Consider the following 54818-nt stretch of genomic DNA (forward strand, 5'->3'; position numbering starts at 1 on the left):
ACTGATGCCACGCCAGACCGGAACTACCCTGAATATCGGTCATTTTGCGGGAATTAGCGCGCGATGGCGGCGCCTCGGGCGTGCGGCAGAAGGCGGGCCAACCCTGATGGTACTGAGGCCACAGACCATGCAGGATCCAGCCATGGTCATGCCGGGTGTCGCATTGATCCGATCCGCGCGCGTCGCCTTCGCGGGCGCACCAGTTGGGCGACCAGCTAAGCGACAAGACATAGTAGTCAAACTCGCCCGCTTTTTCGCCATCGCCCAGCGCCGCCATTGCACCAAAAACCCACGAAACCAGCCCCAAAACAACCCAGCGCATTCGCCTCTTCCCTTCTTGCCTTGGCGCGACTATATACGGACCAAGTTCCCCGACAACGGAAACCTGCCCCAAAAAAGGGGCCGCCGAATTCCGGCGACGGGAAAGATGTATTTATAGGAGACGGGCTGATGGCAAAACCGCTTATGGCCAAGGCAACAGCCGTATGGCTGGTGGACAACACCACGATCAGCTTCAAGCAGATCGCGGATTTCGTAGGCATGCACGAGCTTGAGGTGCAGGGCATCGCAGACGGCGATGTGGCCGCTGGCGTGAAAGGCTTTGACCCCATCGCCAACAACCAGCTGACCCAGGACGAGATCGACACCGCGCAGAACAACCCGCTGCACAAGCTGAAGCTCAAGTTCAACCCCGCTGCAAGCGGCGAGGAAAAGCGTCGCGGTCCGCGCTATACCCCGCTATCCAAGCGTCAGGACCGTCCGAACTCGATCCTGTGGCTGGTCAAATTCCACCCAGAACTCAGCGACGGTCAGATCGCCAAGCTGGTGGGCACCACCAAGCCAACCATCCAGTCGATCCGTGAACGGACCCATTGGAACATCTCCAATATGCAGCCGATCGACCCCGTTGCGCTAGGTCTGTGCAAACAGTCCGAGCTGGACGCGATCGTGCAGAAGGCCGCAGCAAAGAAAGCTGCCGAAGGTGGCGTCATGAGCGATGACGAGCGCCGCAAGCTGGTCTCGACCGAACAGTCGCTGGAAATGGACGCGGCGCCGAAGATCCCGACTGCCATCGAAGGTCTGGAAACATTCTCGCTGTCGGACGAGCCTGCGGAAGAGAAAGAAGAAGAACCAATCCTCGACGCGGACAGCTTCTTCAACCTGCCCAAAGGCGGTGCCGACGACGAAGACGAAGACGATCCGCGCCCCTAAAGCACAGACAGCCCCGGCCTGAACGGACCGGGGCTTTTTTACGAGAAAACCATGCTGAACGTTCTTTCCAAACTATTTGGACCGCATCGCGCCGTTTCGATCTATGCCTTCCTGAAGACCTGGGGTTTGCCCGTGGCAGGCGGTGTTGGTCTTGTTGCCGTCGCTGCTGGTTTGCTGATCTTCAACGACAGCGGCGAGCACGAGCATGAGGCATTCATGACCGTCAACGTCTTGTCAGCGACACCCATCAACGGGGACCTCAAGAACGGCGTCATTGCTTCGGTCCGACTGCCGGACGGGTCTGCGACCTCGGTCACTTCGACCGACGCTCCGGTCTCACAAACCGTTGGCACCACGGCATGCATCGAAAAACGTGTGTACGTGGACAGTGGCGAGGCTCGGTATCGGTTCAAACTGCCGCGCCACTGCGAAGCAGGATAAGTAAAGCCGCCCGGTAAGAACACCGGGCGGCTTTGGTTTCAGATCATCTGGAACAGAATGCCAGCGGTGATGGCCCCAGTGATCCCCAGCCCCAGATAGGTCGCAAAGACCCGTGGTTTGACCAATGACCAGACCGCGGCCATTGCCGGGATCGAACTGACGGCACCCGCGACCATGAAGGACATCGCGGCCCCTGCGCTCATCCCTTGTTCCATCAGGCCAGCCAGCAGCGGCGGCGCGACGTAGGAGTTCAAGTAAGCGGGCATCCCGACCAACGCGGCAATGACAATGGGTACAACACCGTCACCGCCGACAACGCGCGCGATCAGATCGGCCGGCACATAGCTGACCAACAACGCCTCAAGCACATAGGCCAGAGCCAACCATTTAAGCAGGAACAAGCTGTTGTGAATGAACTCGGACCGGAAGCTCTGACGACGCTCGGGTACCTGCCAGAACTTCCAGACAGGTTTGTCCTCCTGTTTAGGTCCGCATCCGCAGCCAGCCGGTTTGTATTCGCGCAGAGGCTGGGCAAACGCGCCGCCTCGCATCAGGGCACGGACGGCAAAGCCTCCAAACAGACCCAATGCGACCGCTGCAATGGCCTTGCCGATTGCAAATGGCCAACCCAATGCGCCTGCCGTGATCAACAAGGTCGGTGGGTCAATCAGTGGCGAGCTGAGCCAGAACGCCATGACAGCCGACAATGGCGCACCAAGCGCCAGCAGACCAGCAATGAACGGAATGACTTCGCAAGAACAGAACGGTGCGAGGCCGCCGAAGACTGCGGCCAAAAAGATCATCCGCGTTTCGCGCCCCTCAAAGGCGCGCGCAACCATCACTTCGGCACCGGTCGCCTTGAGGTAAGACAGCAGCAAGACGGCGAACAGAATATACTGGCCGGTATGTGCAAGGGCTTTGCCCGCAAAGGTTACAACCTCTCCCCAATTGCCGGGGTCAAGGACGGCCACAAGCGCCAAAATGGCCACGATCACCGCCCATGGGGTTTTGATCAGATCAACGGCCACCTTTGCCGGTGCCTTTGGGTTTTGTGTCAGCTCAGCCATCGTTCGCAGCCTTTCCCACTTCGTCCGCGCAGCATTCGCTAAGAATGAACTGCGCGAGGTCTCTCAATTCTTCGTAATTTGCGCGGTTGATGGTGGCGCGCCCGATTTTCTCTTGCTCGACGACCCCGCCGGCCGCGAGGAACCGCAGGTGATGGGCCAATGTCGAAGGGGCAATGCCTGTGCGGTTCTGGATTTCCCCAACGGTCAACCCAGCCTCACCAGCCCGAACCAATGTCTTGAGAACCTTCAGTCGCGCTTCAGAGCCCATGGCCGAGAATCCTGCTGCAGCTGTTTCCCACATCTGATTTCTCCATTAAACTAGATTTCTAGTTATTTAGGTGAGTCGTTCTTTTTCGTCAAGCGTCTTGTTCACGAATTCTCGAAACGAGATTAAGTCCAGATTGCCCTCACCTTAAGTCCACCCTATAAGGCGCTATGGGAATATCGGTCGACACATTCTTTCTGGAATTGAACGGACAGGGCACACTGCAGGCGCAGATCCAACAGATGATTGCCGAAGGCATCTTGTCTGGCCGGTTTCACGTTGGGGAAAAGCTGCCCTCGTCTCGTAAACTGGCGGCGCATCTGGGTGTTAGCCGGATCACGGTGACACTGGCGTATACTGAACTACTGGCCAATGACTACCTGACTGCCAAAGGCCGGTCGGGGTATTTCGTGTCGCAAAACGCGCCCGTGCCACCCAAGTATTCGCCCGTGCAAAAACGCGATGAAAATGTCGACTGGGACACGGCCCTCGCACGCAGGTTCTCGGACGGGGACGTGCTGCCCAAGCCCAGTAATTGGCGCGATTACAAATACCCTTTCATCTATGGTCAGGCAGATCGGAAATTGTTCGACCACGCCAATTGGCGTCTCTGCGCGGTCCGTGCACTGGGTCACAGGGATTTTGCCTCCCTGACCGGGGACTACATGGATCAGGATGATCCGCTGCTGATCGAATTCATCGCCCGTCACACGTTGCCGCGCCGTGGAATCGCCGCCCGCCCCGAAGAGATCTTGATCACTATGGGCGCGCAAAACGCCCTGTGGCTGGCCTCACGCATCCTGTTGAACCGCAACCGCACTGCCGTGATTGAAGACCCTTGCTATTATGCACTGCGGGATTTGCTAAATCACTCCGACTGCAAAGTTTCACCACTGGCCGTTGACCGTGACGGACTGACTCCGGATGCGTTGCCGGATGAAACAGATGTAATTTTCACGACCCCCAGCCATCAAAGCCCAACGACCGCAACCATGCCCGTCGATCGCCGCCACGAGTTGCTGAAACGCGCCCGCGAACTGGACGCCATGGTGGTCGAGGACGATTACGAGTTTGAAATGGCCTTTCTGGGATCTCCCTCCCCGGCCCTCAAGTCAATGGATCGCGACGGACGGGTGATCTATGTAGGCAGCTTCTCGAAATCGCTGTTTCCCGGATTGCGCCTTGGCTACATTGTCGGATCCGAGCCTTTTATCCGCGAGGCCCGTGCTTTGCGTTCTTTGGTGCTGCGCCACCCGCCGGGCCATATCCAGCGCACCGCGGCCTATTTCCTGTCCCTAGGCCATTATGATGCTCAGATTCGACGTATGTCGAAGACCCTTGCCCGGCGACGCGAAGCGTTGGACAGCGCGGTCGAACAGTACGGGCTTACCGTTGCCGGACGCGGAATCATGGGCGGGTCGTCGCTTTGGATGTCGGCCCCCGATCGTGTGGACACGACCAAACTTGCCAAAAAGCTGCAGAGCCAGGGCGTGCACATCGAACCAGGCGCCTCGTTCTTCAATGGGTTGCACCAACCGCGCAACTTCTATCGCCTTGGATACTCGTCCATTGGCCGAGACCGCATCGGGCCGGGCGTGAAACTGATCGCGGATGCCATCCGTTCCGCCTAGCACGGCTCTGGACATATCCCGCCTAACATTCTGGCCCTAACGCCGCTTCGCCCCTTGCGCCAAAACCATATCAAAGGCGGGTGCTGTGCCCGAACCTTTCTTCAATTGTGCGGAGAACACTCAGATGAAAATGACCACTGAAGAGGCCTTTGTTAAGGTTCTGCAAATGCACGGTATCGAACATGCGTTCGGTATCATCGGTTCGGCCATGATGCCGATTTCGGATATCTTCCCGGCCGCAGGCATCAATTTCTGGGACTGCGCCCACGAAGGTTCGGGCGGCATGATGGCGGACGGCTACACCCGTGCCACCGGCAAGATGTCGATGATGATCGCGCAGAACGGCCCTGGCATCACCAACTTTGTGACTGCCGTTAAAACCGCATACTGGAACCACACCCCGGTTCTGCTGATCACTCCGCAGGCAGCCAACAAGACCATCGGCCAGGGTGGCTTCCAGGAAATGGAACAGATGCGCATGTTTGCGGACTGTGTTGCCTACCAGGAAGAACTGCGTGACCCCAGCCGTGTCGCTGAAGTTCTGAACCGCGTCATCCTGCAAGCCAAGCGTGCTTCGGCACCTGCTCAGATGAACATCCCGCGCGACATGTGGACTCAGGTCATCGACGTCGAACTGCCCAAGATCGTCGAATTCGCAGCGACCGCTGGTGGCAACGAAGCACTGGACGAAGCCGCAGCCCTGTTGTCCGACGCCAAATTCCCGGTCATCCTGAACGGTGCTGGCGTTGTTCTGTCCGGCGCGATCCCTGCATCCGCCGATCTGGCTGAACGTCTGACCGCACCGGTCTGCGTTGGCTATCAGCACAACGACGCCTTCCCCGGCTCGCACCCGCTGTTTGCCGGTCCGCTGGGCTATAACGGCTCGAAAGCCGGTATGGAACTGATCGCCAAAGCGGACGTTGTTCTGGCTCTGGGCACTCGTCTGAACCCGTTCTCGACCTTGCCTGGCTACGGCATCAACTACTGGCCGACCGATGCCAAGATCATTCAGGTTGACCTGAACCCTGATCGTATCGGCCTGACCAAAGATGTGACCGTTGGCATCGTCGGCGACGCCAAGAAAGTGGCCGAAGGTCTGCTGGAACGTCTGGGCGACAACGCCGGTGAAGCAGGTCGCGAAGACCGCAAGAACCTGATCGCCACCACCAAATCGGCTTGGGCGCAAGAACTGAGCTCGCTGACCCACGAGAACGACGATCCGGGCACCACCTGGAACGAGCGTGCACGGGCCGCTAAGCCCGACTGGATGAGCCCCCGCATGGCATGGCGCGCAATTCAAGCGGCGCTGCCGACCGAGGCAATCATCTCGTCCGATATCGGCAACAACTGCGCCATCGGTAACGCGTACCCGTCCTTCGAAGAAGGCCGCAAGTACCTGGCACCTGGCCTGTTTGGCCCCTGTGGTTACGGCCTGCCTGCCGTTGTTGGCGCGAAAATTGGTTGCCCGGACGTTCCGGTTGTCGGTTTCTCGGGTGACGGCGCATTTGGTATCGCTGTGAACGAATTGACCGCGATTGGCCGCGAAGAATGGCCCGCCGTGACCCAGATCGTTTTCCGCAACTACCAGTGGGGCGCTGAAAAGCGCAACTCGACCCTGTGGTTCGACGACAACTTTGTTGGCACCGAACTGGACCAACAGGTCTCCTATGCCGGTATCGCAACCGCATGTGGTCTGAAAGGCGTCGTTGCACGCACTCAGGACGAGCTGACCGCGGCCCTGAACCAGGCGATCATCGACCAGAAAAATGGCATCACCACTCTGATCGAAGCCATGATCAACCAGGAACTGGGCGATCCTTTCCGTCGCGACGCCATGAAAAAGCCGGTCCGTGTTGCCGGTATCGACGCGGCTGACATGAATACGTCGGCCGGGGCATAATCGCGTGAAGCCATTGCGCACAATTCTCGGAGCTGCCAGCAGCTCCGACAAGATCATCGCCCTCGCTGAGGGCGATGATCCACGTGTTGTTGAAGGTGCTTTGAAGGCCCGCAAGGAAGGTGTCGCGCGCATCATTCTGGTTGGCGACAAAGCCAAAGTAACTGCCCTGCTGGCCGAACAGGCTGGTCAGGATGTCGACGGCATCGAAATCCACGATCCATCGGACTCTCCCTATGCCGAAGCGTTTGCAGCTGAGCTTTTCGAGCGGCGCAAGCACAAGGGCATGACGCCTGAAAAGGCCGCTGAAGAAATCAAACACCGCCTGAACTATGCCGCGATGCTGGTTCATACCGGTAATGCCGACGGAACCGTCGGCGGAGCTGTTGAGACCACGTCGGCCACAGTGCGCGCCGCTTTGCAGATCATCGGCAAAGCGCCCGACGCGGCCATGGTTTCCAGCTTTTTCCTGATGCTCTACTGCCGCGATCACCACACGGTCCGCGGAGCGCACATCTTTGCCGATTGCGGCCTGGTCGTTGATCCGAACGAACAGGAACTGGCCGAAATCGCCCGGGCATCTGCCGCGTCTTTCAAGGCGCTGACGCATGAGACACCCCGCGTTGCGATGTTGTCCTTTTCCACCGGCGGCAGCGCCAATCATCCGAAGGTCACGAAGGTCAGTGAGGCCACGCAGATTGCAAAGTCGGCTGACCCCGATCTGTTGATCGACGGCGAGCTGCAGTTTGACGCCGCATTCGTCCCCGAGGTGGCTGCAAAGAAAGCCAAGGATTCGCCCCTGCGCGGCGAGGCAAATGTCTTTGTGTTCCCGAACCTCGACGCAGGCAACCTTGGCTACAAGATCGCGCAGCGTATTGGGGGTGCCGAAGCAATCGGCCCGGTCCTTCAGGGACTGGCGAAACCGGCCAACGACCTTTCACGCGGATGCTCCGCCGAGGACGTTCTGCACATGATCGCGGTTACGGCCGTGCAAGCAGAAACATCCAAAACCCGGACAGACGCCTCGTAAATCCGGCTAAAGCGAAATACTGTTCCGATTGATCTCTGCTCATGAGAATAATCGGATCAAAAGCCACAGGGACCAGAAATGAACCAGCCAATCATTAATACCTCTCCCAAGGTCTCTGACGAGGTCAGAAAAACAACGTGCTACATGTGCGCCTGCCGCTGCGGCATCAACGTGCACATGAAAGACGGCAAGGTCGCCTATATCGAGGGCAACCGCGATCACCCGGTTAACAAGGGCGTCCTGTGCGCCAAGGGCTCGGCTGGGATCATGCAGGTCAATGCACCCTCGCGTCTGCGCGCGCCACTGAAACGCGTCGGTCCACGTGGTTCGGGCAAGTTCGAAGAGATCAGCTGGGACGAGGCGCTGGACATCGCCGTTGGCTGGCTCAAGCCGATCCGCGAGGATAACCCCGAAAAACTGGCCTTCTTCACCGGTCGGGACCAAAGCCAAAGCTTTACCAGCTTTTGGGCGCAGAATTTCGGCACCTGTAACTATGCAGCACACGGTGGCTTCTGTTCCGTCAACATGGCTGCGGGCGGCATCTATACGATGGGCGGTGCGTTCTGGGAATTCGGCCAGCCTGACTGGGATCACACCAAGCTGTTCATGCTGTTCGGTGTTGCCGAAGATCACGACAGCAACCCAATCAAGATGGGCATCGGCAAGATCAAAGCCCGTGGCGCACGGGTGATCGGCGTCAACCCGATCCGCTCGGGCTACAACGCGGTGGCTGATGATTGGGTCGGGATCACTCCCGGCACTGATGGTTTGTTCATCCTGTCGATGATCCACGTGCTGATGAAGGCCGGCAAGATCGATCTGGACTATCTCAGCCGTTACACCAACGCGCCGGTTCTGGTCGACGCGTCCGAAGGCCCCACCAAGGGTCTGTTCCTGCGCGATGAGAATGGCAAGCCGCTGGTTGTTGATCGCAACAGGGGCGAGCTGACGGCGTTTGACAAACCGGGTGTCCGCCCCGACCTGTCGGCGACCTTTGAGAAGGATGGCGTCACCCACCGGCCCGTGTTCCATCTGATGGCTGAACGCTACCTCAGCGACGAATACGCGCCCGAGAACATCGCCGAGCAGTGCGGCATCCCCGCCACCCGTATCCGCGCCATCGCGGGCGAGTTGGCCCGCGTTGCTTTTGACGAGGCGTTCGAGCTGGAGCGCGAATGGACCGATTTCCGCGGCGAAAAACACACCAAGATGATCGGCCGCCCGGTTGCCATGCATTCGATGCGCGGTGTCTCGGCCCATGCCAATGGCTTCCAGACCTGCCGCGCACTGCACGTGTTGCAGATCATCCTCGGCACAGTCGAAGTCCCCGGTGGCTTCCGCTTCAAGCCGCCCTATCCCAAACCGGTTGAGGCGCACCCGAGACCGCACTGCAAGGTGACCCCGAATACGCCGCTCGACGGCCCGCATCTAGGCTTCGTTCAAGGGCCAGAGGATCTGGCGCTGAAGGCAGACGGCAGCCCGGCGCGGATCGACAAGGCGTTCACATGGGACAACCCGATGTCCAGCCACGGGCTGATGCATATGGTGATCTCGAACGCACATGCGGGCGATCCCTACAAGATCGACACGCTGTTCATGTACATGGCCAACATGTCCTGGAACTCATCCATGAACACCAAAGGTGTCATGGAAATGCTGACGGACAAGGATGAGAACGGCGATTATGTAATCCCTCATATCATCTACTCCGACGCCTATTCGTCGGAAATGGTGGCCTATGCCGACTTGATCCTGCCGGATACCACCTATCTAGAACGCCACGACTGTATCTCGCTGCTCGATCGCCCGATCTGCGAAGCAGACGCGGCAGCCGACGCAATCCGCTGGCCTGTGATTGAACCCGACCGGGACGTCAAAGGCTTCCAGTCAGCGCTTGTCGAACTGGCCAACCGCTTGGGCCTGCCGGGCTTCACCAATGAAGACGGCAGCGCCAAATGGACAGATTACGCCGACTATATCGTCAATCACGAGCGCAAGCCCGGCATCGGCCCACTTGCCGGTTTCCGTGGTGAAAACGGCGACAAGGAAGGCCGGGGTGAGGTCAACCCCGATCAGTTGAACCGCTATATCGAAAACGGCGGCTTCTACGTGGCCCATATCCCCGAGGGCGCGGATTACTACAAACCATGGAACGCAGCCTATCAGGATTGGGCTGTCGGCATGGGCATCTATGACAGCCCGCAGCCATACCTGTTCCAGCTGTATTCCGAGCCGATGCGCAAATTCCAGCTTGCCGCCGAAGGCCATGGCGAACGTCAGCCCCCGGAACACCTGCGGGAACGCATCAAAGAGACATTGGACCCGATGCCCATCTGGTACGAGACCGACCAGACCGGCAACGAAGGCTTTACTGTCAACGCTCTGACCCAGCGCCCCATGGCAATGTATCACAGCTGGGGAACCCAGAACGCATGGCTGCGCCAGTTGCACGGCCGCAACCCACTTTATGTTCCGACTAAGCTGATGCGCGAGAATGGCCTGAGCGACGGTGATTGGGCCAAGGTGACCTCGCCGCATGGCGAGATCACGGTGCCGGTCATGGAAATGGCGGCCCTGAACGAAAACACCGTCTGGACCTGGAACGCCATTGGCAAACGCAAAGGCGCATGGGCGCTGCAAGACGACGCGCCCGAGGCCACCAAGGGCTTCCTGCTGAACCACCTGATCCACGAACTGCTGCCGCCCAAGGGCGATGGTCTGCGGTGGGCAAACTCTGACCCGATCACCGGCCAGGCAGCCTGGTTCGACCTGAAAGTGAAGATCGAAAAAGCTGACCCACCAACGGATGCGGAAAGCCAACCGGAATTCCCACCGATTGAATCTCCGGTCGGAACTGGACCGAAGGATTTGGCATGGAAGGTAGGCAAATGACCCGGTCCCTGCGTCATCTGGCCAAAAATATCGCGGGGTCTGGGGCAGCACCCCAGTCCGCCCTCACCACAAAAGCGGAGGCAAGGTAGTCATGACCCAGCTCCCCACATCCACCGACCGCAAGATGGGTCTGGTCATCGACCTGGACACCTGCGTTGGCTGCCACGCCTGCGTCATCTCATGCAAAGGCTGGAACACGGAAAACTACGGCGCGCCGCTATCCGATCAGGACGCTTATGGTGCCAACCCGTCCGGCACTTTCCTGAACCGGGTGCATTCCTATGAGGTGCAACCGGCGGAAGGTCACGCCCAGCTGATCCACTTCCCCAAATCCTGCTTGCACTGCGAGGACGCGCCTTGCGTCACCGTTTGCCCCACAGGGGCCAGCTACAAGCGGGTCGAGGACGGCATCGTTCTGGTCAATGAAAGCGACTGCATCGGCTGTGGCCTGTGCGCGTGGTCTTGCCCCTACGGCGCACGTGAACTGGATCAGGCCGAAGGGGTGATGAAGAAATGCACCCTCTGCGTTGACCGTATCTACAACGAAAACCTGCCGGAAGTAGACCGTGTTCCGTCTTGCGTACGCACCTGTCCCGCAGGCGCGCGCCACTTCGGTGATCTGGGCGATGCGGACAGCGATGTCAGCAAACTGGTCGCCGAACGCGGTGGCATGGATCTGATGCCGGAAATGGGCACCAAACCAGTCAACAAATACCTGCCGCCACGGCCCAAGGATAACGTCGAAGATCAGATCGACATCCTGGCCCCGTTGCTGGCCCCGGTCGCTGAAGAGCCCAAAGGGTTCCTTAGTTGGCTGGACAAGACCTTGGAGAAGCTCTGATGCATCCAGCACCTTCCGTCATCATTTTCACCACCCTGTCGGGTCTTGGCTTTGGACTGTTGTTCTTTTTGAGCCTCGGTCTGCCAGACGTCTCTGGCTGGGTCGCTTTTGTCTTTTTCGCCATCGCCTACGCCCTGTCCGTTGGCGGCCTGATGGCGTCCACCTTTCACCTTGGCCACCCCGAGCGGGCCTGGAAAGCGTTTACGCAATGGAAGACCAGCTGGCTCAGTCGCGAAGGCTGGTGCGCGGTCATCGCTCTGATCGTCATGGGGCTTTATGCGATTGGCGTGATCTTCCTGGGCCAACGCTGGAGCCTTCTTGGCTGGATCGGTGCGCTGTTTTCGCTACTGACCGTATTCACCACGTCGATGATCTACACGCAGCTCAAAACCATTCCCCGCTGGAATATGAACCTGACTCCGGCCATGTTCCTCAGCTTCAGCCTGGCAGGCGGTGCACTGCTGGCCGGGCAGGTCCGAGTGGCGCTGCCGCTGCTGCTGATCGCGGCGCTGGTGCAGATATTGTATTGGAAAAAGGGCGACAAAGCTCTGGAGGAGTCCGGCACAGATCTGGGCACGGCAACCGGATTGGGCGATCGCGGCGCAGTGCGTGCATTTGAGCCTCCTCATACCGGCACCAACTATTTGCTGCGTGAATTCGTTCACGTCGTTGGCCGCAAGCATGCCGAAAAGCTGCGCATCATCTCGTTTGCGTTGGCGTTTGTTCTGCCGGTTATCCTGCTGCTGTTGCCATTCGGCCATTTCTTCGCGCTGCTGGCAGTGCTGTCCCATCTGGCCGGTGTTGCGACGTCACGCTGGCTGTTCTTCGCACAGGCCGAGCATGTCGTCGGACTGTATTACGGAAAACGGTAGGGGGCTCTGCCCCCGTCGCGGCAAGCCGCGACTCCCCCGGGATACTTTTGGCCAGATGAAGTCTGGATCCGGAACAAAAAAAGGCGGCGCTCGAGGTTCGAGGCCGCCTTTTTCTTTCTTGAATTCGCCTTAGATAAGGCCTGCGTGCTGAAGCGCCGCGTCGATCGCCGATTTGGTGCTGCTTTCCAGCCCGGACAGGGGCGAGCGGACTTCTTCGCTGCACAGGCCCAATTTGCTGAGCGCGTATTTGGCGCCTACAAGACCGGGCTCGATAAAGATCGCTTCGTGCAGGGGCATCAGGCGGTCCTGATACTCCAACGCTTTGGCATAGTCGCCGTTCAGCGTCGCCTGCTGGAATTCGGCACACAGTTTGGGCGCGACGTTCGCGGTAACCGAAATACAGCCCACACCGCCATGCGCGTTGAAACCAAGCGCCGTCGCGTCCTCGCCGGACAGCTGGCAAAAGTTTGGACCGCAGGAGGCGCGCTGTTGGCTGACGCGGGCCAGATCTCCGGTCGCGTCCTTTACACCCACAATGCGCGGCAGTTTCGCCAACTCGCCCATGGTTTCAGGGGTCATGTCGATTATTGATCGACCGGGAATGTTGTAGATGATGATCGGAATATCCGCGCAATCATGCAGCGCACGGAAATGCATCAGTAGACCCTTTTGCGTGGGCTTGTTGTAATATGGCGTCACGACCAGAGCTGCATCGGCGCCTACTTTCTGCGCGAATCGCACAAACCGGATGGCCTCAACAGTGTTGTTTGACCCAGCACCTGCGATCACAGGAACACGACCAGCCGAGGCTTTGACAACCTCGTCGACAACAGTTTCATGCTCTTCGTGGCTCAGCGTGGGGCTTTCGCCGGTGGTGCCAACGGGAACCAGCCCGGTGGAGCCTTCCTGAATCTGCCATTCCACCAAGTGTTTGAGCGTCTTCAGGTCCAACTCGCCGTTGCTAAACGGTGTGACGAGGGCTGGCATAGAGCCTTTGAACATGACACGCTCCTTAGGTGCAGTTTGTAATTTTTACGCCTCGGTTTGCCAGAAATCTGTCTTTCTTGAGTTGAACCCGACGGCGCAAGCTTTATCCTGAATGGCTGTATCCTTGGTTGGTTGGGAAATGCAAGGGATGACACGCTTTCTGGCGTTTTTGACGGTCGTAATTTTGATTTCGGGCACACATGTGCGAGCCGACGCCGCAGGTGATCTGCGGACCGGTATGAATGAAATGCGCAAGGGGGACTGGAATGAAGCCTTGCGTGTTTCTGGTGCGCGGGGTTCAGTGCCTCGGGACATCATTGTCTGGCACTGGCTGCGCGAAGGGTTTGGCAGTTCGGGTGACGTTCTGGTGTTTTTGGATCGTCGTCCAGACTGGCCTGGTCTGGCTTGGTTGCGGCGTAAAAGTGAGCCCGCCTTCACTGGCGCCGACCCGGATCGCGTTCTTAGATTCTATGCAAAACAGCCGCCGCAAACCGCTGAGGGCGCGTTGAACTATGCCGTCGCATTGAAGGCAAAGGGTCGTCAGGGAGATGCTGAGGCCGATATCGTCGCGGCCTGGCGGACGATGCCAATGGGCTCGGGTCTGCAAAAAGACTATCTTGAGAATTTTGGCAAGTTGCTGAAACCGCATCACGCCGCACGCCTGGACCGGATGCTATGGGACAACCATCTTGTCAGCGCAGGTCAGATGCTGCCGCTGGTCAGCGCCGATCAGCGCAAACTGGCTGAGGCGCGGATCGGTCTTCAGAAACGGCAACCCGGTGTCGACAGCAAGGTGGCGGCGGTTCCGAAATCGCTGGTCGATTCACCGGGCTTGGCTTTTGACAGATTCGTCTGGCGTGACAAGAAAGAGTTGGACGACAGCGCGATAGACTTGATGCTGGCGCGCTCTTCCGGCCCTGATGCGTTGGGAGAACCTGACAAATGGGCCGAAGGCCGTCGCCGGTTGGCCCGGCTTGAGATGCGAAATGGGGACCAGAACCGCGCCTATCAGATTGCTGCCAATCACCACATGACGCCGGAAATGGGCTATGGCTATGCCGATCTGGAGTGGTTTTCCGGGTTTCTGGCCTTGCGGAAGCTGAATGATCCGGCGACCGCGATCCGGCATTTCCAGAACTTCTCGGACGCGGTGAAATCGCCGATCTCGAAAGGACGCGCCGGGTATTGGTTGGGTCGTGCCTATGCGGCCCATGGTGACGCCGAAAAAGCCTATGACGCCTATGCAATGGGTGCAGATTATCAATCCTCTTTCTACGGCTTGCTGGCGGCGGAACAGATTGGGCGTCCTTTCGATAGTGAACTGGCCACCCCCCGCCGGGCGCCACACTGGAAGCAAGCTGAGTTCTCCAATTCAAGTGTACTGGAGGCGGGGCTACTGCTGCTGAAGGCTGACGAAGACACCCTATCTGAGCGGTTCCTGACTCATTTGGTGGAAGGGCTGGACCCGGTTCAGGCCAATCAGTTGGGCGATTTGGTGATCGAGTTGAAGCAGCCGCATCTGGCCGTGATGATCGCCAAACGCGCTGCAACAGTCGGCCTGGTTTTGCCAGCCGCCTATTACCCGGTGCATCCGGTTGCCGACATGGGTCTGCCCATGGCCAAGGAAATGACGCTGGCCATTGCCCGTCGGGAAAGCGAGTTTGACCCCGTTGTGATCAGTGGAGCCGGAGCGCGCGGGCTGATGCAGGTCATGCCGGCCACGGCAAAGCTTGTGGCCAAGGAATTGGGTATCCTAAGCGGCCACAAGACGATCAAGCTGACCTCGGATTGGCAATATAATGCCAAGTTGGGTGCCAATTACCTGTCCGGTCTGGCCGCTGATTTCAACGGAAACGTCGTGATGATGGCGGCCGGATATAACGCAGGTCCGCGCCGGCCGATGTCGTGGATGGATCGCTATGGCGACCCGCGCGCAGGTGAAATCGACGTGGTCGACTGGATTGAGGCGATCCCGTTCAGTGAAACCCGCAACTACGTGATGCGTGTGTCGGAAAGCCTACCGGTCTATCGCGCCCGCCTTGGCCAACCTGCCTTGCCGATCCCGTTCTCGCAGGAACTGGTCGGGTCAACGCTGGCGTCTTTCGCGCCATAGGGTGAACAGCCCGGCGGCGACAACCAGCGCTGCGCCTATGACCACTTCAGGGCGCAGCGTTTCACCAAAGACCGAGATTCCCAGGATCGCGCTCCAGACCAGGTGGAAATAGGCGAAGGGCTGCACCGCGCTGGCCTCGGCCATCTCATAGCATTTGATCAGCAACCAATGCCCCAGAACGCCACTCACGCATAGCAGCGCCATCCAAGCCCAATCCGTCTGGGCCATCGGCTCCCAGAACCACATTCCCACTAGCGTCATGGCGACGGCACCGCTGACGCCTGTCCAGAAAAAGCTGGTGGCGGAATTGTCCCGGCGGGATACGTAACGGGTCAGCAAACCGTAGACTGCAAACATGAAAGCCGAGATCAGCGGTACAATGGCCCAAGGGTTAAAGACACCCACGCCGGGCTGCAGGATGATCAGAACACCGATGCACCCAACGCCGATTGCGGCCCAGCGTCGCCAGCCGACCTGTTCGCCCAATACCGGCCCGCTGAGAGCGGCGATCAACAACGGGTAGCAGATGAATACGGCCATCGCGTCAATCAGGCCCAGAACAGTGAAACTGAACACAGCGACGCAGATCTCGGCCGCCAACAGCAGGCCACGAAATATCTGCAGCTTCAGCTGGCTTGTCTGGGTAGTGGCCTTCAATCCGCCGGGCGCACGTGCGGCCAAAGCGATGACAAAGGCGGCGAAGAACCAATAGCGGATCATTACGACCATGTATGTGTTGTATGTTCCCGCTAAATGGCGCGAAATACCGTCCTGCAGTGCAAAGACGATGGTCGCCCCGACCATCAACGCAATCCCGGCGCGCGTATTGTTCTGCTGTGTCATGATTTGACCGCACGGGTCATGTGGCGCTTACGGCCATAGCCGGGTGCGCGCGTAACAGTGAAACCGGCATCCTCAAGCCCCCTTCGCACGAACCCGGCGGCGGTGTATGTCGCCGCCGTTCCGCCAGTGGCCGTGTGGTCGGCGACTTGCTGCATCAGGTCTGCACCCCATAATTCGGGGTTTTTAGCCGGAGAGAACCCATCCAAAAACCACGCATCGGCGGCACCTTCCCACGTTTGTAGGGTTTGACGCGCATCGCCTTCAACAACCTCAAGCCGCAGGGTGCCCAAATCACATGTGCCACCCTCCCATTGCGAAAGGAACCGGTCAGACCAAGGCGCAAGTTCAGGAAAGGCCGCCAGCGCTCGGGACATGTCCGCGGGCCCCATCGGATAGGCCTCAAAACTGGTAAAGGACAGGGTCGTGGTCTGGCCCGATCTCTCCCATTCGGACCAGACGGTCAGCATGTTCAACCCGGTGCCAAAACCCAATTCAGCAATGTGGAAGCCAGGTGCGAACCGCGCAGGCAGCTCATTGCCCGCCAGAAACACATGCCGCGTCTCTTCCAGCCCGTTTTGCAACGAGAAATACGGATCGTCGAAACGATCCGAGACCGGGATCTGATCCTCAGTCCATGTCAGTTCAGCGCGCTGGTCTGCCATCGGGGAATCCTGTAGCTAAGCGGCGCGACACTGAACAAGGTAAAGGGGAATGGCAATGGTCGATGTGACGGTGCGCGGTGCAGGGATTTTCGGCCTGTCAATCGCCTGGACCTGCGCACGGCGAGGCGCAAAGGTGCAGATCGTCGACCCTTTTGGTCCCGGAGCCGGATCCAGCGGTGGCCTGGTTGGCGCACTGGCACCTCATGTGCCCGAAAACTGGAATGCCAAGAAGGCGTTTCAGTTCGACAGCCTGATCATGGCTGAACCGTTCTGGACTCAGGTCGAGGCCACAGGCGGCGTATCACCAGGATATGCGCGGCTGGGGCGGCTGCAACCCATCGCTGACACGCGAACGCTGGAACTTGCCCATGCCCGTGCGGGCACGGCGGTTGAACTGTGGCAGGGTCGCGCTGAATGGCGGGTCGTCGAAACAGCCGCGGTCTGTGCATGGTGTCCGCCCAGCCCGACAGGGTTTGTCATCCATGATACGCTGAGCGCCCGCATGCATCCGCGCCGGGCTTGTGCGGCCTTGGTTGCGGCATTGGCTGTGATGGGGGTTGAGGTCGTAGCTGACGCACCGGACCGTGGGCAGGTTGTCCATGCAACCGGGCTTGCCGGACTTCAGGAACTGAGCGAGGCGTTTGGCAAAACAGTCGGCAACGGCGTCAAGGGACAGGCGGCTCTGTTGCGGTTTGATGCGGGTAAGGTTCCACAACTATTTGCGGACGCGATCCACTTCATACCCCATGCGGACGGGACATTGGCGATTGGATCGACCTCTGAGCGTGACTATGACGACCCGACCAGCACGGATGCAGCTCTGGATGACGTTCTGGACCGGGCGATGCGGGCCGTTCCCGTCCTGCATGGCGCAGAGGTCATCGAACGATGGGCAGGTGTACGGCCGCGCAGCAAAAGCCGCGCACCGATGCTGGGCGCGCACCCGGTACACAAAGGTCAATTCATCGCCAATGGTGGCTTCAAGATCGGCTTTGGCATGGCCCCGAAAGTGGCCGCGGTCATGGCAGATCTGGTTCTTGAGAACCGGGACGCGATCCCGAGTGACTTCAGACCCGAAGCATCACTCTGATCGCGGGACAAACTCGGCGGACATGCATTGCCGCCCATCTGGTCCGCGCACCCACATCGCTTGGCCATTCCGGCACAAGGTCGCCGTCTCAGAGTGCATTAGCGGCGATGACGCGCGAAATGAAAACTGAGCCAAGGGACCTGCCAGATCCTCGGCAAACAGCATCAATAATTGTGCCAGCAAAGGGCCATGAACGACCAGGCCGTCATAGCCTTCGACATCCCGCGCGTAGTCCAAATCGTAATGGATACGGTGCCCATTGAAGGTCAGCGCCGAGTATCGGAACAAAAACGTGCTGTCGAAAGTGACGTCTCGCCTGTCGGTTTCATCGGTACGGGCCATAGGTGGCTTGGGCTTGATGTCAGTACCCGAAGGGTCAGGCCGATAAACTAGATCCTGCCATTCGCTCAGACACAATTGACCGTCCTGAGAAATCTCGTGTCGCAGGGTAACAAACCCCAGCGGTCCCGTCCGTCCGGTTTTTGTCGCCGCACTTTCAAGAACAGACCGGCGCACGGCTTTTGAGCCCGCGACCAGCGGCGCGTGAAACTGCAACCGTCCCCCGGCCCACATCCGACGTTGCAAGCCCATATCGGGGATCAGACCGCCCCCAACCTTTGGATGCCCGTCCCGCCCCAAACTGGCAGGCGGCTGAGGGGACCAGAAATACAGCTGGTGAAAGAACGGCGGCAGGTGATCGCCCGCATCGAATTTCTTATGGGAACCAAGCGCCGCCAGCAGCGCAGAGGCGCGGGCCGGATCCATCACATCGGTCTGTATTTCGTCAGTCATGGCGGCAGACTATGCAGACGGACCAGACCCGGCAAGCAACCTCTCGATCTTAGAACCCGGACTCAGCACGTAGTTTCTGCATGAGTGTCCGCAGAGAACTTTCGTAACGGTCGCTCAGCAATTTCCCCTGCTCGTCAAACTCGTTCGAACTGCTGGCGAGATGAATCTCTGGCCCCTGCAAGATACGAGGCTGGAACGGAACCATATAGCCGCGCAGAACCATCTGCGCCCGCTCGCCACCTGCGCGTCCTGCGGCGGCTGACATCACGGCAACCGGTTTGTCGGCCCAGGGGCGGCCATCGGTTCGACTGACCCAGTCCAAAGCGTTTTTCAGAACACCCGACGGGCCTTTGTTGTATTCCGGAGTGGAAATGATCACGGCATCAGCCTGCGCGATCTGATCGGACAAGGTTTGCACTGCGGCAGGAATGCCCTCGCCATCCTCAAGATCACCATCATAAAGCGGCAGGTTCAGATCGGCTTCGATATGTGTCCCCGGCTCGAACAGCCGGGCCGCTTCGCGCAGCAATTTGCGGTTGGTCGCGCTTTGGCGCAATGAGCCGGACAGGCTCAGAAGTATGGGGTCAGACATTGGGAAACTCCGGTTCGGGTGTTTCCCAATAGCTAGCGTAACTTTCGCACGCACCAAAGACCGGATGACGCGCAGTCAATGTGCGAAAAATGGGCACCCGAAAGTGCCCATGTCATTATGTGTTTCCGTTCGGAATGATCTCGATGTCGACCCGGCGGTTCTGGGCCTTCCCCTCGGGCGTCAGGTTAGAGGCAATCGGGCGGTTTTCGCCCTGGCCGATGGTCGAGATGCGTGCACCGCTTACGCCATTTGCCTGAAGAATATCCGCGACGGACCGCGCACGGCGTTCGGACAGGCCCTGATTATACGCAGCATCGCCGTCACTGTCGGTATTGCCGATGACCTGCACGTTCGAGTTGGGGTAGTTCACCAAATTCTGCCCCACCCGGACCAGATCGGCCCTTAATGCCGGACGCACGGTCGAGCTGTCAGTGTCGAAGGTGATATCATTCGGTACGGTCACAATAAGCCGGTCGCCCGCGTTGGTAACGATGATGCCTTGGTTGGCAAGTTGCTGACGCAGTTCCGCTGCTTGTTTATCCAGTTGGTTGCCTATCAGGCCGCCTCCTGCTGCACCGATTGCTCCGCCGGCCACGGCCCCCAAAAGTGGATCAGATCCATTGGCAATCGCGCCGACACCTGCGCCGATCAGACCGCCAAGGAGTGCACCCTGCTTGGCGTTCTGGTTCGGGTCCGAGGGCAGGTTCAACGTGCCGGGGTCCGTACAGGCCCCCAAAAACATGGCCGAACACAGCCCTGCAGCAAGAACACTCTTGGAAATCGTCATGAAATCACCTTCTGCTCAGGGGTCCGTTCACCGGACCCGCTTTGTTTGGCGCAGTATATCGCGTTACCTCAACATAGGCTCAAGCAACAATCGGGTGAAGTCGGCAAATTACCGCCGTTCAACAGGATCCAATTGGTTCTGGTCTTGCCAGATAGCCCGCAGAGGCTCCCCCTGCCCGCAGAAATGATCGTCTGTCACGTCGCAGGCCCAAATGCGATCCGTACGAAAATGGCGAAACCCATTCCTCAGCTCGCACCACGCCGCCAACATCGTGCATTCGATGTGGTAGATCAGGGCGACGGGTCTGACGACCCGCTCGGTTCGCTCACCTTCGGCGTTCACATAGGTGATGCGAATTTTGCGTTCAGAGCGGATGGCCTCGCGATAGTTTACGACAGGCACGCACCCCTTGGCCGGATCGTCCATCGGCGCACCCCATGGGGCGACCTGCAGCCAATCCGCAGGCGCGCGCAAAGCGTCGATCTTGCGGCAAACACGGTCCGCAGCTTGTTGCAGGGTGCTATCCCCGGTGCGCGCCAGCATCGACAACCCGACCCACAGCGCCTCGACCTCTTCAGCGTCGAAATTCAAGGGTGGCAGGTCATATCCCCGCCGCATCAAGTATCCCACGCCGGCTTCACCCTCGATCGGGGTTCGCTGTGCCTGCAAAGCGGCGATATCGCGATAGACGGTACGCGCTGACACTTCCAGCTTTTCTGCCAGTGCCTCCGCCGTCACAGGCATTTCGGCCGAACGCAGGATCTGGATGATTTCAAAAAGGCGGGTTGAGCGGCGCATAAGGTTCTCCGGACGGTCTGCTGACATCCTAGCACACCCCACTGACAGGGTGGTGTCAGGAGTGATCTGCGATCTTTGGAAAACAAACCAAAGGAGGTCGACCATGCCATACCTCGACAATCACGTGATGATGACATTGAAACTGGACCGCTGGGCGCAGGATCACACTTTGCGCGCGTTCGAGATCGAACGTGAAATTATGACTGCCCGTCAGCCCTGCGCACCGCGCAAACGGACCAAACGGTTCTCGCTAGGCAACCTCAAGATGCTGTGGACAAGCACGGCCTGAGGTCAGAAATCAGCTGGGGCGCGGAATTTCATCGAAACTCCGCCCTCGGGGCTTTTCAGGCGCAATTCCTCAGAGTGCAACATCAGACGCGGGAATTCGCGCGCTTCGCCCTCGGCGTAGAATGGATCGCCCAGAATAGGGTGGCCCAGCGCCAGCATATGAACGCGCAGCTGATGCGACCTGCCCGTTTTTGGGAACAATCGGACGCGCGTCGTCTCGCCCTCGTACTTTACAAATCGCCAGTCAGTGACAGCAGGCTTGCCAGTCTCATGACAGACCATCTGAAGCGGTCGGTTTGGCCAATCTACAATCAACGGTAAATCAACGGTTCCGGTTTTTTGCTCGATCCGACCCCAAACGCGCGCAACATACGTTTTTCGGGTCTGGCGTTTCTCAAATTGCATGCTCAGATGCCGCTGTGCGTGCGGCGACTGGGCAAACACCATGACTCCTGACGTATCCCGATCCAGCCGGTGCACCAACAAAGCCTGCGGAAACACCGCCTGTACGCGGGTCAGCAGGCAATCGGCCAGATGCGCACCGCGCCCCGGCACGGACAACAACCCCGAGGGCTTGTTCACCACGATCAGCTGCGCATCCTCGTGCAGCACTTCCAACGGCGTATTCGGGGGATCATAGGTCTCGCTCATGCGCGCCTGCCTATCGCACGGCGTAGGTTCCCGCAACGTCGGCCTTGCCTGAACGGATCGGTTCAGCAACTCTCAGACTTAAAGCGGAGGAGAACCCATGCACCCCACAATCGCGCGCATGCAAGACGTTGTCGCCAAGGGCGATGAAACCCTGATCCACGAATTGCTGGCTGAAGACGTACGGTTTTCCCCGCCAACTTACTACAGCACCTGGACCGGACGCGAACCGGTGGCGGCTGTTTTAGGACATGTGGGACAGGTGTTTTCCGACTTCCGCTATCGCCGGATTATGGGGGAAGGCAAAGATTGGGCGCTGGAGTTTCAATGCAAGGTCGGGGATCTGGACGCGGTCGGCGTCGATCTGATCACCTTGAATGACGACGGTTTGATCGAAAACTTCGAAGTGGTCATGCGCCCTTACAAGACCATTGGTGCCCTGCGCGAGGCGATGATGGCTCGGGTTATGACGGACCCCCGATTCCTCGAATACAAAAACGCGCTCAGCTAACCATGACTGCCCCGATTGCCGCCGATCAGATATTGCGTGTCCCGCTACTGCCGGTTCTGGCTGCACAAGCGATTTCCGTGCGTCGTAACGCTCAGCTGCTGCCGGAACCGTCCGGCCCGCGCCAAGGGCGCGAAGGGCGCGGCCCCCGGCTGCGGCTGCTCATCGCTGGTGACAGCTCGGCCGCGGGTGTGGGGGCGGGGCGACAGCAGCAGGCGCTGTCCGGGTTTCTGGTTGCGCGGTTGGCCCGCCACTACAGCGTGGAGTGGCGGCTGGAGGCGACGACGGGCCACACAACACAGGATACGCTGGAACGATTGAACCGCCTTGAAGGCAGCTATGACGCCGCCGTGACAGCCTTGGGAGTCAACGACGTCACGCGTGGAGTATCCCGGCAAAAGTTCACGGCTTTGCAGACCCAACTTCTGGATCATCTGACGAGCAACCTGGGTGTTCGACGTGTCGTGGTTACTGCCGTGCCACAAATGAACCGTTTTCCGGCCCTGCCCCAGCCGCTGGCCTGGGCACTGGGGCGACAGGCGGCCCGGCTGGATCGGGGTTTGCAAAAGGCCGCTGCGACATTCCCGCAAGCCCGGCACCTTTCATTGGAGTTTCCGGATGACCCGGCGCTGGCTGCTCCGGACGGATATCACCCAAGCCCCAAAGCCTATCGCTTGTGGGCAGAGGCCGCGGCCGACTTATTGCATCAGCGCTGACCCCGCATCTGACGGATCATCGGGATCGTATAGACCACCAAAGCCGCCCAGATCAGCGGGAAGGCGATCATACGGCCCCGATCGATCTGTTCCCCGAACACGGTAATCGCAGTGATAAAGATCATCGTTGGCGCGATGTATTGCAGGATACCCATTGTGGACAACCGCACCAATTTTGCCCCGTTGGCATAGACCAGCAGCGGAACAGCGGTGACAATGCCGGCACAGGCCAGCAGCATGGTGTCCCCAGCGGCAGCGCCAAAGTGGCCGGTTCCTTTTGCCCCTAACCAGGTGATGTAGACCAAGGCTGGGATCAGCAGGATCAGAACCTCAAGCAGAAAACCCTGATTGGGACCGATGGGCAGCGAGCGTTTGAAGAAAGCATAAAAACCCCAACTGACCGTCAGGGCCAGTGCAGCCCACGGCAGCCGACCCGCTTCGACGATCAATACCAGCACACCCAAAGCAGCTAACCCCACCGCCGCCAATTGCGTACGATTCAAAGGCTCACGTAACAGGATTGCCCCTAGCGCAATGCTGAACAGCGGGTTGATGTAATAGCCCAACGCTGCGTCCAACGCGTTACCGCTGGCAATCGCCCAGACGTAAATGGCCCAATTCACCGAGATCAAAGCCGCTGTCAGACAGGCCATGCCCAGCATTTTCGGGTTTTGTAAGGCAGCCTTCAAATCCCCGGTTCGCCCTAGCGCCACCAGCAACAGCCCGGCCACAGGCACCGACCATACAATCCGATGCGCCACGATCTCGACCGGCCCGATATGCGCCAGAGCTTTCATGTAAAGCGGCAGGAAACCCCATAGAACGTAGGCGGTCACCGCCAGAGCCAATCCTTTTGGCGTGTCCTCATTCTGGGGTGGTGTTGCGACGTCCGCCATCATGGATCTCCGGGTGATACCGTTTGTCTATACGGCTGTTCCGGAGGGTTTGGAAACTGCGAAAACCGTGAACGGTCGCATCAAGAAAATTGATATGTACCAAGAAAACGGGGCGCTAAGGCGCCCCGTGTGTCGAACCTTGGCGCTAAACTTTAACGCGCTCGGATTTTGGGTCGTACATCGGCTTGAGCGAAGCCTCGGCTTTGACTTTGACGCCGCACACATCGATCTCGTAGGTCGAGGCCAAAACGTCAGCGGCCTTTTCGCCTTCGCAGGGCACATAACCCAGACCGATCGCACCGCCCAGCGTGTGGCCATAGTTGCCTGAGGACAGATAGCCCACATACTCGCCATCCCGGATGATCGGCTCGTTATGGAACAACAGCGGTTCCGGATCGGTCAGCTTGAACTGAACCAGGCGGTTACGCGGTCCGCTTTCCTTGCGCGCAATCACCGCCTCACGCCCGATGAAATCGCTGCCCTTGTCGACCTTGACCGCAAAACCAAGACCGGCGTCGACCACATGGTCCTCACAAGTGATGTCGTGGCCGAAGTGGCGGAAGCCTTTTTCGATCCGGGCGCTATCCATCATATGCATGCCGCATAGTGTTAGCCCCATGTCCTGTCCGGCCTCGTGCAGGGTTTCGAACACATGTCCCGCCATGTCGGACGAGACATAGATTTCCCAGCCAAGCTCACCGACATAGGTCACGCGGTGGGCACGGGCCAGACCCATGCCAACCTCGATGTCCTGCGCGGTGCCAAACGGATTGGTCGCGTTGGTGAAATCGTTGGGCGAGACCTTTTCAAGCAGCGTACGCGCATTTGGACCCATAATGGCCAGAACACCCTCACCCGCAGTAACATCAGTGACGACGACGTTGAAGTTGCCCGCATGGCGCTGCATCCAGCTCTGGTCAGCCAAACGGGTCGCTGCGGGGGTCACCACCAGATAAGCGGTCTCGGTCAGGCGGGTGACGGTCACGTCCGCCTCAATCCCGCCTGTGCGGTTAAGGAACTGGGTATAGACGATCTTGCCATTCGGCACCGAGTAGTCGCCGCCACCGATATAGTTCATGAATGCTTCGGCATCGGGGCCGTCAACGCGGATTTTGCCAAAGGACGACATGTCATACATGCCGACATTCTCGCGCACGGCTTTATGCTCGGCAGCCGAGTTCTCGAACCAGTTCTGGCGTTTCCAGCTGTATTGATACTCGCGCTCCTGCCCTTCATTCGCGAACCAGTTGGCACGTTCCCAACCCGCCAACTCGCCCATGACCGCGCCCTGTTCCAGCAGGTGGTGGTGGAATGGGGTCCGACGCACGCCGCGCGCAGTGGCCTTTTGGCGATAGGGGTAATGGTCGGCATAGAGCAAACCCAGAGTCTCTTTCGAGCGCTCAAACAGGTACTGCTTATTGCCCTGGAACGGCTGCATCCGGCTGATGTCCACGTCTCCCAGATCGAACGGTTTTTCACCGCTATCCATCCATTCGGCCAGCGCCATGCCAGCGCCACCGGCGGACTGGATGCCAATCGAGTTGAAGCCCGCCGCGACCCAGACATTGTCCATCTCAGGCGCGAGGCCCAGATGATAGGCGTCATCGGGGGTAAACGACTCGGGCCCGTTGAAGAAGGTGTGAATACCCGCTTCGGCCAGCATCGGCATACGTTCACACGCGGCTTCGAGTATCGGTTCGAAATGGTCGAAATCCTCGGGCAGCTGGTCGAATTCAAAGGTATCAGGAATACCGTCCATCGCCCAGGGCTTGGCATTCGGTTCAAATGCACCCAACAGGATTTTGCCTGCGTCCTCTTTGTAATACGCGCATTCGTCGGGAACGCGCAGAACCGGCAGCTGAGTCAAACCGTCGATATTTTCGGTAACGATGTAGAAGTGTTCGCAGGCGTGCAACGGCACGTTCACGCCAGCCATCTGGCCGACCTGATGCCCCCACATACCGGCGCAGTTCACCACCATGTCGCATTCGATATGACCAGATGCGCTGCCGTCATCCGCGACCCAGTCTACGCCGGTTACCTTGCGGTCTTGTTTGACAATGTCGCTGACTTTCACACGTTCTTTGACGATACCGCCACGCTGACGGGCGCCCTTGGCCAATGCCAAGGCGATGTTGGCCGGGTCACCCTGACCGTCCAGCGGCAAGTAAACAGCACCCTTCACGCCTTCGAGGTTGATGTGGGGATACAGCTCCTGAACACGCTCATTCTCGATTTCTTCGACCTCGACGCCGAAAGCGCGCGCCATGGCCGCCTGACGGTAGATCTCTTCTTTGCGCTCTTCGGTTAGCGCAACAGTGATTGATCCACAGCGTTTAAAGCCTGTGGCCACACCGGTTTCTTCCTCAAGCGAGCCATAGAGTTCCTGGCTGTACTTCGCCAGCTTTGTCATGTTCGCCGTTGCGCGCAGCTGGGCGATCAGACCCGCCGCATGCCAGGTCGTGCCGCTGGTCAGCTGCTTACGCTCCAGCAGGACAACGTCTTTCCAGCCTTTCTTGGTCAGATGATACGCCACCGAACATCCGATGACACCACCACCGATAATGACAACACGGGCCTTGTTTGGAAGATCAGCCATTCTCATGATTCCGCTTTATGAGTTTCCACCCAAAATGGCACGAAAGAGCGACACAGAATGCACGAAAAACGTCAGCCCATTTGCAAAAATCAACGTTGTTTGACTTGCCGTTTTTCACGTCTCAGCACAAAGGGTGTCACGCCGAAAAAGCTTTTGTAGACCGACGAGAAACCGTTGGGAAACCCGCAGGCAAGACCAATTTCGCGAACGCTCATCGTTGTGTTCAGCAGCAGGTTATTGGCCTTGGCCAGCCGCATTTCGCGGTAAAAACCGTTTGGCGTGGTTCCGAAATAGTTCTTGAATTTCCGTTCCAGCGACCGGTTCGAAAGCTTTAGCGCTTCGACGATTTCGTTAATCGGCAGCGGGTCTTCGATATTAGCCTGCATCACTTTGATGCACTGGTCCAGCTTGGCGTCACCTGTAGCGGTGGTCTTTGATCCGGAAAATGGTTGGAGAGACGAGAAATCCCGGATGTTTTCGTGCAGCATGATGTCGGCCACGGTCATTCTTGTTGGCCCGGAAATATGACGCCCGATCACGGCCAGCGCTACATCGGTAGTGGCCTCCATCCCGGCGCAGGTCACCACGGCGCCCTGTTCTGTTGCAATCGACAGTTTGGCCTCGAACTGGGCGCGACGTTCACGCAAGAAGGACGCGTTTTCCCAGTGGGTCGACATGTCCTCGGTCCCCTGCTCGTCGATATAGCGGCTTGCAGCTTCGGACAGCAAAAAGACCTGTGCGCCGCGGAAAGTATAATCCGACACAACACGCCCCAGAGACAGATCAGGATGATCGGGGTCGGAATTTCCGATGACGAACAAATAGTCCGCGTTGGGCTGCGACGGAATGCGGTCGGTCTGGATCGTCGCCTCGCTGCTGCTGGCGACCGGGCCACCCCTCAGAGAGCGATAGGCATAGGTGAATGGCGGGCTCGGACAAACGCGGTTGGCCAACCGCAGCACTTCAACCAATGACGCCAGTTCCAGCAGCACATAGCCCGGCGCGACAACGATGTCGAAATGTCGCTGCGCGTTAGAAGCCGGGATGTTCGACGGCGATGGCATCACTTTCCTCTCAGACAATCCGGTGCCCGGCGGACCGCAATCGATCGGCAAGGATCTCTATGTGATCCGGCCCGACTTCGCAGCATCCGCCAACAATCGTTGCCCCCTGCGCTACCCATTCCATGGCATGATCGGCATAAGCCTCAGGTCCAAGATCGTGGCGCTGCGTCAACACGTCGACAGTCGGCGCGTCTTTCAGGAAATCCTGTGCAATCCCTGTGAACCCGTTTGCATAGGCCCCAAATGGTCGCCTCATCGTGGCTATGACCTTGAGCGCGGCGGGAATAGCCTCGGGGCGCGAACAGTTTATCAGAACAGCGTCAGGGTTAAACCGATCCACAAGAGGCGCAATATCGGCAAGCGGTTCACCAGACCGCAGCCGTGTTCCGTCATCATCCATAACGGATAGCGCAAGCCAGACCGGCTTGGCCGCATCGATCGTACCACGCAGGGCCCCTTCGGCCTCTTGTACCGAGGAAACGGTTTCGATCAGGAATAGGTCGACGTCATCGGACATGAGGGTAACCAACTCGGCAAACTTTTCAGCGGCGTCTTCCACATCAGGGTTCAGATCGGGGCGATAGGACGCCAGCAAAGGACCCAGTGCCCCGGCGATGCGCCCGGAACCGCCCTTGCGTGCGTGGTTCGCCTGGGTAACCGCAGCACGGACTAGGTCGGGCAGTTGATCCTCCATATCCAGACGTTCCAGCCGAGAGCGATGGACCGCGTAGGTGTTAGTCGTTGCAACCGTCGCGCCACGGCGGAAGTACTCGGCATGGACCTCCTTCACCAGTTCCGGGTGGTCGATCATCACGCGCGTCGACCACAGCGGCGTGGGTTTGTCCCCACTGCGTTTGACCAGTTCCTGCCCGATCGAGCCATCCAGAAGCGTGATATCCGCCATTTGCCAACCTTCCTACGGAATTAGAACGAGTTTTCCCGGCAGCGCCTTGGACTGAAAGTCCTCCTGCGCCTTGGCGATGTCTCTTAGTGGATAGGTCTTGGAAACCAAAGGCTTGATGCGGCCCGCATTCATCATCTCGACAAGGCGGCCAAAGACTTCAAATGCCTGATGTGTGCAGCCGTGAATCGTGATGTCGCGCAGGTAGATCTCACGCAGGTCAGCCTGCACTATCGGCCCTGCAATTGCCCCGGAAACGGCATAATGACCGCCGGGTTTCAGGGCCAGGATCAGGCCGGGCCAGGCCGGGCCTCCGACAACGTCGATCACGACGTCGAACATGTCCTTGGGCAGCGTCGCGTTGCGGTCAAAGGTGTCCACGGAACCCTGCGCTTTGACCACCTCGGCCTTGGCTGAACCCGTAACGCCCCAAACCGTCGCCCCACGTAGCGCCGCCAGTTGCACGGCGGCAAGGCCCACGCCACCCGAGGCACCGGTAACCAGCACCTTATGCCCGGCAGTCACGCCAGCACGGGTCAATAGATTTTCGGCTGTGCCAAATGCACAGGGGATGGCGGCGATTTCGACATCTGACAGAGGTGAGGTCGTCACGTCGTACAGGTCGTCGGCCTGAACCAGACAATATTGCGCAAATGCTCCGTCGATTTCAGAGCCTAATGCGATAAAGCCAGTCGGATTGCCGGGGCGTGGGCGCGGCAAGTTGATCGGGCAAGTCACCCGTTGCCCGGCTTGAAACCCGGTCTCTTGCCCTGCCAATTCGACTATCCCACATAGATCGCCACCCTGAATGCGCGGAAACGCCAACGCACCTCCCCAGCCTCCGGCATCAACATCCTGATCAACGGCGTCCGTTGCCCCGGTCACGTCCGAGGAATACCAGCCGACCCGTGTATTGATGTCGGTGTTGTTTACCCCTGCAGCCGCGACCCGAACCAGAACCTGCCCCGGACCAGGCGTTGGGACCGGAATATCCTCGCGCCATTCCAGCGCTTCGGGACCGCCGTGGCGCGTCAGGTAAACGCCGGACATTTTCGTGGGCGTGGTCATCTTTAGACCCTGTCTTCCGGATGGGCTGGAACCGGCCCCATCGGCACAATGTCGTAACGCGCGTTCAGCTCGGCCATTTTCGCCTCATCTGCAAAGTCAGCCTCGGTCATTTTTGCCAGTTCAGCCAGAAACCCGTCGAACCCCGAGGGCTGAAAGATCATCAGCATTCTGGCGGGCGCGCCATCGGCGACGCGACACGCATGGGGTACTCCGGGTGGCACATGCATGGTTGTGCCGGGCGTACAGCGATGCCAGTCGCCATCAACGTAGAATTCCACCGCGCCTTCCAGAAAGTAAAAAGTCTCGGTGTGGGTATCATGGCGATGAAGGCCAAGCGCGAAGCTGGCCTTCAGATTGTCTTCCATAAGCGTGTATGCGCCATCCGTGTCCTGGCCGGAAACTTTCACAAAAGTGTGGTCGTTTTCCCAGTCATAGTTGAGACCCTCACCGGGTCCCAGTTTGGCGTATCGTTTGCTCATGGTGGTCTCCGTGAGAGTTTAAGCGCGCAACCGCTCGTTCTCAGGATCCCAGAGCGGCTGATCCTGCTCTACCACGGCGCGGCACTTTTGGCCGTAGATTTCGACTTCAAGCTCGGTGCCGGGGTTGGCAAGCTCGGCCTTGACCATGCCCAGCGCGATGGACTTGCCGACGCGGTAACCCCATGCGCCCGAAGTGGTCTCGCCCACGATCTCGCCGTTCTGCCAGATGCAGGACATGTAGGGCGCGTCGCAGTCTCCTGCATCCACTGTAATGGTGACAAAGGCCTTTTTTACGCCCTGCTGCTTTTCGTTCAGGATCGCGGCCTTGCCGGGGAAGTCCTGCGGCTTGTCGAGTTTGACGAACCGCTCCAGCCCACCTTCCAGCAGAGAGTAGTCGGTCGACAGGTCACCCTTCCATGCCCGATAGCCTTTTTCGATACGCAGTGAGTTCAGGGCATACATCCCGAACGGCGTGGCACCGGCGCCGATGATCGCGTCATAGATCGCAGGCATATGCTCGTTCAGGGCATGCACTTCCCAGCCCAGTTCACCGGCAAAAGAGACGCGGATCAGGTAGGCGGGCTGGCCAGCAACGGTGGCGGACTGGTGGGTCAGCCAACCAGTGGTCAGATCGGCGTCCGTCAGGTTCGACAGGATCTCGCGCGATTTCGGGCCCGTGACGATCAGAGTATCACGCGAGGTTGTCACGTCCTCGATCGACACACTGGCAGGCATTGCGTTCATCAGGATGTCACGGTCATGCCATTGCGCAGTGGCGGCGGTGATCATGACGAATTCGTCCTCGCCCAGACGGATACAGGACATCTCGGTCAGAATGCGGCCACGATCATCAGAGACATAGATGAGGTTCATCCGGCCAACCTTTGGCAGCCCTCCGGTTGCGAGACCGCGCAACGCCTCAGCGGCGCCCTCTCCCTTGACCATGAAGCGCGAGAAGCCTGGCAGATCCAGCACTCCACAATCATCTCGCACGGCCTCGCATTCTTCTTGGATCCGCTGCTCCCACGGGCCGGACCGACCCCAGGTATGGGTGGCATCAAGCGACGTGTCGTCGCCCGGCTTTGCGAACCAGTTGGCGCGCTCCCATCCGTTATAGGCACCCATCACGCCGCCCAGCGCTTTGACCTTGTCATGCACCGGCGACAGTTTCTTGTCGCGTGCGGCAGGCCATTCGTGATGAGGGAAGTGCATGGCGTATTCGTTGCCATAAACTTCCAGACCTTTCTGGTTGCAGTAGTCCTGATCTGTGTAGTCGGTGTAGCGGCGCGGATCGACGGCCCACATGTCCCATTCGGTCGCGCCATCGACGATCCATTCGGCCAGCACTTTGCCCGCGCCACCGCCCTGCGCGATGCCGAAAGTAAAGGTGTGCGCTTCGAACGCGTTTCTAACTCCCGGCATCGGGCCGATCAGCGGCAGACCATCCGGTGCATAGGGGATCGGGCCGTTGATGACACGGCCAACGCCCGAGGTTGCCATCAGCGGAACCCGCTCCATCGCGTCAGTGACGATATCCTCGATGCGGTCCAGATCATCGTTCCACAGCTGGAACGAGAAATCCTCGGGCATAGCATCGTCTTCAGTCATCCAATGGCCCTTGCAGTTAGGCTCATACGGACCAAGGTTGAAGCCATTCTTTTCCTGCCGCAGGTAGTACGAGATATCCACGTCGCGCAGCAGTGGCAGTTTCTTACCACCGTTCGCTTTGGACCATTCTTCAATTTCTGGAACTTCGTCGGTCAGCAAATACTGGTGGCTCATCACCATCGCGGGAACTGTGCGGCCGCCGAAAGGTTTGAACCACTCTCCCACGCGCTGCGCGTAATACCCAGCCGCGTTCACAACATAGTCGCAGGCGATATCGCCTTTGTCGGTGTGTACGGTCCAGGAGCCGTCGTCGTGCTGAGTTACGCCAGTTGCCGGGCAAAAGCGGATGATCTTCTGGCCCATGTCACGGGCGCCTTTGGCCAGCGCCTGTGTCAGCTGCGCCGGATCAATGTCACCATCGGTGGGATCGTACAGAACGCCTTCAAGATCGTGCGTCTCCAGGAATGGATAGCGCTCTTTAGCTTCTTCCGGTGTCCACATCTCCATCGGGATGCCTTGATAGCGTCCCATCGCCATGGCGTGTTCGAACTCTTGCATCCGCTCTTTGCTGTGCGCCAGACGGATCGAACCCGAAACGTGGTAGTTCATCGGATAGTCGACCTCTTCGCCCAGACGCGAATACAGCTCGGTCGAGTATCGCTGCATGTTCATGATCGCCCATGAATTCGAGAAGGTCGGAACGTTGCCCGCCGCGTGCCAGGTCGAGCCTGCCGTCAGTTCGTTCTTTTCCAGCAGGACACAGTCGGTCCAGCCCTTCTTGGCCAGATGATACAGCGAGGAGGCCCCCACCACACCGCCACCGATAACAACCACGCGGGCTTTTGTCGGAAAATCGCTCATTGGTCTTGATCCTTGTTACTGTGCCCGTTGGGGCAGATCGTCTGTGATGTCGTAATAATCGCCCTTGTCGGCCACAAAGATGTGCCGGGCGAGCTGTAATCCGGTGGGCGTATCGAAAGCCCCCATGGAAATCGAAATCGTGTCCTCGTCATTGTGCTGCCAAAAGAGGAACGAGCCGCAGGAACGGCAGAAACCGCGGCGGGCGGTGTCCGAAGCGCGGAACCACGTAAGCGTATCGCTGGCGGTGAAGCTGACGTTATCCTGATGTGTCCAGGTCGAAGACCAAACATGGCCGGACTGCTTGCGGCATTGACCGCAATGGCAGGCCGAAGGCTGTGAAAGCTCTCCGTCAATCGTGAACGCGACTGCGCCGCAGAGGCAAGAACCGTTTTGCATCTGATTACCCCCTAGCTGCGGGCGTGGAGCTGGCACCCAGCAACACGCCATAGATGATGAAACAGGCGGCCATGACACGACGCACCCAAGTGTTGAAAACCGCTCCTAGCGCCGCTTTGCCCATCAATGTACCCATCAGGGTGAACCCGGTATAGCTGAGCGTGGTAATGACCAGCGCCGTGGGCATGACGACGACCATCTGCTGCCAGATCGGCACATCCGGTTGCACAAACTGTGAAAAGGCGGCGAGATACCCCGCCACGCTTTTGGGGTTGATCGTCGCGACCGCCAATGCGTGCAGATACACGTGACGCGCGGGGCGTTCGGTAACTGGTGCCGGACGCGTGGCATTTATCCAACCGCGAACCCCAACCCAGATCAGGAACCCTGCACCAACCAGTTTGGCGATGAAAAACCCGGTTGGGGAGGCTGCGATCAACGCGGTCACACCTAGTGCTGACAAAATCAGAAACGCGCTGGCCTGCGTTAGAATCGCCAGCACACCTAGCATCGCCTTGGGAAACGGCAGGCTCATTCCGTTCGAGATGCAGTTTACAGCATTCGGACCCGGCGTGGTGACGAACACCACCCAAAACAGCGCGAATATGGTCCAGGCTTCAAAGCTCATCAGTACACCGGCGGAGCGATAACCCATATGGCCACTGCGGGCTCATCATAGGGGTTCGACCATTGATAGGGTTCATGTTTGATCCGAAAGCTGTCGCCGGGGCCGACCGAAAACTGGCGCCCACTGATCGTCAGTTCCAACCGCCCTGACACCATGTACCCTACCTCCTGCGTTGGTCGGTTGGCCGGAGTTTGCATTTTCGATCGGGGCTTGAATGTGGAATGCACCATTTCGAAATCATCGGTCAGATCGGGCGAAAGCAGTTCTTCGATCAACCCTTCCTCACCGGACCCCATCGGGCGGCGCGTTCCGGCGCGCACCACATACCCCTGCTCATCTGCCGGAGCGGAGGAATGCGCGAACAGCATCGACATCGGCACGCCCAGACATTCGGCAATCTGGCGCAGGTCGGAAATTGAGGGGTCGGATTTGTCGCGCTCGACTTGGCTAAGCCAACCTACAGAACGACCCAGACGTGCAGCGATCTCGGTCAGCGTCAACCCACGCGCCTTACGCAAAGCCCGAAGATCGGCTCCGAGTGTGGCGCTGTGCGGGGCTTGGCTGTTCACTGAACGCTCCGAAGTTTGGTGAAATTTTCTCCTCGTTTTTCACGATGCATTGATTCCGTGAAAAATCCAAGATTTTTTTCACTTGGGTCCACGACATTGTTTGGATATCCGTCAACCATGTGGATTGCGGTGATTTATCTGTGGGTCGTCAACACCCTGACTTTGCTTGCCTTTGGCTGGGATAAGCTGCGGGCAAGACGGCGGAAAGGGCGTATCCCGGAACGAAAACTATTGTGGCTGGCGGCGCTGGGCGGCAGTCCAGGCGCATTGCTGGGGCGGTGGATTTTCAGACACAAAACCCGCAAGCGGCTGTTTTCATACTACATCTTTGGGATTTTCGGCGCTCAGGCTGTCCTAGCCTATCTTCTGGCGGCCTTGGAATTGCCCAGCCTAGTCTAGCGCGAGATTTCCATCAGGGATTAGGTGCTAACCATTTGGGAAACTGTCTGCTACACTCTCATTCTATCTGAATATGATTATTCTTACGCATTCGCAAAGGGTTGAATGACAAATGGACAACGGCATCGGTTTCTTCGACATAGTCTGGTCAATCTTCTGGCTGTTCCTGATGGTGGCCTGGTTCTGGGTGATGATTTCGGTTGTGGCCGATGTCTTCCGATCCAAGGACCTAAGTGGCGGTGGAAAGGCAGTCTGGATTGCCTTTGTCATCCTGATTCCTTGGATGGGTGTTCTGGCCTACCTGATTGTCCGCGGCGACAAAATGCACCAGCACAATGCCGAAGCCATGAGCCAGATCGAACAGGCGCAAAAGGACTATATCCGCTCAGTCGCAACCGTATCCGCCGCGGATGAGCTGGAACGGCTTGCAGCGCTCAAGGAAAAAGGCGTTCTGACGGATGAGGAATTTGCAGCGCAGAAAGCCAAGCTTCTGAGCACCTGATAGGAAGCACACACTAATCAATATGGCCGGGGGTACGCCCCCGGCCATTTTTACTTGGCGAATACGCTGGACAGAATTCCGCTCAGTTGCCTTGCGTCTTGTTCATTGAACGCGTTGGGTTGATCACTGTCGATATCGAACACCGCAATGACGTCACCGGCGGCGTTGTGCACAGGCAGCACCACCTCGGATCTGGTCGAAGATGCGCAGGCGATATGGCCCGGAAACGCATCCACATCCGGCACCAACTGTACCTCGCCCGTACGGGCGGCAGCGCCACAGACACCGTGGTCGAACGGGATGACCAGACAGCCGTGCCCACCTTGATAAGGTCCAATCTTCAAAAGCCCCGGCTCGGTGACCCGGTAGAAGCCTGTCCAGTCAAATCGATCATCGGAATGATGCACCTCGCACGCGACTGTAGCCATCAGGGCCACGTCATCGGTTTCCCCCTCGGTCAGGGCTGCGATGGTTTTGGCAAGTGTATTATAATCAGCTGTCATGTCAGAACTCGTGGCACGTTTGCACCGGAGTATTTGGAAAAAGGTGAAGCGTCAAACGCGTTCGATGGCGATCGCCGTTCCTTCGCCGCCGCCGATGCAGATCGCCGCCACCCCGCGTTTCAGGTTTCGCTTTTCCAACGCGTTCAGCAGCGTGACTATAATCCGCGCACCCGACGCACCGATCGGATGTCCAAGTGCGCAAGCCCCGCCGTTCACGTTGACGATATCGCGGGGCAGACCCATTTCGTGCATGAACGCCATCGGCACGACCGCAAAGGCTTCGTTGACCTCCCACAGATCGACATCTTCTTTGGACCAGCCGATGTTGGTCAGCAGTTTCTGCGCGGCCGGAACAGGTGCCGTCGTAAACAGCCCCGGTGCCTGCGCATGGCTAGCGTGGCCGACAATACGGGCACGCACAGTCAGACCCTGCGCATGGGCTGCGTTCTCGGATGCCAGCACCAATGCAGCGGCACCGTCCGATATCGAAGAAGAGTTTGCCGCCGTGACAGTGCCATCCTTCCGAAACGCCGGCTTGAGCGTCGGGATCTTCTCGGGCCGCGCCGAAAGCGGCTGTTCATCCGTGGCCTGCGTGACCTCACTCTTTCGGGTGCGGACCGTAACCGGCGTGATTTCATCCGCGAATGCGCCGTTTTCCTGTGCGGCCAGCGCATTTGACAATGAACGCAGCGCATATTCGTCCTGCGCTTCGCGCGTGAACTGATAGGCCTCGGCGCAGTCTTCGGCGAATGTGCCCATCAGGCGACCTTTGTCGTAAGCGTCCTCGAGCCCGTCCAAGAACATATGATCCATTGCCTGCGTATGACCCAATCGCGCGCCTTCGCGCATTTTGGGTAAAAGGTATGGCGCGTTCGTCATGCTCTCCATCCCACCTGCGATCATTGTATCGGCATGCCCTAAAGCGATCTGGTCATAGGCCATCATGGCCGCTTTCATGCCCGATCCGCACATTTTGTTCAGCGTTGTGGCGGGAACGTCTTCGCCCAACCCTGCCGCAAAACCGGCCTGGCGCGCGGGCGCCTGCCCCTGCCCGGCCGGCAAAACACATCCCATAAGGACTTCGTCAACGGTTTCAGTACCGGCCCCTTGTAACGCTGCCCTGATGGCGTCGCCGCCCAGATCGGCCGCTGTCACGGTATCGAACATCCCCTGAAACCCACCCATCGGGGTCCGCGCCGCGCCGGCGATAACGACTTGCTTCATCTGGATGCTCCTTCGCTTTTCTACTGGAATGGATACAGAATGGTAAGAATTGTCGTCTAGCGTATTTCTACGAGTGATTTTCAGTTTAGAGAGCCCGTGCGCATGGCCCTGACCAGTAAGATAACAGACACGACGCAGATCATTACCGTGCATTCGGACCGGATTGATGCCGCAATGGCCATTCAGTTCAAGGAAGACATGCGCAATGAGGCCGACGGTGGCGCGTCGCGCGTTGTTCTGGACCTGACGGGGGTCGAATTTATCGATTCAAGCGGCCTTGGGGCCATCGTCGCGTCGATGAAACAACTGGGCAGTGACCGCAGGTTGGATTTGGCCGGGTTGCACCCGTTTGTCGAAAAGGTGTTTCGGCTGACCCGCATGGATACGGTTTTCAACCTCTATCCTACCCTGGACGACGCTCTGGCACCGCCGGCGGAATGACTTCACGGATTGAATAGGCGCGATGTCGATGGGGAACGGGAACTGCTTGGATCTGAGCTTTACTGCAACCGAAACCGAAGCCAGTGTTGGTATCGCCCAGCTAAGCAAAGGGCTGGAGGCGCAGGGTCTACCGCCACACAAGGCGAGCGACGTGAAAATCGCTCTGGCCGAGGCGATCAACAATGTGGTGGAGCATGCTTATTCGGACGTCACCCCGGCCAAGGTCCGGGTGCATTGTCGGCTGCACCAAAATTGGCTGGATATTTTGATCTCTGACACCGGGACTCCTTTGCCGGGATTTCGCGTGCCCGATGGTGTGCCCGCGCCTTTGGGATCGACACTCGACGAGTTGCCCGAAGGCGGGTTTGGCTGGTTCCTGATCCACGAACTGACCAGCGACATTCGCTATGAACATCGCAATGGCTGCAACCGGTTGTCCCTGCGGTTTGACTTTCCAAACCCGACCACCTGACCCAAAATAGTCACATAATGGCCCAGATCGTACCATTGCCGCGCCGCAAACAAAGGGCAAAAAGGTATCCGTAGCTCAGATAGCTTCCCTCGGCGCCTCGTGTCACAGCCCCCACCCAGTGAACGGCGCCGAGGATCTCCCTTCCCGCTGATGTGACTAGACAATCCCTGACCGCGCTTTACGTTCGGCGTGTTCAAAAGGGGAAGGCAAAGCTATGCGGGATTTTCACACTCCAGGTCGGTCCGAAGTTCTGGCAACCGAGGGAATGTGCGCCACATCGCATCCTCTGGCCGCGCAGGTTGCCGTAAATATCCTGCAGCAAGGCGGCAATGCCATGGACGCTGCCATCGCAGGCGCTGTGCTGCTGGGCATTTGCGAGCCGCAGATGACGGGCATCGGCGGCGATTGCTTTGTCCTGTTCAACCGCGCAGGCGAAGATCAGATACGCGCCCTGAACGGATCCGGGCGCGCGCCGGCGGCTGCCAATGCGGACAAGTTGCGGGCCGAGGGGCTGGATACAGTGCCGTTGAACACACCCGATGCGGTGACCATTCCCGGTGCGATTGATGCCTTTTGCCATCTGGCAGAAACCGAGGGCAGGCTTGGGCTGGATGAGATACTGGCACCTGCCATTCACTATGCCGAGGTGGGTGTCCCAGTTGCACCCCGCGTCGCCATTGATTGGAAAACGGGGGCCGCCACGTTACAGGGCGCCGCGCGCAGACACTACCTGACCGACGGCGAAGCGCCAAAAACAGGTCAGGTCTTTCGCGCGCCAGGGCAAGCAGAGGTTCTGCGCCAGATTGCCCGCAATGGTCGTGACGCCTTTTATTCCGGTGAAATTGCACAGGATATGATTGACGCCCTAACAGCATTGGGTGGTGTTCACATGGCCGAGGATTTTCTGGCCACGCAATGCACAAAATCCCAGCCTGTCAGCGGAAACTACAACGGCATCGATCTTGTCGAACACCCGCCCAACGGCCAGGGTGCGACTGCAATCCTGCTTTTGAACATCCTAAAGAACTTCGATCTGGCCGGTCTTGACCCATTTGGCCCAGAACTCATCCATCTTGAGGCCGAGGCCTCGAAACTCGCCTATGACGCGCGCAATCGGTTCATTGCGGACCCCGATCACACGACCCACGCTGAACGATTCCTCGACCAGAGCGTGGCGGACAAGCTGGCCGCGTTGATTGACCCCAAGCGCGCCATGCCAGCGGCAGCCCCACTAACCGAGTCCATTCACAAGGACACGGTCTATATTACGGTTGTTGACCGGGATCGGATGGCCGTTTCGCTGATCTATTCCATATTTCACAGCTTTGGGTCTGGCATCGCATCGGAAAAATACGGGATTTTGCTGCAAAACCGCGGCTCAGGCTTCAACCTGAGCCCCGGTCACCCAAACGAGCTTGGCCCGGGCAAACGCCCGATGCACACGATCATTCCCGGTATGCTCAAACAGGATGGCCGTGTGCTCATGCCATTTGGCGTGATGGGCGGAGCTTTTCAACCAACAGGCCATGCACGCCTATTGTCCAACCTCACTGATCATGGGTTGGGTTTGCAGGCCTCTGTGGACGCCCCGCGCGCCTTTGCAGACGGCGGCGTTCTGAAACTTGAACGCGGAATTCCGCCCAGCACATCTCAACAATTGAGCGATTTTGGGCACAACGTTCAGGTTCCAGAAACGCCCCTTGGCGGAGCGCAAGCAATCCGAATCCGCACAGATGGTGTTCTGGAAGGCGCAAGTGACCCCAGAAAAGACGGTTGTGCGTTAGGTTACTGACCACCAGGGCGCGAAATCTGGCGCACCAAATCACTTAGTTCAAATTAAAGTGCAGCGGGTACGCGCCATTCTCGAAAGGACCGAACATGTCAGGAATATCAGGATGCTCAACCGGTTCCCCGGATTGGTCGGCAACCAGATTTTGTTCTGAAACATAAGCCACATAGAAGGATTGGTCGTTTTCTGCGAGCAGATGGTAAAACGGCTGATCCTTGATGGGGCGGCTGTCCTCGGGAATGGCCTGATACCACTCTTCTGTGTTGGAAAATTCCGGGTCCACGTCAAAAATCACCCCTCGGAAGGGATGCTTTTTATGGCGGACCACCTGTCCCAGGCGGTACTTGGCATTTGTCTTCAGCATTATCTCAGCCCCCAGAGATCTTACTACCTCTTTCCGGGCCGGAATGCCAATCATTGATCGGAAATTAAAGGAAACAGTCTGTGAACATCTTACTGACAGTGTTCGAAATTGTGGCGCCGGTTTTTCTGCTGGCGGGCATTGGATTCACCTGGGTCAAACTTGGTTTTGAGTACCGTTTGGAGTTTGTGACGCGCCTTGCCGTGACGCTTGCCGTGCCCAGCCTGATCTTTGTGGCGCTGATGCAAACCGAGATCCCGGCAGGAGAGTTGACCCGCTTCACACTGGCCGCAATTGCGGGTCATATTGGCCTTGCCGTGGCCTTTGGCGTTTTCGTTCGACTTTCAAACCTGGACCGTCGGACTTACCTGTCGCCACTGATTTTTGGCAATACCGGAAATCTGGGCCTGCCGCTGTGCATTTTTGCGTTTGGTCAGGCAGGTCTGGGTTTTGCAGTCATTTTCCTGGCAATTACCGCCCTGTTTTCCTTCACCTATGGAATTTACCTCGTCGCTGGAAAGGGTGCATTCGGCAAAGTTGCGCGCGAACCGATGGTTTGGGCGACCCTGCTTGGGGCCTTATTCCTATGGCAAGACTGGGAAACGCCACTGTTCCTGACCAATACGCTAGAGCTGCTAGGCCAAATGGCCATCCCCATGATGTTGATTACAGTCGGCGTGGCAATTGCAAGGCTGACGACGCGCAAATTGGGTCAGGCGATCTGGCTGTCCGTCCTGAAGCTGCTGGTCTGCTTTGCGCTCGGCTGGGCAATAGCTCGATTCTTTGATCTGGACGCAACCGCTTTTGGAGTATTGGTCCTGCAGATGTGCACTCCAGTCGCGGTTACATCGTACCTGCTGGCCGAGCGGTTTGACGCGGATTCGGACGCGGTTGCAGGGATGGTCATGGTATCAACTGTGCTTAGCGTGGGCGCTTTGCCTATAATTCTAGCCATTGTTCTATAACGATTGTGATTTCCTAATCGCTCAATTTGCGCTAGAATAAAGAAAAAAGGCACGAGGCACATGAGCAGAATTCTTTTCGTACTCTTCGGGGTGCTGCTTTTGGCATCCTGCGGTGGCGGGTCCAAACAGCCACCGAGCAGATTGAATGACGCGTGCAGCATTGCGCGCGAACGGCCTGATTTTATCAAGGCGTTCAAAAGCACCGAACGGAAATGGGGCGTCCCAATTCACGTTCAGATGGCGACGATCTATCAGGAAAGCCGCTATAAGCACGACGCACGTACGCCGCACCAATACGTTCTGGGTGTGATCCCGATGGGCCGTCAAAGCAGCGCCTACGGTTTCAGCCAGGCCCTGGACGGCACTTGGGATGAATACCGCAAAGAGACCGGCAAACGCCGCGCCAAGCGGGACCGCATCCGCGATGCGTCAGATTTCATCGGCTGGTACATGAACAAAAGCCATCAGCGGAACGGTATTCACCCCACAGATACGCGCAACCAGTATCTGGCCTATCACGAGGGGCACACCGGCTTTGCCCGCGGCAGCCATAACAGCAAATCCTGGCTGTTGAACGTCGCCAATGACGTGGATGCACGCGCCAAGCTCTATCAGGCGCAGCTGGCCAATTGCCGCTACTGACAGGAGTGCGGGTCAGCGATTGCCTGACCCGCTTCTTTTTGATCTGGAAAACAGATCGTTGCTGAGATTTCCGCCGGTACTCAGCTGCCCCAGCAGAACGGTCGTCTGACTGCCGGCATTGTCGTGAATGACCCATTTGCGCAGCTCAATCGGGTCCCCCGTGAACATCAGTTCAATCCGGCCGGAATCGGGGTTCTTTGGGTCCCGAGCGGTAACAACCGTGGCCGTCCCGTCAAAATCATGGGCAACCACCATATTCGCCTGCCCCAGATTGACGTTACGCGCCAGCACCAGCGACAGGGGTGTGCGTTTCAACGGATACTGTTCAGGGGGCTGGTTAGATTTCGGATCAAAGATCTGCACCGTACCTGCGCGCGCCAGAACCACAGCGCTGTTGGGCGGGTCATATTCGAACCGCATCTTACCGGGGCGTTCTATCCACAGCTTTCCGGTGCTCAGCGAGCCGTCATCGTTGACTTGTGTAAACGTGGTCTCAACGGTTTTGAGGCCATTGAGGTAGTTTGAGATTTGGGACAACGGCAGCTTATCAGCCGCCCAGGCCGCAGGCGCGGCGAGTGTCAAAGCAAGGGCAAAGGCAATCTGTTTCATAAGTTCCCAGATAAGCGCTCTGCCCTTGTTATTAAATATCCTATTGTTCGGGTACGAGGATTTCGCGTTTCCCGACATGATTTGCCGACGAAACAACGCCTTCATCTTCCATTTGCTCAACAAGTCGCGCAGCTTTGTTGTAGCCAATGGCAAGTTTCCGCTGAATGTACGAGGTCGAGCATTTGCGATCCTTGATCACAATCGCCACCGCCTGATCGTATAGCGCATCTTCCCCGTTGGTGTTGCCACCGGTGTTGAGGCCCAATACGGCATCGATGTTGTCGGCTTTATCCTCAGATGGGCCGTCCAGTACGGTGTTCACATAGTCCGGTGGGCCGAACTGTTTCAGGTGGTTGACGATTTCCTCGACTTCCTCGTCCGAAACAAACGGGCCGTGGCAACGGGTGATCTTGGCGCCACCTGCCATATACAGCATGTCGCCCTGCCCCAGCAGTTGCTCGGCCCCCATTTCGCCCAGAATAGTGCGGCTGTCGACTTTCGAGGTCACCTGGAACGAAATCCGGGTTGGGAAGTTCGCCTTGATCGTACCGGTAATCACATCGACCGAGGGGCGCTGCGTGGCCATGATCAGGTGAATACCCGAGGCCCTTGCCATCTGCGCCAGTCGCTGGATACAGGCCTCGATCTCTTTGCCCGCGACCATCATCAGGTCGGCCATCTCATCAACAATCACGACGATGTAGGGCATCGCTTCGGGCGCGAACTCTTCTGTCTCGAACGTTGGCTCGCCGGTTTCATCGTCGAACCCGGTCTGCACGGTGCGGCTGAACATCTCGCCCTTGGCCAACGCGTCCTTCACGCGGCCATTGTAGCCCGCGATGTTGCGCACACCCATCTTGGACATTTTACGATAGCGGTCCTCCATCTCGCCCACGACCCATTTCAGCGCGACAACCGCCTTTTTCGGGTCGGTCACAACGGGCGACAGCAGATGCGGAATGCCATCATAGACGGACAGTTCCAGCATCTTGGGGTCGATCATGATCAGGCGACATTCGTCCGGTGTCAGCTTATATAGCAGCGATAGGATCATGGTGTTGATCGCAACCGACTTACCGGAACCGGTTGTCCCCGCAATCAACAAGTGGGGCATCTTGGCCAGGTTTGCGACCATGGATTCGCCGCCGATATCCTTGCCCAGCGCCAGTGGCAGCGCGTGGTTACCATCACCAAAATCACGGCTGGCAAGGATTTCGCGCAACACCACCATCTCGCGGTTTTCATTGGGCAATTCGATCCCGATCACCGAACGACCCGGCAGGGTCGAAACACGTGCCGACAGTGCCGACATCGAGCGCGCAATATCGTCGGCCAGACCGATAACCCGGCTCGCTTTCAGGCCCGGAGCAGGCTCTAGTTCGTACATGGTAACAACCGGGCCGGGGCGCACACTGGTGATCTCACCCTTGACGCCATAGTCGTCCAGCACGTTTTCCAACATGCGCGCGTTTTCTTCCAATGCCTCATCGCTGAGGTGATGGCGCTGAATGCTGGAAGGGTTGGACAGCAAGCTCAAAGGCGGCAGCTCAAAGTCCGAATGCCGGTCTTCAAAGGACAACCCAGGCTGTGCTTCGGCCTGTGCACGACGCGACGGCGCAGGGGTACGGCGAACAGGCTGTGCCACTACGGGTTTGCGCGGCTCGGCCACTGGAATTTTCATCGCAGGAAGCGGGGCCGGTTCGGGTTCGGGTGCGTCTTCAAATACGGCCTCATCCTCAAAGACGGGCTCGGGCGCAAAATCATGATGCAGGGGTTCCTGATGCCACTCGGGTTCAGGCTCTGCTGTCAGCATCGGCTCAGGCGGCAGACCGTCCAATGTCATCGGCGGCTCGGGGGGAAGCTCCTCTCCGCCTCTGGCGTTCAAAATCAACGGGTCCGGCCCCCGGCCACGCCCTTTGGTCAAAGGCAGGGTTGGATCGACCTCTGGCGCCACTTCACCCGCGGCCACTTTGCGATTGCGCACGGCTGCGGAAATCTTGGACTTGATACGATCTTCACCCGGCATTTCATCGAATCCGGCAACCGGTTCGCGGGCGACCAGTTCAGGTTCCGGCATGGGATCGGCGCGGCGGATCAGGCTTGGCATCCGCGCCAGCAGACCGGGTTTTGCGGGTTCGGGCTCTTCGAAATCCGGCTCTTCGAACATCGGATCGGCATACGCCATATCATCGTCAAACACCGCGTCGTTGGCCTCTGCGCGGATGGCCTTGCGCTCTTCCCACTGTGCCCGGCGATCTCGTGCCGCCTGTGCGGTAACCGACGCACTGCGACCCAAGAGGTTCATCAACATGTCATAGGACATCACAAGGCCCAACAAGAAGGCACGCGTGCCTTTGCGCACGTCGGCTTTTGTGAATCCAAGGACAAATGTACCCAGCACCAGCATGCCAGCTGCCATCGCCAGCGACATCAGTTTGACCATGAAATGTGACGATATAGGCAGCAGTGTCAGCAACGCACCCATGACGGTATCACCGAACAAGCCCCCCAGACCAAAGCTGTGGGTCGTGCGCCATGCCTCACCCGGCACCAAAGTCGCGGCATAAACGGAAACGATGGCAATCCAGATCGGAGCAAAGATAAGGCGGGCCACTGCGCGTTCCTCGCCGAAGTGCCCGGCAAAGCGTATGCCCCAGCCAATCAGCACCAGCGCGATGCTCCAACTGCCCCATCCGACGATCATGAACAGCGGCGCGGCGATCGACGCCCCAATCCGCCCCATCCAGTTCTGCACTGGCGCGTCTGTCGACACCATCCAGTTCGGATCATCCGGCGTGTAGGACCAGATCATCGCGGCTGAAGCCAGCCCCAGCAGGATCAGGGCGATCCCGATCAGTTCCTTGCTACGCCTTTCGATGGCGGCCTGGGTCGTACTGTCCAGCAATGGATCGCGGTTGCGCGCGTTATATGATGCCATTTTGCCCTCGTACCTCACGAATAGATGCAGTCACGGAGCGTAATCAGCCCCTGCCGCAACTCTGTTTTTGGGGCCACCATTGCGACCCGGATAAATTGTTCGCCCGGGTTTTGCCCCGGATCACCTTGAGAAAGATATGCACCAGGCAGCACCCGAACACCGGTTTCCTGCCACAGCCTTAATGTGGTTTCCTCGCCATTTTCGACTGGCAGCCATAGGAAAAACCCGGCTTCAGGCGCCATATAGCCCTGCACGCCCGCGAAAACCTCATCCGCGATCGTGTATTTTTCCTGATACAGCGCGCGGTTCTCTACAACATGCACCTCATCTGCCCAAACTTTTGCGGCGGCAGCCTGCAAAGGTAGCGGTAAAGGCGCACCTGCGTAGTTGCGTAACTGCTTGACCCTCTTGATGGTCTCGGGACCACCGGCGATCAGGCCCGAGCGCAGACCAGCCAGATTGGACCGCTTCGACAGTGAATTGAACAAGGTGATCCGCTCCGGATCGGCCCCAAGTTCCTGCGCGGCGGTCAGCACACCGGTTGGTGCCGTGTCGCGGTAAATTTCGGAATAACATTCATCCGCGAAGATGCGGAAATCATAGGTTTCGGCCAGTTGGATCAGTTCGACCCAATAGTCGCGCGAGGCGACTGCGCCCTGCGGATTGGCGGGAGAACAGATATAGGCCGCTACGGTGCGGTTCAGAACGTCCTTTGGTAGCCCCGAATAGTTCGGCAAGTGACCTGTGGCGGCAGTTGCGGATACGAATACAGGCTCGGCACGAACCGACAGTGAGGCCACCATATAGACCTGGTAGAATGGATTCGGGCACAGTATGACGGGCTTTTCACCGTTTTTCTGCTCGGGGCACAGCGCCATCGCGGCGTTGTACAATCCTTCGCGCGTGCCATTCAACGCCATCACGTTGGTGTCAGGGTCCATCGAAACGCCATAGCGGCGATCAATCCAGTCAGTAATCGCCGACCGCAACTCGGGCGACCCTTCGTTTGGAGGGTATCCTTTAAACCCGGCCGCGTTTTCTGTGATCACATCGGTGACCCACGCCGGAAAATCATGCATAGGCGCGCCAATGGTCATGTGAATCACTTCGCCACCCGGCTGGTGATGATCCAACAGGGTGCGCAGACGCGGGAATGCATATTCCGGTAGGTCCGAAAACCGTTCGGGGAAATTCATAACTACTGCCTCAATACCGGGATCATTTCGCCCCGTTTTACAGGCAGACTACAGATCGCACCCGGTTTCGTCCAGACAAAGAGGTGGCGAATCAGGGGATTGTGGCATTCAGGCCAACGCCGTCTCGGCCGCTGATCCCAGCCTTAGCAGGGCCTCTTCCGAGCCCGGATATCCCATCATCATCACGCCACAGCCGGGTATTCCGGTCGGCAGTGTCAGTGCAGCAAGTCCCATCAGATTGCCAATACGGGTGTTGCGCAGCGCCAACAGATTTTCCGTGACATAGTAGTCATGGTCATTCATCAACCGATCCAGATTCGGCGGCAAAATGGGCGCTGTCGGCGCAAGCACTGCATCAAACCCGGATGTGGCGGCATCCCATGCCGCCCGACAGGCTTTCAGCCTGGACCAGGCCGCGATGTAATCGGCTCCGGTCGCGTTTTGACCCGACCGAAACCGTTCCAGTATCTCGGGATACATGGCGTCAGGGTTGGCCTCGATCACATCGCGCCACAACCCATAAGCTTCGGTCGTGTACAGAATGCCGGACAGCGCCATGGCGTCGTGCAGCTCGGGGACGTCCAGCGGAACGATCTCGGCGCCTGCCTCGGTGAGTCTTTGCAACCCATCCTCAAAGGCCTTACGCGGTTCATCCCTCAGGTCGTCCTGCGCCACAGTCTGAAGATTGGCAAAGCGGCGGCCTTTCAGGCTGGCACCGCGAAGATCCAGTGGAGAGCGCCCCTCGAGCAAGGCCAGCATCTGAGCCGTGTCCTCGACTGAGCGGGTCAGTGGACCAATAGTGTCGAACCGCAGACACAAGGGCACTGTACCCTCAAGGCTGACGCGCCCGGCGGTGGTTTTCAGCCCGACCAGATTGTTCCAGGCCGCTGGAATGCGCACTGACCCGCCCGTATCTGAACCGATCCCACAGGCGGCAAGCCCCCAGGCCACCGATGCCGCCGCGCCGGAAGAAGAGCCTCCGGATACAGCGTCTTCGTCGTCAATGCATGGGGGTGTGCCAGTGATCGGGTTCAGGCCAAGGCCTGAGAAAGCCAGCTCGCTCATATGCGTCTTACCCAGACAGACCGTGCCCATGGCGGTGGCGTTACGCACAACGACCGCGTCCATTTCGGGCACCCGGCCTTTCAGCAAGGCCGAGCCTGCCTCAGTCGCGGTGCCGGCGGTGTCGAACAGATCTTTCCAGCTGATCGGCACACCATCCAACAGGGACCGCCGCAGGCCCAGATTGGCGCGCTCCTGCGCAGCCTGTGCCTCAGCTCGTGCACGATCATGCGTAACGCGGGCATAGATCCTGTCACGGTGCGGATGCGCGTCGATAGCGGCCAGATAGGTCTCGGTCAATTCAACCGGATCGATCTGTCCCATGCCGATACCCCGACCCAGATCACACGCCGCCATGGTCAGCCAGTCCTGCATCCCTGCCCCCTTGGAAAAAAAGCACTTTTAGGGAAGGTAGCGACAGGACCGCACATGGACAATCCCGAAAGGGCGCGCATATTGCAGGCCATGGAACACAACTCGGATATCCTGATCGTAGGCGGCGGCCTGAACGGCCCGGCCCTGGCACTGGCACTGGCCCAGACGGGGCATTCTGTCACCGTCATCGACGCATTGGCCGAAAAAGCACGGAAAAACGCGGCTTTTGACGGGCGCGCCTATGCGCTGGCGCTAGCCTCGCAGCGGTTGTTGGATGCGGTTGGCGTCTGGGACAAGGTGGCAGACCGTGCCCAGCCCATGCTTGAGATCAAGGTCACTGATGGCCATTCCGGCGCTGGTCCATCCCCGTTTTTCCTGCATTTTGACCATGCCGAGATAGAAGAAGGCCCGATGGGTTACATGGTCGAAGACCGCCACCTGCGCCGCGCGTTTCTGGATGCCATGGCCGAACAGGGCAGCATCACGCAGATCAGCGGCAAAACCGTTGTCGCGCAGGCCTCTGATGATACCGGCGTAGCGCTGACGCTGGATGATGGCACGACCCTGACCGGCGGATTGTTGGTTGGCTGTGACGGGCGCCGCAGTGGCACCGCCGCGCGTGCTGGGATCAAGCGCACCGGTTGGGACTACGGCCAGACCGCGCTGGTCTGTGCCATTGAGCATGACCTGCCCCATAACGGCGTGGCGCATCAGTTCTTCATGCCCCCCGGCCCCTTGGCGATTCTGCCGCTGACCGGCAATCGCAGCTCGATCGTCTGGAGCGAACGCTCCGAAATGGCCAAACGCATCAACGCCATGCCCGAGGCGGACTATCTGCAGGTATTGCGCCCGCGCTTTGGTGATTTTCTGGGTGACATCCGCCTTCAGGGCGACCGATTCACCTATCCGCTAAACCTGACGATCGCCAATTCCTTTATCGGTGACCGCATGGCTTTGGTCGGGGACGCCGCCCACGGCATGCATCCAATTGCAGGTCAGGGTTTGAACGCAGGTCTTCGGGACGTGGGTGCCTTGGCGGAAGTTCTGACACTGGCCGGACGGCGTGGCGAAGATATCAGTTCGGTATTGGTTTTGGAACGTTACCAGGAATGGAGACGGTTCGACACGGCGGCGCTGGCCATGGCGACCGATGTGTTCAACAAGCTGTTTTCGAACGACAACCCGATTCTGCGCTTCGGGCGCGACATCGGGATGGAGATCGTCGGCTCGATCCCCGGACTACGTCGCGGCTTTGTCCGTGAGGCCGCCGGGCTGACCGGAGATCTGCCAAAACTTCTGCAAGGGCGCGCGATTTAGTCAAGGTGCCGGGCTTCATCCACCAGCATCACCGGGATACCGTTGCGGATCGGAAAGGCTAGATTGGCAGCTTTGGACACCAGTTCCTGCTTTTCGGCGTCGTAGTGCAAAGTAGTGTGCGTCTGCGGACAGATCAGCGCCTCAAGCATGTGGCGATCAAATGGGTGTTCAGGTTCGGTCATTGCAGTTTTTCCTCGCTCGATCCGCCGCGCATGGCGAATTCAATCAATGTCACCAATGTCTCGCGGCGCGTGCGAAGGCAAGGTGCCTCAAGCAGCGCCTGTTTCTCTTCGGGATCGAAATCCAGCAGCATCGACAGAGAATTCACTAGCAGCTCGTCATCGGCATCCTTCAACGTGTCCCAGTCGGTCGACAGCTGGCGCGAGGAAAAAAACCGTTCAAGCAGATCCAAAAATCGCAACCGATCGAACGCATTGTCCGCCTCGGCCTTGCCAAGATCGCGGTCAAACCCGTCCCATGAAACAGCACAACGGCGATAAGGCGTAAACGCATCCAGCTCGGACTTGATCCGAAATCGCGAGATGCCGGACAATGTAATCAGGTAGCGACCATCTTCGGTTTCAGAAAACTGTGTCACACGTCCGGCACAACCGATTTGGTGCAGCTTGCTTTCGTTGGACTGACAGGGGTTCGGCTGGGCCATGCCGATCAAGCGTTCAGGCGTTTTCAGCGCGTCGTCCAGCATTTGCAGGTAGCGCGGCTCAAAAATATGTAGCGGCAAGCGAGACCGGGGCAGCAACAGCGCCCCGGGCAATGGGAAAACGGATATCGTCTCCGGCAGATCAGCGGGATGCATCATGTACCCGAGTGTAGCTCTGATCGGGATTTAGGCAAATATCATCGAACTGAGTTTGCGCCGCCCGTTCAGAACAATCGGATCATTGGGCTTGAGGGCGTCGAAAATTGTGAAAAGCTGCGCCTTTGCGGCACCGTCATCCCACTCGCGGTCGCGGCGGAACAGTTCCAACAATTGCGTAACAGCCTCTTCAACTTCACCATTGGCGTGCAGCGCCTGCGCAAGATCGAACCGCGCCTGATGATTGTCGGCATCCGCCTCGACCGCTGCTTTCAGCTCACCCACGGGACCTGCATCAGCCGCTTGTTTCGCCAGCTCAAGCTGGGCATGGGCTGCTTCAACCTCGGCCGAGGTTGAAATCTCTGCGGGTGCGCCATTCAAAATGGCCTCGGCCTGCTCCAGATCGCCTGCTGCAATATGGGCGCGCACCAGACCGCCATAAGCCGCGGCGTGGTTCGGGTCTTCCCCCAGAATGGCGGAAAAGGTCTGTGCGGCATCCACAGCTGCGCCATCGGCCAGCATTTCTTCGGCGGCCAGAACAGCGTCATCCAGCTGCCCCCCGGGGCTTTCACCACCGGCGGCCTCAATCACTCGGTCCACAAACGCCTTGATCTCGGACCCTGGAACGGCACCCTGAAACCCGTCGACCGGTTGACCTTTGTAGAACGCGTATACGGTCGGGATCGACTGAACGCGCATTTGCGAGGCGATCATCTGTGCCTCATCCACATTAATCTTAACCATCTTCACCGCCCCTTTGGCGGCGGTCACAGCCTCTTCCAACAGCGGCCCAAGCGTTTTGCACGGACCACACCAGGGGGCCCAGAAATCCACGATCACAGGGATTTCCTGTGAGGCCTCGACGACATCGGCCATAAAGGTGGCCTCGGATCCGTCCTTGATCAGATCGGCGGTATCGGGTCCGGCTGCGGCGTTCAGAAGGTCCATGGCATTCACTCTTTCGTTCGAATTTGGCCCCTATATGCAACTGCAATGTGCAGAAACCAAGGGGAGAGTTGCAGGGTCAAAGGTCGAATGTCGCAAAGACCGGTGCGTGGTCGCTGGGTTTTTCCCACCCGCGCGCATCGCGCAGAACGCGACTGGAGTGCCCCGCGTTCGAGATATCCTGCGTGGCCCAGACATGGTCCAGACGTCGCCCCTTGTCGGCTGCGTCCCAATCGCGGGCCCGGTAGGACCACCAACTGTATAGCTGCCCGTCGGGGATGTCCTGACGGGTAATGTCCACCCATCCGCCTGCGTCCTGCGTTTCGGCCAGCGCCTCAACCTCGATCGGCGTGTGTGAGACGACCTTGAGAAGTTGCTTATGCGACCAGACGTCATCCTCGCGCGGGGCGATGTTCAGATCGCCAACCAGAATGGACTTTTCGGGCTTTTCGGTATGGAACCAGTCGCGCATATCTGTGAGGTAGTCGAGCTTCTGCCCGAACTTCTCGTTCTTTTCACGGTCCGGGATGTCGCCACCGGCTGGGACATAGAAATTGTGAATGGTGACACCATTTTCCAACCGCCCAGCGATGTGGCGGGCGTGACCGAGACCGGCGAAATCCTTGTCACCGACCTCTTCCATCGGCAGGCGCGATAGGATGGCGACGCCGTTATACCCCTTCTGGCCCCTTGCAACCATGTGGGTGTACCCCAGTTCGGCAAATCCTTCGGTTGGGATCTTCTCAACCGGAGACTTGCATTCTTGCAAACACAGAATGTCCGGTGCCTCTTCCTGCAGCAATTTCAGCACGATAGGCTCGCGCAGGCGGACCGAGTTGATGTTCCAAGTAGCAAGAGTAAAGGGCATGGGGGATTCCTCTGTCGCGGTTGGCCGGAGGTTAGCGTGGTGTGGGATGGGGTGCCATGAGAAATGTGTGCCCGGGGTGAGCTTCTGCAAAAACGTAATTTGCGCTTGAAGCTGACCTTGCTTTTGAGATCAGTTGAGACTTGACCCACCGAGCGAGCGCCTTGTCGACGAGAATAATATTATGAAAAACAGAACTTATCTAATTCAGTTTGCGGCCTCAGCCTTGCTGTCATTTGTCGCTGCAAATGCAGTCATTGCCAAAGAAGTCCGTTTCTGGGACATGCCGACCGGCTGCAGTTGGACTGTGGAGTATTCGAACGGCAACACTTGGGTCAACACCTTCGACGGGCAGCGATCTGGCAAGTACATCGTCACCACAAAGGATAAATCTGGAAACAAAAACAGAGTAAAGACAACCGAGTACGACAAAGAGGGCTTGATGACCCAGCGCACTTGGGCGAACGGAAAGTGGGAGATGTTCGAACCACACAGTTGTTTTGGTGTTCCGGGAAAGTGTTCTTACACTTATCGAAACGCCGATGGTGTCGTTTCACAAACAACGTCAAAGACCACTGTAGTAGGACCTACACGTTATCGCGTTAAAGCCAGATCAGGTGACGCAGGTACATACTCGGTTGACACTGTAACGACCACTCACTTTGGTCTTGCCTTGAGTTCAAGAAACAAAAACTTTTGGGCCAAAATCACCGAGTTCCGAAATTGTGGCATTGCTGCTTCATAGGCCGCAGCTTAATTCCTCCCAACAAAAAAGGCCGGGCCATAAGGCCCGGCAGTCCAACAGGGAGGTGCATGTCATAACCCGGACATGCGCGGGTTGGGAGTACTCTAATTACACATCCAGAGTATCACTTTGATCCACGTCAATCCACCCGGAGTTACGAGACCAAGCGATATCCGCCCGATTCTGTGACCAAAAGGCGCGCGTTCGATGGATCGGGTTCGATCTTTTGGCGCAGACGATAGATGTGGGTTTCCAGCGTATGTGTGGTGACACCAGCGTTATAGCCCCAGACCTCGTGCAGCAGGACGTCGCGGGCGACCACGCCATCTGCCGAGCGGTATAGGAACTTAAGAATGTTGGTTTCTTTCTCGGTCAGGCGGATCTTGCGATCCTCTTCGGTGATCAACATCTTCATCGCCGGCTTAAAGGTATACGGCCCCAACACAAAGACCGCGTCTTCGGATTGTTCATGCTGGCGCAACTGCGCGCGGATGCGGGCCAGCAAGACCGGAAATTTGAACGGCTTAGAGACGTAATCATTGGCACCGGCATCCAAACCCAGAATGGTATCTGCGTCGCTGTCATGGCCGGTCAGCATCAGGATTGGGCTTTTGACGCCTTGTTTGCGCATCAGACGGCACAGCTCACGACCGTCCGTATCCGGCAGACCGACGTCCAGAATGACCAGATCGTAAATCGCCTCGCGTGCACGCTCCATGGCGGATTGACCGTCTGCCGCTTCGAACACGTCGAAATCCTCGGTCATCACGAGTTGCTCGCTGAGCGCTTCGCGTAGATCTTCATCGTCATCCACCAGCAGGATTTTCTTGAGCTGAGCCATGTCCGGTCCTCCTAAGCCTTTTCCACCATTTGCGTGCGGAAGATGCAATCAACAAGATTTACTGCAATGGTCTCACGCCCTCGTGTCTGACGCAGAGGAATTGTTTCACTTTTTCTTCTGTTCGGGTTAGACGAAGACCAACACGTTATAGGGTAACACAGATGAGTCTTATCCCCGATATCTCGGAATTGCTGGCACGGGCCCGCGCGGATCTGCGTATGGGCGTTCCCGTCGTATTGACTGATGACAGCGGGTTCAGCGTCATAGCGATAGCGTCTGAGACATTAAGCGCACAACGGCTGGCCGACCTTCGGAACTTCGAAGGTCAGCCTGTGGTCGCGATCACCGTAAGACGCGCAGAAACGCTGAAGGCACGCGCCTATGATGGCGACCTCGCACGGGTAATCATCCCATCGGACACCGACATCGCATGGGTTCAGGCGGTCGCAGACCCCTCGGATGATCTAAATACCCCGATGAAAGGCCCTCTGATGTCCGAGCGTCAGGGTAGCGCAAACCTGCACCGAATTGCCATCGCTTTGACGAAGTCCGCACGCCTCTTGCCGGCCGCCGTGGTGGTTCCCATTGATGACGGTCGCGATTTTGCGGTGGCACATGGCCTGACCTGCATCGACCACACCCGTGCCGCGCCGCATCTAGCGGACCGCAGCGCGCTGCACGCCATTGCCGCCGCACGCCTGCCGATGGAAGTGTCCGAGGCCGGTCGGCTGCACGTTTTCCGCCCAGAAGATGGCGGAGAAGAGCACTATGCCGTGGAAATCGGTCGCCCGGACAGAAGCAAACCTGTGCTGGCCCGTTTGCATTCGGCCTGTTTCACGGGCGACTTGATGGGCAGCTTGAAATGCGATTGCGGACCGCAATTGCGTGGAGCGCTTGCCCAGATGGGGTCCGAAGGCGCGGGCGTATTGCTGTACCTCAATCAAGAAGGACGCGGCATCGGCCTTGCCAACAAAATGCGGGCCTATTTCCTACAGGATCAGGGTTTTGACACGGTCGAGGCCAATCACCGATTGGGGTTCGAAGACGATGAACGTGATTTCCGACTAGGCTCGGACATTCTGAAAGAACTTGGTTTTTCGTCGGTTCGGTTGCTGACAAACAACCCGGCGAAAATCGCGATGATGGAAAAGACAGGCATCGCGGTGACCGAAAGAGTACCGCTGAAAGTGGGTGAAACAGCCCACAACCGGGGGTATCTGGCCACCAAGGCAGCGAAATCAGGCCATTTGCTGTGACCCCGGACGATCTGGTTCTTACGCCACGGGGCATAAGGTTTGCCGGGCGCCTCTTTCCTTGTTCGATCGGAAAAGGCGGCCTGACGGATGACAAGCACGAAGGCGATGGGGCAACGCCAATCGGTGTGCATCACATAGTCGGTATGCTGTTTCGACCAGATAGAATTGCAGCTCCGTCCTCATGGGCCATCCCAATAGGCCCCGGCGATCTTTGGTCTGATGACAGCGCGGACAGCCAGTACAATCAGATGGTCAGCGCGCCCTATGCCCCCAGCCACGAAAAGCTGCGGCGCGCGGACCCCCTGTACGATCTTGTTCTGATCACCGACTGGAACTGGCCGAACTCTGTGTCAGGCCGGGGATCAGCCATTTTCCTTCACCAGTGGAGACGCCCCGGCTACCCGACCGAAGGCTGTGTCGCTTTTCGCCGCGACCATCTGCATTGGATCGCGCGTAGAATTTCCCCCGGAACGCGTCTGATTATCCCGCAGGTTTGACCCTCTCGCCAAAGAT

General features: G+C 58.4%; 58 protein-coding genes (2 of these 58 cut by a window edge). 24 read left to right on the forward strand and 34 right to left on the reverse strand.

The features are described from left to right. Positions 1 to 322 carry the 5' portion of a ribonuclease T2 family protein gene (locus tag AC2FLJ_RS14095; protein WP_496699333.1) on the reverse strand. It extends 320 nt beyond the left edge of the window, so only the first 322 of its 642 coding nucleotides appear in the window; the start codon lies at positions 320 to 322; the stop codon falls past the left edge of the window. Positions 323 to 450: 128 nt separating this feature from the next. On the opposite strand from AC2FLJ_RS14095, the gene AC2FLJ_RS14100 reads away from it, so the two are divergent. Both AC2FLJ_RS14100 and AC2FLJ_RS14105 read left to right on the forward strand, forming a co-directional pair. Next, on the forward strand, positions 451 to 1212 hold the full coding sequence (locus AC2FLJ_RS14100) for a DUF1013 domain-containing protein (RefSeq protein ID WP_108861163.1): 762 nt from the start codon (positions 451 to 453) through the stop codon (positions 1210 to 1212). Positions 1213 to 1263: 51 nt separating this feature from the next. Then, positions 1264 to 1653 (forward strand): hypothetical protein, encoded by a 390-nt coding sequence (locus tag AC2FLJ_RS14105; protein WP_108861162.1) that lies wholly within the window; start codon positions 1264 to 1266, stop codon positions 1651 to 1653. A 38-nt stretch (positions 1654 to 1691) separates the two neighbouring features. Here the strand turns inward: AC2FLJ_RS14105 and AC2FLJ_RS14110 are convergent, their stop codons facing one another. Beyond that, positions 1692 to 2720, reverse strand: a complete 1029-nt coding sequence (locus AC2FLJ_RS14110) for a permease (protein ID WP_496699336.1) — start codon at positions 2718 to 2720, stop codon at positions 1692 to 1694. Beyond that, positions 2713 to 3021, reverse strand: a complete 309-nt coding sequence (locus AC2FLJ_RS14115; protein ID WP_108861160.1) for an ArsR/SmtB family transcription factor — start codon at positions 3019 to 3021, stop codon at positions 2713 to 2715. Before AC2FLJ_RS14115 ends, AC2FLJ_RS14110 begins: the two co-directional genes overlap by 8 nt. A gap of 134 nt (positions 3022 to 3155) precedes the next feature. On the opposite strand from AC2FLJ_RS14115, the gene pdxR reads away from it, so the two are divergent. The 6 genes from pdxR to AC2FLJ_RS14145 all read left to right on the forward strand — a co-directional run bounded on the left by pdxR (position 3156) and on the right by AC2FLJ_RS14145 (position 12148). Continuing rightward, positions 3156 to 4616, forward strand: coding sequence for a MocR-like pyridoxine biosynthesis transcription factor PdxR (pdxR, locus tag AC2FLJ_RS14120; RefSeq protein ID WP_496706366.1), 1461 nt, complete (start codon positions 3156 to 3158; stop codon positions 4614 to 4616). 124 nt (positions 4617 to 4740) lie between these two features. Beyond that, positions 4741 to 6516 (forward strand): sulfoacetaldehyde acetyltransferase, encoded by a 1776-nt coding sequence (gene xsc / locus AC2FLJ_RS14125; RefSeq protein WP_058272524.1) that lies wholly within the window; start codon positions 4741 to 4743, stop codon positions 6514 to 6516. A gap of 4 nt (positions 6517 to 6520) precedes the next feature. Next, positions 6521 to 7543, forward strand: a complete 1023-nt coding sequence (pta, locus tag AC2FLJ_RS14130) for a phosphate acetyltransferase (protein ID WP_496706368.1) — start codon at positions 6521 to 6523, stop codon at positions 7541 to 7543. A gap of 78 nt (positions 7544 to 7621) precedes the next feature. Then, a complete protein-coding gene (locus tag AC2FLJ_RS14135) occupies positions 7622 to 10435 on the forward strand; it encodes a molybdopterin oxidoreductase family protein (protein WP_496706370.1) in 2814 nt (937 codons plus the stop codon). A gap of 91 nt (positions 10436 to 10526) precedes the next feature. Beyond that, a complete protein-coding gene (locus AC2FLJ_RS14140; RefSeq protein ID WP_108861155.1) occupies positions 10527 to 11276 on the forward strand; it encodes a 4Fe-4S dicluster domain-containing protein in 750 nt (249 codons plus the stop codon). Next, the gene (locus AC2FLJ_RS14145; RefSeq protein WP_496706372.1) at positions 11276 to 12148 is read left to right on the forward strand and encodes a dimethyl sulfoxide reductase anchor subunit family protein; all 873 of its coding nucleotides are present in this window, start codon (positions 11276 to 11278) and stop codon (positions 12146 to 12148) included. The genes AC2FLJ_RS14140 and AC2FLJ_RS14145 overlap by 1 nt, the downstream gene beginning before the upstream one ends. Positions 12149 to 12277: 129 nt before the next feature. On the opposite strand, the gene dapA is transcribed toward AC2FLJ_RS14145, so the two are convergent. After that, positions 12278 to 13150, reverse strand: coding sequence for a 4-hydroxy-tetrahydrodipicolinate synthase (dapA, locus tag AC2FLJ_RS14150; RefSeq protein WP_496706373.1), 873 nt, complete (start codon positions 13148 to 13150; stop codon positions 12278 to 12280). 133 nt (positions 13151 to 13283) lie between these two features. Between dapA and AC2FLJ_RS14155 the strand changes: the two genes are divergently transcribed. After that, positions 13284 to 15248 (forward strand): lytic transglycosylase domain-containing protein, encoded by a 1965-nt coding sequence (locus AC2FLJ_RS14155; RefSeq protein ID WP_496706375.1) that lies wholly within the window; start codon positions 13284 to 13286, stop codon positions 15246 to 15248. Here the strand turns inward: AC2FLJ_RS14155 and AC2FLJ_RS14160 are convergent. Next, entirely contained in the window at positions 15222 to 16091 is an 870-nt protein-coding gene (locus AC2FLJ_RS14160; protein ID WP_113791731.1) for a DMT family transporter, read from the reverse strand. The two genes, AC2FLJ_RS14155 and AC2FLJ_RS14160, sit on opposite strands and share 27 nt — an antisense overlap. Next, the gene (gene mnmC2 / locus AC2FLJ_RS14165; RefSeq protein ID WP_496706378.1) at positions 16088 to 16753 is read right to left on the reverse strand and encodes a tRNA (5-methylaminomethyl-2-thiouridine)(34)-methyltransferase MnmC2; all 666 of its coding nucleotides are present in this window, start codon (positions 16751 to 16753) and stop codon (positions 16088 to 16090) included. Before mnmC2 ends, AC2FLJ_RS14160 begins: the two co-directional genes overlap by 4 nt. A gap of 49 nt (positions 16754 to 16802) precedes the next feature. Between mnmC2 and AC2FLJ_RS14170 the strand changes: the two genes are divergently transcribed. Then, positions 16803 to 17843: an NAD(P)/FAD-dependent oxidoreductase gene (locus AC2FLJ_RS14170; protein ID WP_496706380.1), complete on the forward strand. Its 1041-nt coding sequence runs from the start codon at positions 16803 to 16805 to the stop codon at positions 17841 to 17843. Here the strand turns inward: AC2FLJ_RS14170 and AC2FLJ_RS14175 are convergent. The 4 genes from AC2FLJ_RS14175 to AC2FLJ_RS14190 form a co-directional block, all read right to left on the reverse strand. Beyond that, on the reverse strand, positions 17835 to 18635 hold the full coding sequence (locus AC2FLJ_RS14175; RefSeq protein WP_496706382.1) for an HTD2 family dehydratase: 801 nt from the start codon (positions 18633 to 18635) through the stop codon (positions 17835 to 17837). The two genes, AC2FLJ_RS14170 and AC2FLJ_RS14175, sit on opposite strands and share 9 nt — an antisense overlap. A gap of 49 nt (positions 18636 to 18684) precedes the next feature. Continuing rightward, positions 18685 to 19227 carry an NADPH-dependent FMN reductase gene (locus AC2FLJ_RS14180; protein ID WP_496699356.1) on the reverse strand — a complete coding sequence of 181 codons (543 nt, stop codon included), beginning with the start codon at positions 19225 to 19227 and terminating at the stop codon, positions 18685 to 18687. A gap of 115 nt (positions 19228 to 19342) precedes the next feature. Further along, positions 19343 to 20014, reverse strand: coding sequence for a YiaD family glycine zipper/OmpA-like lipoprotein (locus AC2FLJ_RS14185; protein ID WP_496706384.1), 672 nt, complete (start codon positions 20012 to 20014; stop codon positions 19343 to 19345). Between the two features lie 108 nt (positions 20015 to 20122). After that, positions 20123 to 20812, reverse strand: coding sequence for a helix-turn-helix transcriptional regulator (locus AC2FLJ_RS14190; RefSeq protein ID WP_282120294.1), 690 nt, complete (start codon positions 20810 to 20812; stop codon positions 20123 to 20125). Positions 20813 to 20915: 103 nt separating this feature from the next. Here AC2FLJ_RS14190 and AC2FLJ_RS14195 point away from each other — a divergent pair, with 103 nt between their 5' ends. Then, positions 20916 to 21101: a hypothetical protein gene (locus AC2FLJ_RS14195; protein ID WP_109310694.1), complete on the forward strand. Its 186-nt coding sequence runs from the start codon at positions 20916 to 20918 to the stop codon at positions 21099 to 21101. 2 nt (positions 21102 to 21103) lie between these two features. Here AC2FLJ_RS14195 and AC2FLJ_RS14200 read toward each other — a convergent pair whose 3' ends face one another. After that, positions 21104 to 21751 (reverse strand): RluA family pseudouridine synthase, encoded by a 648-nt coding sequence (locus AC2FLJ_RS14200; RefSeq protein WP_496706387.1) that lies wholly within the window; start codon positions 21749 to 21751, stop codon positions 21104 to 21106. Positions 21752 to 21848: 97 nt separating this feature from the next. Here AC2FLJ_RS14200 and AC2FLJ_RS14205 point away from each other — a divergent pair, with 97 nt between their 5' ends. After that, positions 21849 to 22259: a nuclear transport factor 2 family protein gene (locus AC2FLJ_RS14205; RefSeq protein WP_496706389.1), complete on the forward strand. Its 411-nt coding sequence runs from the start codon at positions 21849 to 21851 to the stop codon at positions 22257 to 22259. 2 nt (positions 22260 to 22261) lie between these two features. Then, positions 22262 to 22972, forward strand: a complete 711-nt coding sequence (locus AC2FLJ_RS14210; RefSeq protein WP_282152996.1) for an SGNH/GDSL hydrolase family protein — start codon at positions 22262 to 22264, stop codon at positions 22970 to 22972. On the opposite strand, the gene rarD is transcribed toward AC2FLJ_RS14210, so the two are convergent. The 10 genes from rarD to AC2FLJ_RS14260 form a co-directional block, all read right to left on the reverse strand. Beyond that, positions 22963 to 23868, reverse strand: a complete 906-nt coding sequence (gene rarD / locus AC2FLJ_RS14215; RefSeq protein ID WP_496706391.1) for an EamA family transporter RarD — start codon at positions 23866 to 23868, stop codon at positions 22963 to 22965. The genes AC2FLJ_RS14210 and rarD overlap by 10 nt on opposite strands. Positions 23869 to 24013: 145 nt before the next feature. Beyond that, positions 24014 to 26467: a GcvT family protein gene (locus tag AC2FLJ_RS14220; protein WP_496706393.1), complete on the reverse strand. Its 2454-nt coding sequence runs from the start codon at positions 26465 to 26467 to the stop codon at positions 24014 to 24016. Positions 26468 to 26556: 89 nt separating this feature from the next. Then, a complete protein-coding gene (locus tag AC2FLJ_RS14225; RefSeq protein ID WP_282120297.1) occupies positions 26557 to 27531 on the reverse strand; it encodes a GlxA family transcriptional regulator in 975 nt (324 codons plus the stop codon). Positions 27532 to 27541: 10 nt separating this feature from the next. Then, the gene (locus tag AC2FLJ_RS14230) at positions 27542 to 28435 is read right to left on the reverse strand and encodes a homocysteine S-methyltransferase family protein (RefSeq protein WP_496699370.1); all 894 of its coding nucleotides are present in this window, start codon (positions 28433 to 28435) and stop codon (positions 27542 to 27544) included. A gap of 12 nt (positions 28436 to 28447) precedes the next feature. Beyond that, entirely contained in the window at positions 28448 to 29500 is a 1053-nt protein-coding gene (locus tag AC2FLJ_RS14235) for an alcohol dehydrogenase family protein (RefSeq protein WP_496706396.1), read from the reverse strand. A 2-nt stretch (positions 29501 to 29502) separates the two neighbouring features. Further along, positions 29503 to 29979, reverse strand: a complete 477-nt coding sequence (locus AC2FLJ_RS14240) for a cupin domain-containing protein (protein ID WP_496706398.1) — start codon at positions 29977 to 29979, stop codon at positions 29503 to 29505. A gap of 18 nt (positions 29980 to 29997) precedes the next feature. Continuing rightward, a complete protein-coding gene (locus AC2FLJ_RS14245) occupies positions 29998 to 32448 on the reverse strand; it encodes a GcvT family protein (RefSeq protein WP_496706399.1) in 2451 nt (816 codons plus the stop codon). Positions 32449 to 32463: 15 nt separating this feature from the next. After that, positions 32464 to 32844: a GFA family protein gene (locus tag AC2FLJ_RS14250; RefSeq protein WP_496706400.1), complete on the reverse strand. Its 381-nt coding sequence runs from the start codon at positions 32842 to 32844 to the stop codon at positions 32464 to 32466. Between the two features lie 4 nt (positions 32845 to 32848). After that, entirely contained in the window at positions 32849 to 33472 is a 624-nt protein-coding gene (locus AC2FLJ_RS14255; RefSeq protein WP_496699379.1) for a LysE family translocator, read from the reverse strand. Next, a complete protein-coding gene (locus tag AC2FLJ_RS14260; RefSeq protein WP_472724551.1) occupies positions 33472 to 34041 on the reverse strand; it encodes a helix-turn-helix domain-containing protein in 570 nt (189 codons plus the stop codon). The genes AC2FLJ_RS14255 and AC2FLJ_RS14260 overlap by 1 nt, the downstream gene beginning before the upstream one ends. 117 nt (positions 34042 to 34158) lie before the next feature. On the opposite strand from AC2FLJ_RS14260, the gene AC2FLJ_RS14265 reads away from it, so the two are divergent. Both AC2FLJ_RS14265 and AC2FLJ_RS14270 read left to right on the forward strand, forming a co-directional pair. After that, on the forward strand, positions 34159 to 34440 hold the full coding sequence (locus AC2FLJ_RS14265) for a DUF1294 domain-containing protein (protein ID WP_282120305.1): 282 nt from the start codon (positions 34159 to 34161) through the stop codon (positions 34438 to 34440). A 112-nt stretch (positions 34441 to 34552) separates the two neighbouring features. Continuing rightward, positions 34553 to 34942 carry an SHOCT domain-containing protein gene (locus AC2FLJ_RS14270; protein ID WP_058279764.1) on the forward strand — a complete coding sequence of 130 codons (390 nt, stop codon included), beginning with the start codon at positions 34553 to 34555 and terminating at the stop codon, positions 34940 to 34942. A gap of 50 nt (positions 34943 to 34992) precedes the next feature. Here AC2FLJ_RS14270 and AC2FLJ_RS14275 read toward each other — a convergent pair whose 3' ends face one another. Together AC2FLJ_RS14275 and AC2FLJ_RS14280 are read right to left on the reverse strand one after the other, a co-directional pair. Next, positions 34993 to 35445 carry a GAF domain-containing protein gene (locus AC2FLJ_RS14275; RefSeq protein ID WP_496699382.1) on the reverse strand — a complete coding sequence of 151 codons (453 nt, stop codon included), beginning with the start codon at positions 35443 to 35445 and terminating at the stop codon, positions 34993 to 34995. Between the two features lie 51 nt (positions 35446 to 35496). Beyond that, positions 35497 to 36669: a thiolase family protein gene (locus tag AC2FLJ_RS14280; RefSeq protein ID WP_108861131.1), complete on the reverse strand. Its 1173-nt coding sequence runs from the start codon at positions 36667 to 36669 to the stop codon at positions 35497 to 35499. Between the two features lie 102 nt (positions 36670 to 36771). Here AC2FLJ_RS14280 and AC2FLJ_RS14285 point away from each other — a divergent pair, with 102 nt between their 5' ends. From AC2FLJ_RS14285 to AC2FLJ_RS14295, 3 genes are all read left to right on the forward strand, one after another. Continuing rightward, on the forward strand, positions 36772 to 37110 hold the full coding sequence (locus AC2FLJ_RS14285) for an STAS domain-containing protein (RefSeq protein ID WP_108861130.1): 339 nt from the start codon (positions 36772 to 36774) through the stop codon (positions 37108 to 37110). Between the two features lie 28 nt (positions 37111 to 37138). Further along, positions 37139 to 37582 (forward strand): ATP-binding protein, encoded by a 444-nt coding sequence (locus tag AC2FLJ_RS14290; protein WP_234416667.1) that lies wholly within the window; start codon positions 37139 to 37141, stop codon positions 37580 to 37582. Between the two features lie 214 nt (positions 37583 to 37796). Then, on the forward strand, positions 37797 to 39374 hold the full coding sequence (locus AC2FLJ_RS14295; RefSeq protein WP_496699386.1) for a gamma-glutamyltransferase family protein: 1578 nt from the start codon (positions 37797 to 37799) through the stop codon (positions 39372 to 39374). A gap of 34 nt (positions 39375 to 39408) precedes the next feature. Here the strand turns inward: AC2FLJ_RS14295 and hspQ are convergent, their stop codons facing one another. Further along, on the reverse strand, positions 39409 to 39735 hold the full coding sequence (gene hspQ, locus AC2FLJ_RS14300; protein WP_108861127.1) for a heat shock protein HspQ: 327 nt from the start codon (positions 39733 to 39735) through the stop codon (positions 39409 to 39411). 80 nt (positions 39736 to 39815) lie between these two features. Between hspQ and AC2FLJ_RS14305 the strand changes: the two genes are divergently transcribed. After that, positions 39816 to 40697, forward strand: coding sequence for an AEC family transporter (locus tag AC2FLJ_RS14305; protein ID WP_282120309.1), 882 nt, complete (start codon positions 39816 to 39818; stop codon positions 40695 to 40697). A gap of 60 nt (positions 40698 to 40757) precedes the next feature. After that, positions 40758 to 41339 (forward strand): transglycosylase SLT domain-containing protein, encoded by a 582-nt coding sequence (locus tag AC2FLJ_RS14310; RefSeq protein ID WP_058272557.1) that lies wholly within the window; start codon positions 40758 to 40760, stop codon positions 41337 to 41339. Between the two features lie 12 nt (positions 41340 to 41351). Here AC2FLJ_RS14310 and AC2FLJ_RS14315 read toward each other — a convergent pair whose 3' ends face one another. The 4 genes from AC2FLJ_RS14315 to AC2FLJ_RS14330 all read right to left on the reverse strand — a co-directional run bounded on the left by AC2FLJ_RS14315 (position 41352) and on the right by AC2FLJ_RS14330 (position 47519). Further along, on the reverse strand, positions 41352 to 41948 hold the full coding sequence (locus AC2FLJ_RS14315) for a LolA family protein (RefSeq protein WP_282120310.1): 597 nt from the start codon (positions 41946 to 41948) through the stop codon (positions 41352 to 41354). A 40-nt stretch (positions 41949 to 41988) separates the two neighbouring features. Further along, complete coding sequence (locus AC2FLJ_RS14320; protein ID WP_496699389.1) at positions 41989 to 44886, reverse strand: DNA translocase FtsK; 2898 nt, start codon at positions 44884 to 44886, stop codon at positions 41989 to 41991. Positions 44887 to 44900: 14 nt separating this feature from the next. After that, entirely contained in the window at positions 44901 to 46082 is a 1182-nt protein-coding gene (locus AC2FLJ_RS14325; protein ID WP_496699391.1) for an aminotransferase class I/II-fold pyridoxal phosphate-dependent enzyme, read from the reverse strand. A 108-nt stretch (positions 46083 to 46190) separates the two neighbouring features. Continuing rightward, positions 46191 to 47519, reverse strand: coding sequence for an amidase (locus tag AC2FLJ_RS14330; protein WP_496699393.1), 1329 nt, complete (start codon positions 47517 to 47519; stop codon positions 46191 to 46193). A 54-nt stretch (positions 47520 to 47573) separates the two neighbouring features. Here AC2FLJ_RS14330 and AC2FLJ_RS14335 point away from each other — a divergent pair, with 54 nt between their 5' ends. Next, a complete protein-coding gene (locus AC2FLJ_RS14335) occupies positions 47574 to 48836 on the forward strand; it encodes an FAD-dependent monooxygenase (RefSeq protein ID WP_496699395.1) in 1263 nt (420 codons plus the stop codon). Here the strand turns inward: AC2FLJ_RS14335 and AC2FLJ_RS14340 are convergent. The 4 genes from AC2FLJ_RS14340 to AC2FLJ_RS14355 all read right to left on the reverse strand — a co-directional run bounded on the left by AC2FLJ_RS14340 (position 48833) and on the right by AC2FLJ_RS14355 (position 51466). Further along, on the reverse strand, positions 48833 to 49018 hold the full coding sequence (locus AC2FLJ_RS14340; RefSeq protein WP_282170493.1) for a Trm112 family protein: 186 nt from the start codon (positions 49016 to 49018) through the stop codon (positions 48833 to 48835). The genes AC2FLJ_RS14335 and AC2FLJ_RS14340 overlap by 4 nt on opposite strands. Continuing rightward, a complete protein-coding gene (locus AC2FLJ_RS14345; protein ID WP_496706407.1) occupies positions 49015 to 49656 on the reverse strand; it encodes an LON peptidase substrate-binding domain-containing protein in 642 nt (213 codons plus the stop codon). The genes AC2FLJ_RS14340 and AC2FLJ_RS14345 overlap by 4 nt, the downstream gene beginning before the upstream one ends. Before the next feature lie 27 nt (positions 49657 to 49683). Then, the gene (trxA, locus tag AC2FLJ_RS14350; RefSeq protein WP_496706409.1) at positions 49684 to 50601 is read right to left on the reverse strand and encodes a thioredoxin; all 918 of its coding nucleotides are present in this window, start codon (positions 50599 to 50601) and stop codon (positions 49684 to 49686) included. A 76-nt stretch (positions 50602 to 50677) separates the two neighbouring features. Next, positions 50678 to 51466: an exodeoxyribonuclease III gene (locus AC2FLJ_RS14355; protein WP_496706411.1), complete on the reverse strand. Its 789-nt coding sequence runs from the start codon at positions 51464 to 51466 to the stop codon at positions 50678 to 50680. Positions 51467 to 51647: 181 nt separating this feature from the next. On the opposite strand from AC2FLJ_RS14355, the gene AC2FLJ_RS14360 reads away from it, so the two are divergent. Continuing rightward, entirely contained in the window at positions 51648 to 52208 is a 561-nt protein-coding gene (locus tag AC2FLJ_RS14360) for a hypothetical protein (RefSeq protein WP_282120318.1), read from the forward strand. A gap of 154 nt (positions 52209 to 52362) precedes the next feature. Here the strand turns inward: AC2FLJ_RS14360 and AC2FLJ_RS14365 are convergent, their stop codons facing one another. Then, complete coding sequence (locus AC2FLJ_RS14365) at positions 52363 to 53049, reverse strand: response regulator transcription factor (protein ID WP_058272567.1); 687 nt, start codon at positions 53047 to 53049, stop codon at positions 52363 to 52365. A gap of 161 nt (positions 53050 to 53210) precedes the next feature. Here AC2FLJ_RS14365 and ribA point away from each other — a divergent pair, with 161 nt between their 5' ends. Together ribA and AC2FLJ_RS14375 are read left to right on the forward strand one after the other, a co-directional pair. Beyond that, entirely contained in the window at positions 53211 to 54305 is a 1095-nt protein-coding gene (ribA, locus tag AC2FLJ_RS14370) for a GTP cyclohydrolase II (protein WP_058272568.1), read from the forward strand. After that, entirely contained in the window at positions 54302 to 54802 is a 501-nt protein-coding gene (locus tag AC2FLJ_RS14375; RefSeq protein ID WP_282120320.1) for a L,D-transpeptidase family protein, read from the forward strand. The genes ribA and AC2FLJ_RS14375 overlap by 4 nt, the downstream gene beginning before the upstream one ends. Here the strand turns inward: AC2FLJ_RS14375 and AC2FLJ_RS14380 are convergent. Continuing rightward, a protein-coding gene (locus AC2FLJ_RS14380) for a YggS family pyridoxal phosphate-dependent enzyme (RefSeq protein WP_496706413.1) crosses the window boundary here: on the reverse strand, positions 54786 to 54818 show its end. The gene runs 627 nt beyond the window's last position; the window shows 33 of its 660 coding nt (coding positions 628-660); its start codon lies beyond the right edge, outside the window; the stop codon is at positions 54786 to 54788. The genes AC2FLJ_RS14375 and AC2FLJ_RS14380 overlap by 17 nt on opposite strands.

This window comes from Ruegeria sp. CDSA034 (assembly GCF_059612275.1).

What these genes read in the sequence shown, in the direction of transcription:
- AC2FLJ_RS14265 (WP_282120305.1), top strand. Translation starts at nt 34,159, where the DNA reads ATGTGGATTGCGGTGATTTATCTGTGGGTCGTCAACACCCTGACTTTG.
- AC2FLJ_RS14250 (WP_496706400.1), bottom strand. Translation starts at nt 32,844, where the DNA reads ATGCAAAACGGTTCTTGCCTCTGCGGCGCAGTCGCGTTCACGATTGAC.
- AC2FLJ_RS14330 (WP_496699393.1), bottom strand. Translation starts at nt 47,519, where the DNA reads ATGCAGGACTGGCTGACCATGGCGGCGTGTGATCTGGGTCGGGGTATC.
- AC2FLJ_RS14240 (WP_496706398.1), bottom strand. Translation starts at nt 29,979, where the DNA reads ATGAGCAAACGATACGCCAAACTGGGACCCGGTGAGGGTCTCAACTAT.
- pdxR (WP_496706366.1), top strand. Translation starts at nt 3,156, where the DNA reads ATGGGAATATCGGTCGACACATTCTTTCTGGAATTGAACGGACAGGGC.
- AC2FLJ_RS14285 (WP_108861130.1), top strand. Translation starts at nt 36,772, where the DNA reads ATGGCCCTGACCAGTAAGATAACAGACACGACGCAGATCATTACCGTG.
- AC2FLJ_RS14190 (WP_282120294.1), bottom strand. Translation starts at nt 20,812, where the DNA reads ATGCGCCGCTCAACCCGCCTTTTTGAAATCATCCAGATCCTGCGTTCG.
- AC2FLJ_RS14335 (WP_496699395.1), top strand. Translation starts at nt 47,574, where the DNA reads ATGGACAATCCCGAAAGGGCGCGCATATTGCAGGCCATGGAACACAAC.
- AC2FLJ_RS14205 (WP_496706389.1), top strand. Translation starts at nt 21,849, where the DNA reads ATGCACCCCACAATCGCGCGCATGCAAGACGTTGTCGCCAAGGGCGAT.
- AC2FLJ_RS14170 (WP_496706380.1), top strand. Translation starts at nt 16,803, where the DNA reads ATGGCAATGGTCGATGTGACGGTGCGCGGTGCAGGGATTTTCGGCCTG.
- AC2FLJ_RS14235 (WP_496706396.1), bottom strand. Translation starts at nt 29,500, where the DNA reads ATGACCACGCCCACGAAAATGTCCGGCGTTTACCTGACGCGCCACGGC.
- AC2FLJ_RS14295 (WP_496699386.1), top strand. Translation starts at nt 37,797, where the DNA reads ATGCGGGATTTTCACACTCCAGGTCGGTCCGAAGTTCTGGCAACCGAG.
- AC2FLJ_RS14185 (WP_496706384.1), bottom strand. Translation starts at nt 20,014, where the DNA reads ATGACGATTTCCAAGAGTGTTCTTGCTGCAGGGCTGTGTTCGGCCATG.
- AC2FLJ_RS14145 (WP_496706372.1), top strand. Translation starts at nt 11,276, where the DNA reads ATGCATCCAGCACCTTCCGTCATCATTTTCACCACCCTGTCGGGTCTT.
- AC2FLJ_RS14345 (WP_496706407.1), bottom strand. Translation starts at nt 49,656, where the DNA reads ATGATGCATCCCGCTGATCTGCCGGAGACGATATCCGTTTTCCCATTG.
- AC2FLJ_RS14115 (WP_108861160.1), bottom strand. Translation starts at nt 3,021, where the DNA reads ATGTGGGAAACAGCTGCAGCAGGATTCTCGGCCATGGGCTCTGAAGCG.
- AC2FLJ_RS14360 (WP_282120318.1), top strand. Translation starts at nt 51,648, where the DNA reads ATGAAAAACAGAACTTATCTAATTCAGTTTGCGGCCTCAGCCTTGCTG.
- AC2FLJ_RS14255 (WP_496699379.1), bottom strand. Translation starts at nt 33,472, where the DNA reads ATGAGCTTTGAAGCCTGGACCATATTCGCGCTGTTTTGGGTGGTGTTC.
- AC2FLJ_RS14200 (WP_496706387.1), bottom strand. Translation starts at nt 21,751, where the DNA reads ATGAGCGAGACCTATGATCCCCCGAATACGCCGTTGGAAGTGCTGCAC.
- AC2FLJ_RS14195 (WP_109310694.1), top strand. Translation starts at nt 20,916, where the DNA reads ATGCCATACCTCGACAATCACGTGATGATGACATTGAAACTGGACCGC.
- AC2FLJ_RS14310 (WP_058272557.1), top strand. Translation starts at nt 40,758, where the DNA reads ATGAGCAGAATTCTTTTCGTACTCTTCGGGGTGCTGCTTTTGGCATCC.
- trxA (WP_496706409.1), bottom strand. Translation starts at nt 50,601, where the DNA reads ATGGACCTTCTGAACGCCGCAGCCGGACCCGATACCGCCGATCTGATC.
- xsc (WP_058272524.1), top strand. Translation starts at nt 4,741, where the DNA reads ATGAAAATGACCACTGAAGAGGCCTTTGTTAAGGTTCTGCAAATGCAC.
- AC2FLJ_RS14355 (WP_496706411.1), bottom strand. Translation starts at nt 51,466, where the DNA reads ATGCCCTTTACTCTTGCTACTTGGAACATCAACTCGGTCCGCCTGCGC.
- AC2FLJ_RS14175 (WP_496706382.1), bottom strand. Translation starts at nt 18,635, where the DNA reads ATGACTGACGAAATACAGACCGATGTGATGGATCCGGCCCGCGCCTCT.
- dapA (WP_496706373.1), bottom strand. Translation starts at nt 13,150, where the DNA reads ATGTTCAAAGGCTCTATGCCAGCCCTCGTCACACCGTTTAGCAACGGC.
- AC2FLJ_RS14365 (WP_058272567.1), bottom strand. Translation starts at nt 53,049, where the DNA reads ATGGCTCAGCTCAAGAAAATCCTGCTGGTGGATGACGATGAAGATCTA.
- AC2FLJ_RS14140 (WP_108861155.1), top strand. Translation starts at nt 10,527, where the DNA reads ATGACCCAGCTCCCCACATCCACCGACCGCAAGATGGGTCTGGTCATC.
- AC2FLJ_RS14230 (WP_496699370.1), bottom strand. Translation starts at nt 28,435, where the DNA reads ATGGCGGATATCACGCTTCTGGATGGCTCGATCGGGCAGGAACTGGTC.
- ribA (WP_058272568.1), top strand. Translation starts at nt 53,211, where the DNA reads ATGAGTCTTATCCCCGATATCTCGGAATTGCTGGCACGGGCCCGCGCG.
- AC2FLJ_RS14325 (WP_496699391.1), bottom strand. Translation starts at nt 46,082, where the DNA reads ATGAATTTCCCCGAACGGTTTTCGGACCTACCGGAATATGCATTCCCG.
- AC2FLJ_RS14155 (WP_496706375.1), top strand. Translation starts at nt 13,284, where the DNA reads ATGACACGCTTTCTGGCGTTTTTGACGGTCGTAATTTTGATTTCGGGC.
- AC2FLJ_RS14220 (WP_496706393.1), bottom strand. Translation starts at nt 26,467, where the DNA reads ATGGCTGATCTTCCAAACAAGGCCCGTGTTGTCATTATCGGTGGTGGT.
- AC2FLJ_RS14105 (WP_108861162.1), top strand. Translation starts at nt 1,264, where the DNA reads ATGCTGAACGTTCTTTCCAAACTATTTGGACCGCATCGCGCCGTTTCG.
- AC2FLJ_RS14270 (WP_058279764.1), top strand. Translation starts at nt 34,553, where the DNA reads ATGGACAACGGCATCGGTTTCTTCGACATAGTCTGGTCAATCTTCTGG.
- AC2FLJ_RS14290 (WP_234416667.1), top strand. Translation starts at nt 37,139, where the DNA reads ATGGGGAACGGGAACTGCTTGGATCTGAGCTTTACTGCAACCGAAACC.
- AC2FLJ_RS14245 (WP_496706399.1), bottom strand. Translation starts at nt 32,448, where the DNA reads ATGAGCGATTTTCCGACAAAAGCCCGCGTGGTTGTTATCGGTGGCGGT.
- AC2FLJ_RS14275 (WP_496699382.1), bottom strand. Translation starts at nt 35,445, where the DNA reads ATGACAGCTGATTATAATACACTTGCCAAAACCATCGCAGCCCTGACC.
- AC2FLJ_RS14280 (WP_108861131.1), bottom strand. Translation starts at nt 36,669, where the DNA reads ATGAAGCAAGTCGTTATCGCCGGCGCGGCGCGGACCCCGATGGGTGGG.
- mnmC2 (WP_496706378.1), bottom strand. Translation starts at nt 16,753, where the DNA reads ATGGCAGACCAGCGCGCTGAACTGACATGGACTGAGGATCAGATCCCG.
- AC2FLJ_RS14315 (WP_282120310.1), bottom strand. Translation starts at nt 41,948, where the DNA reads ATGAAACAGATTGCCTTTGCCCTTGCTTTGACACTCGCCGCGCCTGCG.
- AC2FLJ_RS14210 (WP_282152996.1), top strand. Translation starts at nt 22,262, where the DNA reads ATGACTGCCCCGATTGCCGCCGATCAGATATTGCGTGTCCCGCTACTG.
- rarD (WP_496706391.1), bottom strand. Translation starts at nt 23,868, where the DNA reads ATGGCGGACGTCGCAACACCACCCCAGAATGAGGACACGCCAAAAGGA.
- AC2FLJ_RS14160 (WP_113791731.1), bottom strand. Translation starts at nt 16,091, where the DNA reads ATGACACAGCAGAACAATACGCGCGCCGGGATTGCGTTGATGGTCGGG.
- AC2FLJ_RS14225 (WP_282120297.1), bottom strand. Translation starts at nt 27,531, where the DNA reads ATGCCATCGCCGTCGAACATCCCGGCTTCTAACGCGCAGCGACATTTC.
- AC2FLJ_RS14320 (WP_496699389.1), bottom strand. Translation starts at nt 44,886, where the DNA reads ATGGCATCATATAACGCGCGCAACCGCGATCCATTGCTGGACAGTACG.
- AC2FLJ_RS14110 (WP_496699336.1), bottom strand. Translation starts at nt 2,720, where the DNA reads ATGGCTGAGCTGACACAAAACCCAAAGGCACCGGCAAAGGTGGCCGTT.
- AC2FLJ_RS14135 (WP_496706370.1), top strand. Translation starts at nt 7,622, where the DNA reads ATGAACCAGCCAATCATTAATACCTCTCCCAAGGTCTCTGACGAGGTC.
- AC2FLJ_RS14100 (WP_108861163.1), top strand. Translation starts at nt 451, where the DNA reads ATGGCAAAACCGCTTATGGCCAAGGCAACAGCCGTATGGCTGGTGGAC.
- hspQ (WP_108861127.1), bottom strand. Translation starts at nt 39,735, where the DNA reads ATGCTGAAGACAAATGCCAAGTACCGCCTGGGACAGGTGGTCCGCCAT.
- AC2FLJ_RS14340 (WP_282170493.1), bottom strand. Translation starts at nt 49,018, where the DNA reads ATGACCGAACCTGAACACCCATTTGATCGCCACATGCTTGAGGCGCTG.
- AC2FLJ_RS14180 (WP_496699356.1), bottom strand. Translation starts at nt 19,227, where the DNA reads ATGTCTGACCCCATACTTCTGAGCCTGTCCGGCTCATTGCGCCAAAGC.